This window comes from Bradyrhizobium oligotrophicum S58, assembly GCF_000344805.1.
Classification (GTDB): Bacteria; Pseudomonadota; Alphaproteobacteria; order Rhizobiales; family Xanthobacteraceae; genus Bradyrhizobium; species Bradyrhizobium oligotrophicum.
Map to the genome: position 1 here is coordinate 2,858,144 of NC_020453.1, position 56,837 is coordinate 2,914,980.

General features: G+C 66.1%; 53 protein-coding genes (2 of these 53 running past the window's edge). 34 read left to right on the forward strand and 19 right to left on the reverse strand.

Translation table 11 applies throughout. The features are described from left to right. A protein-coding gene (locus S58_RS12400; protein ID WP_015665659.1) for a lysylphosphatidylglycerol synthase transmembrane domain-containing protein crosses the window boundary here: on the reverse strand, positions 1–375 show its beginning. The gene continues 588 nt to the left of window position 1, outside the view; 375 of the gene's 963 nt are visible here — the first part of the coding sequence; it begins with the start codon at positions 373–375; its stop codon lies beyond the left edge, outside the window. A gap of 189 nt (positions 376–564) precedes the next feature. On the opposite strand from S58_RS12400, the gene S58_RS12405 reads away from it, so the two are divergent. The 7 genes from S58_RS12405 to S58_RS12435 all read left to right on the forward strand — a co-directional run bounded on the left by S58_RS12405 (position 565) and on the right by S58_RS12435 (position 13,601). Then, on the forward strand, positions 565–1,848 hold the full coding sequence (locus S58_RS12405; protein WP_042339326.1) for a nucleotide sugar dehydrogenase: 1,284 nt from the start codon (positions 565–567) through the stop codon (positions 1,846–1,848). Positions 1,849–1,858: 10 nt separating this feature from the next. Next, the gene (locus S58_RS12410; protein WP_015665661.1) at positions 1,859–2,875 is read left to right on the forward strand and encodes an NAD-dependent epimerase; all 1,017 of its coding nucleotides are present in this window, start codon (positions 1,859–1,861) and stop codon (positions 2,873–2,875) included. 12 nt (positions 2,876–2,887) lie between these two features. Then, positions 2,888–4,300, forward strand: coding sequence for a mannose-1-phosphate guanylyltransferase/mannose-6-phosphate isomerase (locus S58_RS12415; protein ID WP_015665662.1), 1,413 nt, complete (start codon positions 2,888–2,890; stop codon positions 4,298–4,300). Between the two features lie 70 nt (positions 4,301–4,370). Next, positions 4,371–6,593: a tetratricopeptide repeat protein gene (locus tag S58_RS12420; RefSeq protein WP_015665663.1), complete on the forward strand. Its 2,223-nt coding sequence runs from the start codon at positions 4,371–4,373 to the stop codon at positions 6,591–6,593. A 201-nt stretch (positions 6,594–6,794) separates the two neighbouring features. Then, positions 6,795–9,008, forward strand: coding sequence for a tetratricopeptide repeat protein (locus tag S58_RS12425; RefSeq protein WP_015665664.1), 2,214 nt, complete (start codon positions 6,795–6,797; stop codon positions 9,006–9,008). A gap of 84 nt (positions 9,009–9,092) precedes the next feature. Next, positions 9,093–11,312 (forward strand): O-linked N-acetylglucosamine transferase, SPINDLY family protein, encoded by a 2,220-nt coding sequence (locus tag S58_RS12430; protein WP_015665665.1) that lies wholly within the window; start codon positions 9,093–9,095, stop codon positions 11,310–11,312. 69 nt (positions 11,313–11,381) lie between these two features. Beyond that, the gene (locus tag S58_RS12435; protein ID WP_015665666.1) at positions 11,382–13,601 is read left to right on the forward strand and encodes a tetratricopeptide repeat protein; all 2,220 of its coding nucleotides are present in this window, start codon (positions 11,382–11,384) and stop codon (positions 13,599–13,601) included. A gap of 9 nt (positions 13,602–13,610) precedes the next feature. On the opposite strand, the gene S58_RS12440 is transcribed toward S58_RS12435, so the two are convergent. Beyond that, positions 13,611–14,321: a DUF1223 domain-containing protein gene (locus S58_RS12440; RefSeq protein ID WP_015665667.1), complete on the reverse strand. Its 711-nt coding sequence runs from the start codon at positions 14,319–14,321 to the stop codon at positions 13,611–13,613. 360 nt (positions 14,322–14,681) lie between these two features. Between S58_RS12440 and S58_RS12445 the strand changes: the two genes are divergently transcribed. Both S58_RS12445 and S58_RS12450 read left to right on the forward strand, forming a co-directional pair. Next, on the forward strand, positions 14,682–15,689 hold the full coding sequence (locus S58_RS12445; protein ID WP_015665668.1) for a Gfo/Idh/MocA family protein: 1,008 nt from the start codon (positions 14,682–14,684) through the stop codon (positions 15,687–15,689). A gap of 55 nt (positions 15,690–15,744) precedes the next feature. Then, positions 15,745–16,896 (forward strand): DegT/DnrJ/EryC1/StrS family aminotransferase, encoded by a 1,152-nt coding sequence (locus S58_RS12450; RefSeq protein ID WP_015665669.1) that lies wholly within the window; start codon positions 15,745–15,747, stop codon positions 16,894–16,896. Positions 16,897–17,535: 639 nt separating this feature from the next. On the opposite strand, the gene S58_RS39305 is transcribed toward S58_RS12450, so the two are convergent. Then, on the reverse strand, positions 17,536–17,664 hold the full coding sequence (locus S58_RS39305; RefSeq protein WP_277996606.1) for a hypothetical protein: 129 nt from the start codon (positions 17,662–17,664) through the stop codon (positions 17,536–17,538). Between the two features lie 78 nt (positions 17,665–17,742). Between S58_RS39305 and S58_RS38115 the strand changes: the two genes are divergently transcribed. Next, on the forward strand, positions 17,743–17,889 hold the full coding sequence (locus S58_RS38115) for a hypothetical protein (RefSeq protein ID WP_160167594.1): 147 nt from the start codon (positions 17,743–17,745) through the stop codon (positions 17,887–17,889). Between the two features lie 66 nt (positions 17,890–17,955). Here S58_RS38115 and S58_RS12455 read toward each other — a convergent pair whose 3' ends face one another. Continuing rightward, a complete protein-coding gene (locus tag S58_RS12455) occupies positions 17,956–19,071 on the reverse strand; it encodes a hypothetical protein (RefSeq protein ID WP_144058302.1) in 1,116 nt (371 codons plus the stop codon). A gap of 361 nt (positions 19,072–19,432) precedes the next feature. On the opposite strand from S58_RS12455, the gene murJ reads away from it, so the two are divergent. From murJ to S58_RS12475, 4 genes are all read left to right on the forward strand, one after another. Next, positions 19,433–20,962: a murein biosynthesis integral membrane protein MurJ gene (gene murJ / locus S58_RS12460; RefSeq protein ID WP_015665671.1), complete on the forward strand. Its 1,530-nt coding sequence runs from the start codon at positions 19,433–19,435 to the stop codon at positions 20,960–20,962. 151 nt (positions 20,963–21,113) lie between these two features. Continuing rightward, entirely contained in the window at positions 21,114–23,423 is a 2,310-nt protein-coding gene (locus S58_RS12465; RefSeq protein WP_015665672.1) for a xanthine dehydrogenase family protein molybdopterin-binding subunit, read from the forward strand. Positions 23,424–23,546: 123 nt separating this feature from the next. Further along, positions 23,547–23,996, forward strand: a complete 450-nt coding sequence (locus tag S58_RS12470; RefSeq protein WP_015665673.1) for a c-type cytochrome — start codon at positions 23,547–23,549, stop codon at positions 23,994–23,996. A gap of 164 nt (positions 23,997–24,160) precedes the next feature. Beyond that, positions 24,161–25,081 carry a c-type cytochrome gene (locus tag S58_RS12475; RefSeq protein WP_015665674.1) on the forward strand — a complete coding sequence of 307 codons (921 nt, stop codon included), beginning with the start codon at positions 24,161–24,163 and terminating at the stop codon, positions 25,079–25,081. A 30-nt stretch (positions 25,082–25,111) separates the two neighbouring features. On the opposite strand, the gene S58_RS12480 is transcribed toward S58_RS12475, so the two are convergent. Further along, positions 25,112–26,272 carry an ABC transporter substrate-binding protein gene (locus S58_RS12480; protein WP_015665675.1) on the reverse strand — a complete coding sequence of 387 codons (1,161 nt, stop codon included), beginning with the start codon at positions 26,270–26,272 and terminating at the stop codon, positions 25,112–25,114. Positions 26,273–26,510: 238 nt separating this feature from the next. Here S58_RS12480 and S58_RS12485 point away from each other — a divergent pair, with 238 nt between their 5' ends. Beyond that, positions 26,511–29,018 carry a bifunctional diguanylate cyclase/phosphodiesterase gene (locus tag S58_RS12485; protein WP_015665676.1) on the forward strand — a complete coding sequence of 836 codons (2,508 nt, stop codon included), beginning with the start codon at positions 26,511–26,513 and terminating at the stop codon, positions 29,016–29,018. Here S58_RS12485 and S58_RS12490 read toward each other — a convergent pair. Further along, positions 28,972–30,036 (reverse strand): helix-turn-helix domain-containing protein, encoded by a 1,065-nt coding sequence (locus S58_RS12490; RefSeq protein WP_042340713.1) that lies wholly within the window; start codon positions 30,034–30,036, stop codon positions 28,972–28,974. The genes S58_RS12485 and S58_RS12490 overlap by 47 nt on opposite strands. Positions 30,037–30,426: 390 nt before the next feature. Continuing rightward, a complete protein-coding gene (locus tag S58_RS12495) occupies positions 30,427–30,672 on the reverse strand; it encodes an Lrp/AsnC ligand binding domain-containing protein (RefSeq protein WP_015665678.1) in 246 nt (81 codons plus the stop codon). Between the two features lie 120 nt (positions 30,673–30,792). Here S58_RS12495 and thiD point away from each other — a divergent pair, with 120 nt between their 5' ends. Together thiD and S58_RS12505 are read left to right on the forward strand one after the other, a co-directional pair. Then, the gene (gene thiD / locus S58_RS12500) at positions 30,793–31,593 is read left to right on the forward strand and encodes a bifunctional hydroxymethylpyrimidine kinase/phosphomethylpyrimidine kinase (protein ID WP_015665679.1); all 801 of its coding nucleotides are present in this window, start codon (positions 30,793–30,795) and stop codon (positions 31,591–31,593) included. 120 nt (positions 31,594–31,713) lie between these two features. Next, a complete protein-coding gene (locus S58_RS12505) occupies positions 31,714–32,169 on the forward strand; it encodes a nuclear transport factor 2 family protein (RefSeq protein WP_015665680.1) in 456 nt (151 codons plus the stop codon). Positions 32,170–32,199: 30 nt separating this feature from the next. On the opposite strand, the gene S58_RS12510 is transcribed toward S58_RS12505, so the two are convergent. Then, a complete protein-coding gene (locus S58_RS12510) occupies positions 32,200–33,249 on the reverse strand; it encodes an AraC family transcriptional regulator (protein WP_042340714.1) in 1,050 nt (349 codons plus the stop codon). A 142-nt stretch (positions 33,250–33,391) separates the two neighbouring features. Between S58_RS12510 and S58_RS12515 the strand changes: the two genes are divergently transcribed. From S58_RS12515 to S58_RS12555, 9 genes are read left to right on the forward strand one after another with little or no spacing between them, the layout of a single operon-like run. Beyond that, complete coding sequence (locus S58_RS12515; protein ID WP_015665682.1) at positions 33,392–34,216, forward strand: alpha/beta fold hydrolase; 825 nt, start codon at positions 33,392–33,394, stop codon at positions 34,214–34,216. A 15-nt stretch (positions 34,217–34,231) separates the two neighbouring features. Continuing rightward, entirely contained in the window at positions 34,232–34,744 is a 513-nt protein-coding gene (locus S58_RS12520; protein ID WP_015665683.1) for a hypothetical protein, read from the forward strand. 27 nt (positions 34,745–34,771) lie between these two features. After that, entirely contained in the window at positions 34,772–35,422 is a 651-nt protein-coding gene (locus tag S58_RS12525) for a hydrolase (RefSeq protein ID WP_015665684.1), read from the forward strand. A gap of 8 nt (positions 35,423–35,430) precedes the next feature. Then, complete coding sequence (locus tag S58_RS12530) at positions 35,431–35,718, forward strand: XapX domain-containing protein (RefSeq protein ID WP_015665685.1); 288 nt, start codon at positions 35,431–35,433, stop codon at positions 35,716–35,718. Then, positions 35,715–37,592 carry an amidohydrolase gene (locus S58_RS12535; RefSeq protein ID WP_015665686.1) on the forward strand — a complete coding sequence of 626 codons (1,878 nt, stop codon included), beginning with the start codon at positions 35,715–35,717 and terminating at the stop codon, positions 37,590–37,592. Before S58_RS12530 ends, S58_RS12535 begins: the two co-directional genes overlap by 4 nt. A gap of 1 nt (position 37,593) precedes the next feature. Beyond that, the gene (locus S58_RS12540; protein ID WP_015665687.1) at positions 37,594–38,019 is read left to right on the forward strand and encodes a DoxX family protein; all 426 of its coding nucleotides are present in this window, start codon (positions 37,594–37,596) and stop codon (positions 38,017–38,019) included. 26 nt (positions 38,020–38,045) lie between these two features. After that, entirely contained in the window at positions 38,046–38,936 is an 891-nt protein-coding gene (locus tag S58_RS12545) for a hypothetical protein (RefSeq protein WP_015665688.1), read from the forward strand. A gap of 14 nt (positions 38,937–38,950) precedes the next feature. Further along, positions 38,951–40,372 carry an alginate export family protein gene (locus tag S58_RS12550; RefSeq protein ID WP_015665689.1) on the forward strand — a complete coding sequence of 474 codons (1,422 nt, stop codon included), beginning with the start codon at positions 38,951–38,953 and terminating at the stop codon, positions 40,370–40,372. Between the two features lie 17 nt (positions 40,373–40,389). Then, positions 40,390–41,082: a YoaK family protein gene (locus tag S58_RS12555; protein ID WP_015665690.1), complete on the forward strand. Its 693-nt coding sequence runs from the start codon at positions 40,390–40,392 to the stop codon at positions 41,080–41,082. 31 nt (positions 41,083–41,113) lie between these two features. Here S58_RS12555 and S58_RS38120 read toward each other — a convergent pair whose 3' ends face one another. The 5 genes from S58_RS38120 to S58_RS12575 form a co-directional block, all read right to left on the reverse strand. After that, complete coding sequence (locus S58_RS38120) at positions 41,114–41,257, reverse strand: hypothetical protein (RefSeq protein ID WP_160167595.1); 144 nt, start codon at positions 41,255–41,257, stop codon at positions 41,114–41,116. A gap of 140 nt (positions 41,258–41,397) precedes the next feature. Next, entirely contained in the window at positions 41,398–42,249 is an 852-nt protein-coding gene (locus tag S58_RS12560; RefSeq protein WP_015665691.1) for a fumarylacetoacetate hydrolase family protein, read from the reverse strand. A 9-nt stretch (positions 42,250–42,258) separates the two neighbouring features. Further along, a complete protein-coding gene (locus S58_RS12565; RefSeq protein ID WP_042339332.1) occupies positions 42,259–43,584 on the reverse strand; it encodes an MFS transporter in 1,326 nt (441 codons plus the stop codon). A gap of 31 nt (positions 43,585–43,615) precedes the next feature. After that, positions 43,616–45,166 (reverse strand): bifunctional 3-(3-hydroxy-phenyl)propionate/3-hydroxycinnamic acid hydroxylase MhpA, encoded by a 1,551-nt coding sequence (gene mhpA / locus S58_RS12570; protein WP_015665693.1) that lies wholly within the window; start codon positions 45,164–45,166, stop codon positions 43,616–43,618. A gap of 28 nt (positions 45,167–45,194) precedes the next feature. Continuing rightward, positions 45,195–46,088, reverse strand: a complete 894-nt coding sequence (locus S58_RS12575) for a VOC family protein (protein ID WP_015665694.1) — start codon at positions 46,086–46,088, stop codon at positions 45,195–45,197. Between the two features lie 172 nt (positions 46,089–46,260). Between S58_RS12575 and S58_RS12580 the strand changes: the two genes are divergently transcribed. Then, positions 46,261–46,977, forward strand: coding sequence for a GntR family transcriptional regulator (locus tag S58_RS12580; RefSeq protein WP_015665695.1), 717 nt, complete (start codon positions 46,261–46,263; stop codon positions 46,975–46,977). A gap of 2 nt (positions 46,978–46,979) precedes the next feature. On the opposite strand, the gene S58_RS12585 is transcribed toward S58_RS12580, so the two are convergent. Further along, positions 46,980–47,636 carry a TetR/AcrR family transcriptional regulator gene (locus tag S58_RS12585; protein WP_015665696.1) on the reverse strand — a complete coding sequence of 219 codons (657 nt, stop codon included), beginning with the start codon at positions 47,634–47,636 and terminating at the stop codon, positions 46,980–46,982. A gap of 206 nt (positions 47,637–47,842) precedes the next feature. Here S58_RS12585 and S58_RS12590 point away from each other — a divergent pair, with 206 nt between their 5' ends. Next, positions 47,843–48,274, forward strand: a complete 432-nt coding sequence (locus tag S58_RS12590; protein ID WP_015665697.1) for a CHRD domain-containing protein — start codon at positions 47,843–47,845, stop codon at positions 48,272–48,274. A gap of 25 nt (positions 48,275–48,299) precedes the next feature. Here S58_RS12590 and S58_RS12595 read toward each other — a convergent pair whose 3' ends face one another. The 4 genes from S58_RS12595 to S58_RS12610 form a co-directional block, all read right to left on the reverse strand. Next, on the reverse strand, positions 48,300–49,874 hold the full coding sequence (locus S58_RS12595; RefSeq protein ID WP_144058303.1) for an EAL domain-containing protein: 1,575 nt from the start codon (positions 49,872–49,874) through the stop codon (positions 48,300–48,302). Positions 49,875–50,045: 171 nt separating this feature from the next. After that, a complete protein-coding gene (locus tag S58_RS12600; RefSeq protein WP_015665699.1) occupies positions 50,046–51,233 on the reverse strand; it encodes an MFS transporter in 1,188 nt (395 codons plus the stop codon). A 43-nt stretch (positions 51,234–51,276) separates the two neighbouring features. Beyond that, entirely contained in the window at positions 51,277–52,638 is a 1,362-nt protein-coding gene (locus tag S58_RS12605) for an NAD(P)-binding domain-containing protein (protein ID WP_015665700.1), read from the reverse strand. Between the two features lie 49 nt (positions 52,639–52,687). Continuing rightward, positions 52,688–53,005: an ArsR/SmtB family transcription factor gene (locus S58_RS12610; protein WP_015665701.1), complete on the reverse strand. Its 318-nt coding sequence runs from the start codon at positions 53,003–53,005 to the stop codon at positions 52,688–52,690. A 161-nt stretch (positions 53,006–53,166) separates the two neighbouring features. Between S58_RS12610 and S58_RS12615 the strand changes: the two genes are divergently transcribed. Genes S58_RS12615 through arsB form a run of 3 tightly spaced genes read left to right on the forward strand, consistent with a single transcriptional unit; the run spans position 53,167 to position 55,082 of the window. Further along, a complete protein-coding gene (locus S58_RS12615; protein WP_015665702.1) occupies positions 53,167–53,529 on the forward strand; it encodes an ArsR/SmtB family transcription factor in 363 nt (120 codons plus the stop codon). Continuing rightward, on the forward strand, positions 53,522–54,049 hold the full coding sequence (locus S58_RS12620; RefSeq protein WP_015665703.1) for an arsenate reductase ArsC: 528 nt from the start codon (positions 53,522–53,524) through the stop codon (positions 54,047–54,049). The genes S58_RS12615 and S58_RS12620 overlap by 8 nt, the downstream gene beginning before the upstream one ends. 4 nt (positions 54,050–54,053) lie before the next feature. Beyond that, positions 54,054–55,082, forward strand: a complete 1,029-nt coding sequence (arsB, locus tag S58_RS12625; RefSeq protein ID WP_015665704.1) for an ACR3 family arsenite efflux transporter — start codon at positions 54,054–54,056, stop codon at positions 55,080–55,082. Positions 55,083–55,115: 33 nt separating this feature from the next. On the opposite strand, the gene S58_RS12630 is transcribed toward arsB, so the two are convergent. Further along, a complete protein-coding gene (locus tag S58_RS12630) occupies positions 55,116–55,361 on the reverse strand; it encodes a hypothetical protein (RefSeq protein WP_144058304.1) in 246 nt (81 codons plus the stop codon). Positions 55,362–55,693: 332 nt separating this feature from the next. Between S58_RS12630 and S58_RS12635 the strand changes: the two genes are divergently transcribed. The 3 genes in view from S58_RS12635 to S58_RS12645 are tightly spaced (each overlapping or abutting the next) and all read left to right on the forward strand, a layout consistent with a single transcriptional unit that may run on beyond the window. Then, on the forward strand, positions 55,694–55,999 hold the full coding sequence (locus S58_RS12635; protein WP_015665706.1) for a PepSY domain-containing protein: 306 nt from the start codon (positions 55,694–55,696) through the stop codon (positions 55,997–55,999). Beyond that, a complete protein-coding gene (locus S58_RS12640; RefSeq protein WP_015665707.1) occupies positions 56,000–56,665 on the forward strand; it encodes a response regulator transcription factor in 666 nt (221 codons plus the stop codon). Then, on the forward strand, positions 56,662–56,837 hold the 5' portion of the coding sequence (locus tag S58_RS12645) for a sensor histidine kinase (RefSeq protein ID WP_015665708.1). Its footprint extends 1,258 nt past the window's final position; 176 of the gene's 1,434 nt are visible here — the first part of the coding sequence; its start codon is at positions 56,662–56,664; its stop codon lies off the right edge, out of view. Before S58_RS12640 ends, S58_RS12645 begins: the two co-directional genes overlap by 4 nt.

Genomic DNA, 56,837 nt, shown 5'->3' on the forward strand with positions numbered 1-56,837 from the left:
GCCGACGGCGCGGTCCGTCAGGATCGAGTAGCTGGCCGCCCGCCAGCCGGCGCCGGTGCGGCCGATCAGCCATAGACGCACGGCATCGCCGCCGATCGAGGACGGCAGGGTCTGGTTGAAGAAGGCGCCGATCATGTTGTAGCGGAACGCCTGCATGTCCGTCAGCGGCGCGCCGCACAGCGCGGAGATCTCTCGCCACCGCAGGGCGCCGATGAAAATCTGCACCAGAGTGATGGCCACCGCCAGCCCGATCCAGCCGATGTTGATCTGGCTGAGCCGCTCGCGGATCGCCGCAAAGTTGATCCCGCGCAGCGCGAGATACAGCAGAGCGAGCGACACCACGATCCGGAGGAGAAGAATCAAAAACGCACGCATGCCAAGCTGGCTTCGCTCTTGGTTGAAACGGGGCCAAGCCGAGTGCGATACGCGCAACTCCCGTCCTGGCAAGGCCGGACCCCGGGTCGAGGGCGGGCCGTAGCCGCCCCTTGCGGTCCTGATGCCCCGGTGGCTAAACAGTCGCAGGGGTGGCGTCAATGGCCTCCGAAACGACCGGAATATCAATTTATGTCTCATGGCCGGAAGATTGCGGTGATAGGCCTTGGCTATGTCGGCCTGCCGGTCGCGGCTGCGTTCGCGCGGACAGGCTGCCCGGCGATCGGGTTCGACATCGATGCGGCCCGGGTCGCGGAGCTGAAGGACGCAAGGGACCGGACCTGCGAGGTCGATGCAGCCGATCTGCGCCGGCCGGGCCTGCGCTTCACCAGCGAGCCGGACGACATCGCGACTGCCGATTTTTTCATCGTCACCGTTCCGACCCCGATCGACAGCGCACGGCGGCCCGATCTCGGCGCCATGCTGGCCGCCACGCGCACGGTGGGAGCCGTTCTGAAGCGCGGCGACATCGTCGTCTATGAGTCGACCGTCTATCCGGGCGCCGTCGAGGAAGACTGCGTCCCGTTGCTGGAGAGCAGCTCGGGCTTGAAGGCGGGGGCCGATTTCAACGTCGGCTATTCGCCGGAGCGCATCAATCCCGGCGACAAGACCCATCGCTTCGAGACCATCACCAAGGTGGTCTCGGCACAGAATCCGCAGACGCTCGCGATCGTCGCCGCCGTCTACGGCTCGGTGGTCACCGCCGGGATCCATCGCGCGCCTTCGATCAAGGTGGCCGAGGCCGCCAAGGTGATCGAGAACACCCAGCGCGATCTCAACATCGCCTTCATGAACGAGCTGTCGCTGATCTTCCAGGCGCTCGAGATCGACACCGGAGACGTGCTCGCAGCCGCCGCGACCAAGTGGAACTTCCTGCCGTTCACCCCCGGCCTCGTCGGCGGCCACTGCATCGGCGTCGATCCTTATTACCTCACCTATCGCGCGGAGAAGGCGGGCTACCATCCCGAGGTGATCCTTGCAGGCCGTCGCATCAACGACGAGATGGGCCGGCGCATCGCGCGCGAATGCATCCGCGGATTGCTGCGACGAAAGGGCCGGGGTGGCCTCGTCACCATCCTGGGCATGACGTTCAAGGAGAACGTGCCGGACATCCGCAATTCGCGCGTGATCGACATCATCGGTGAATTGCAGTCCTTCGGCGTCGAGGTGCAGATCGCCGATCCGCTGGCCGATGCAGCGGCGGTGCACGAGGAGTACGGCATCGGCCTGACGGCGATCGAGGCGCTGCGTCCGGCCGACGCCGTCGTATTGGCCGTGTCGCACGATCAGTATCTCGCCGGAGGCTGGCCTCTTGTGCAGGGTCTGCTGCGCGAGGAGAGCGGCCTCGTGCTCGACGTGAAGATGAAGCTCGACCGCGCGAGCAAACCCACCGCCATCGAACTGTGGCGACCCTGACGGAGCGACCATGGCAGACCATCCCATCCTCGTCACCGGCGCGGCCGGCTTCATCGGCTTCCACCTGACGCAGCGGCTGCTCGCCGAGGGACGCCAGGTGATCGGGATCGACAACATCAATGCCTACTATGATCCGAAGCTGAAGGAGGCGCGCCTCGAGATCCTGAAGGCGCAGCCGGGTTTCGTTTTCCACAAGCTCGATCTCGTCGATCGCGCCGGCATCAAGGCGTTGTTCGCCCAGCATCGCTTTCCCGCAGTCGTGCACCTCGCCGCCCAGGCCGGCGTGCGCTACTCGCTGGAAAATCCGCACGCCTATGTCGACGCCAATCTCGAGGGCTTCATCAACGTGCTCGAGGGCTGCCGGCATCACGGCTGCGAGCATCTGCTGTTCGCCTCGTCATCGTCGGTCTATGGCGCCAATACGAAGCTGCCGTTCTCGGTCAGGGACAATGTCGACCATCCGATCAGCCTGTATGCGGCGAGCAAGAAGGCGAACGAGCTGATGGCGCATTCCTACAGCCATTTGTACCAGCTGCCCGCCACCGGCCTGCGTTTCTTTACCGTCTATGGCCCCTGGGGCCGGCCGGACATGGCGATGTTCATCTTTGCCAAGGCGATCCTGGCAGGACAGCCGGTCAGGCTGTTCAATCACGGCCAGATGCGGCGTGATTTTACCTATGTCGACGACATCGTGCAGGCGATCTTTCGCCTGATCGGGCGTCCGCCACAGGGAAACCCGGATTGGGACGGAAACAAGCCCGACCCGTCGAGCAGCCGGGCGCCCTGGCGGATTTACAATATCGGCAACAATCATCCCGAGCAGTTGCTGGACGTGATAACGCTGCTGGAGAAGGAATTCGGGCGGCCGGCGATCAAAGAGATGCTGCCGATGCAGCCCGGGGACGTCGAGGCGACCTATGCTGATGTCAGCGATCTCGAGCGGGACATCGGCTTCCGGCCGGCGACCTCGATCGCCGACGGCATCGGACGTTTCGCAAAATGGTATCGCGACTATCATCGGATTTGACGGACTGATTTCATGACCGGACGTATCATTCCCCTCATCATGTGCGGCGGCGCCGGGACCCGGCTGTGGCCGGCATCGCGGGAGGTTCGGCCGAAGCAGTTCCTGCCGCTGTTCGGCGCGCGCTCGACATTCCAGGACACGCTGCTGCGCGTCTCCGATGCCGACCTGTTCGCGCGGCCGATCATCATCACCAACACGGCCTACCGCTTCATGGTGCTGGAGCAACTGGCCGAGATCGGCATCGAGGCCGACGTGCTGCTGGAGCCGATGCGGCGCGACTCCGGACCCGCGATCGCCGCCGGTGCGGCCTTCGCGCAATCCCGCGATCAGGACGCCGTCGTGCTGGCGCTCGCCGCCGACCATGTGGTGCGTGACACCGCCGCTTTCGTAGCGGCTTGCCGCCAGGGTCTGGCGGCGGCCGAGACCGGCCGCATCGTGACCTTCGGCGTCAATCCGGAGCGTGCCGCCACCGAATACGGCTATATCAGCCCGGGTGCGGCGGTATCCGGAGAGGTGCGGGCGGTCGCCAAATTCGTCGAGAAGCCGGACCAGCCGACCGCCGAACGCTATATTCGCGAGGGCTATCTCTGGAACAGCGGCAACTTCATGTTCCGCGCGTCCGTGCTGCTCGACGAATACCGCAAATACGATGCAGCCAGCGTACAGACGGTGACTGATGCGGTCGCCAAGGCCGGCCGCGACCTCAGCTTCATCATCCTGGAGTCCGATGCCTTCGCCGCGGCCAAGCCGATCTCGATCGACTATGCCGTGATGGAGAAGACCGAACGCGCCGCGGTGGCGCCGGTGTCGTGCGGCTGGTCGGATGTCGGCTCTTGGCATGCGGTCTGGGAACTGTCCGACAAGGACGGGCAGGGCAATGCCGCGCGCGGCCCCGCCGTGTTCGAGGATTCCCGTAATTGCAACGTCGTCACCGACAAGGCGCTGGTCGCGCTCGAAGGCGTCGACGATCTGGTCGTGGTGGCGGCTCAGGATGCCGTGCTGGTGTCGCGCCAGCGCGATGCCAACGGGCTGAAGCGGCTGGTCGCCAAGCTCAAGACCGTGGCGCCGGAGGTGACCGAGGCCCACATCAAGGTGCACCGCCCCTGGGGCAGCTATCAGTCGGTCGACAATGGCGAGCGCCATCAGGTCAAGCGCATCATCGTCAAGCCCGGCCAGCGGCTGTCGCTGCAGAAGCACTATCATCGCTCCGAGCACTGGATCGTGGTGCGCGGGGCTGCCCGGGTCACGGTGAACGAGACGGTCAAGACCGTCCATGAGAACGAATCGATCTATATCCCGATGGGCGCGGTGCACCGCCTGGAGAATCCGGGCAAGATCCTGCTGGAGCTGATCGAGGTCCAGACCGGGTCCTATCTCGGCGAGGACGACATCATCCGCATCGAGGACGATTACCGTCGCGAGTAGGGCGCGGGCTCCCCTCGAATCACGCGAGCCGTGCTAGATAGCCCCGGACGTCCTCCGCCGGAGAGCTTCCTTGCAAAGCACGATCGGATCGCGCGCGTTCCAGAACGCGCGCCTGCAGAAAAAGAACCGCAAGCAGGCCGATGGCCTGCTGCCGCAGGCCGTAGCGGCCTACCGCAGCGGCCGGCATGCGGATGCCCAGACGATCTGCGGACAAATCCTGGCGCTCGTGCCCGATCATTTCGAGGCCCTGCACCTCCTGGGTGCTTCCGCGCTCGACAGCGGCCGGCTCGATCTGGCGGAGCAGGCACTGGCCCGCGCCGTCGCGGTCGAACCGCGCAATGCCGAGGCTCAGGCCAATCTCGGCCTCGTGCTCTCCAGCATGAAGCGCTACGAGGAGGCGCGTGCCGTCCAGGAGCGTGCGATCGCGCTGAAGCCGAATTTCGCGACGGCGCTGACCGGCCTCGGCAATACCCTGATGAACATGCAGCTGTTCGCGCAGGCGATCGAGGCGCATGACCGTGCCATCGCCGCCAAGCCCGACTATGCCGACGCCTATTGTAACCGCGGCATGGCGCAGCTGCTCCTGCTGCGGAACGAAGAAGCAAGGCAGAGCTTCGATCGTGCGCTGGCGCTGGCGCCCCGGCACATGCAGGCGACGTTCGGCAAGGGTCTCGTCAACATCAATCTGCGGCATTTCGAGCAGGCGCTGGTTGCCTTCAATGCGGCGCTTGCGATCAAGCCGGATGCAGCGGCCGTGATCGCGCAGCGTGGGCGCCTCTACATCCAGATGGCCCGGTTCGAGGAAGCCGAAGCCGATTTCAACGCGGCACTCGCCACCGATCCGATGCTGGAGACGGCGCTGCTCGGCAGGGCACATGTCTGCGTGCTCACCGAGCGGATCGCGCCGGCCATGGCCGCGTGCAAACGGGTGCTGGAGCGCAATCCGGCGTCGGAGGTCGCGCTGGCCTGGCTCGGTGCCTGTTTCGCCAAGCAGGGCGACACGGCCGCCGCGATCCAGCACTTCGACCGCGCGCTCGAGATCAAGCCGGATTTCGAGGACGCGATCCTGAAGAAGATCTTCGCACTCGATTTCTATCCCGGGGCCGATATCGCCGTGCATCAGGCCGTCCGGCGCGAATGGTGGGACCGGATCGGCGCGCACATTCCGCGGCTCGCACTCGGCGCGATCGACCGTGATGCGGAGCGCCGGATCACGGTCGGCTATGTGTCGTCCGACTTCCGCAGCCATTCGGCTGCGCTGACGTTCCTGCCGGTGCTGCGCCATCACGATCACCAGCCGTTCAAGATCATCTGCTACTCGTGCTCGCCGCTGGTGGATTCGGTGACGGAGCATTGCAAGGCCGCTTCCGATGGCTGGGTCGACGCCTGGCAGATGTCGGATGAGGAGCTGGCCGTGCGCATCCGCTCGGATCAGGTCGACATCCTCGTCGATCTCTCCGGGCATTCGGCCGGCAACCGCCTCACTTTGTTCGCGCGCAAGCCCGCACCGATCCAGGTGACGGCATGGGGCAATGCCACCGGCACCGGCCTGCCGACCATGGACTACTTCTTTGCCGATCCGGTCACGGTGCCCGAAGCCGTCCGGCCGCTGTTCGCGGAAGAGGTCTACGATCTGCCGGCCCTGATCACCACGGATCCGCTGCCGGGCGCGCAACCGACGCCGCTGCCGATGCTGCAGAATGGCTACGTTACCTTCGGCGTCTTCAACCGTGTCGACAAGATCTCCGATCAGGTCCTCGACGTCTGGTCGGCGCTGTTCCGCGCGCTGCCCGATGCACGCGTCGTGGTCAAGAACGGCGCGCTGGACGACAGCTTCCTGCGTGACGGGCTGATCGCACGCTTCGTGGCCCATGGCATCGCGGAGAGCCGGCTGACGTGCCTCGGCTCGTCGATGCGGCAGGAGCATATCGCCGCCTTCGCCCTCGTCGACATCTCGCTCGATCCGTTCCCGCAGAACGGCGGCGTGAGCACGTGGGAGTCGCTGCAGGCCGGCGTGCCGGTCGTGGCCAAGCTGGGCAACAGCTCGGCGTCGCGCGCCGGCGGTGCGATCGTCAAGGCTGTCGGCCTCGACGACTGGGTGGCTGAGGACGATGAAGCTTATGTCGCGATCGCCCTGAAGTACGCTGCAGATCCCTCCGCATTGGCACGACTGAGAGCCGAGCTGCCGGCGCGCGTCGCGAGCTCGCCTGCCGGCAATGTCGTCACCTATACGAGAAAGGTCGAGGAAGGCTATCGCACGTTCTGGCGGCGCTACTGCGCCGCGGGCGGCTGAATGCCGTAAGCAAGGCAGTTGGAGGCCTGTGTCGGCCTAGCCAGGATCGCTACGTTTCGCGCGAATCAGGCGCCGCGTGCTAGCGTTGCGGGTAGTATTTGCGAGCGGGCGGTCAGCAAGCCGGCCTGAATCTCGGAGCGGCCACACCAGCCGCGTGAGTTGCGTTTGTCCCATCCGGCTCATCTGATCTGGAGACGATCCTTGGCTGGCAATGTCGGCTCGCGCGCGTTTCAGAACGCTCGGCTCGAAAAGAAGAACCGCAAGCAGGCCGAGCCGTTGCTGGCGGCGGCTGCCGCCGCGCACCGCGCCCGTCGGCCGGCCGAGGTGAGGGCGCTGTGCAGCCAGGTCCTGGCGCTGCTGCCGGACCACGCCGGCGCGTTGCGGCTGTTGGGCATGGCTGCGCTCGATGCCGGCGCATTGTCCGACGCCGCGGCGGCACTGACCCGCGCCGTGGAGGTCGATCCGCGCGACGTCGACGCTCACGCCAATCTCGGCATCGTGCTGTCCAATATGGGGCGTCACGCCGAGGCCCGCGGGCACCAGGAGCGTGCGGTTGCGCTGGTCCCGAATTTTTTTGCGGGCTGGAACAGTCTCGGCAGCACCCTGCTGCGGCTGGAGCAGGCGGAGCAGGCGATCGCGGCTTATGACCGCGCGCTTGCGTTGAAGCCCGACTACGCCGAGGCCCATTGCAACCGTGGCATGGCGCTGCTCCTCGTCGACCGCAGTGCCGAGGCGCTGCAGAGCTTCGATCGCGCCTTGGCGTTCAATCCGCGCTACGTGCAGGCCCTCCATGGAAAGGGCATGGTGAACCTCGGCTTGCGCCGTGTCGATGCGGCGCTCGCCGCCTTCGATGCGGCGCTCGCGATCAGTCCGGACGCGGCGAGCGTCCTTGCCGAGCGCGGCCGGGCCTACCTGCAGGCCGGCCGGTTCGATCAGGCCAAGGCGGATTTCGACGCGGCGCTCGCGCACGCGCCCGATCTCGAAGCCGCGCTGCTCGGCCGGGCCCATCTCGGCGTAGACAAGAACGATGTCGCACCCGCCGTCGCGGCCTGCCGCAAGGTGCTGGAGCAGAACCCGAACTCGGAGGCCGCCTGGACCTGGCTCGGCGGCTGCTATGCCAAGCAGGGCGAGATTGACGCGGCCCTGCAGCACTTCGATCATGCGCTCGCGCTCAAGCCCGACTGTCGGGATGCGATTGCGGCCAAGATCTTCACCCTCGACTTCCTGCCCGACGCCGATTTTGCCAGGCAGCAGGCGGTCCGCCGCGAATGGTGGGAGCGGATCGGGGCGAGGCTTCCGCGCGCTGCGCTCAGCCCGCGCAACATGGACCCGGAGCGGCGGCTCGTCATCGGCTATGTCTCCGCGGATTTCCGCAATCATTCGGCGGCCTTCACCGTCCTTCCGGTGTTGAGCCATCACGATCGCGCCCGGTTCCAGGTGATCTGCTACACGTGCTCGGCGCGGCAGGATGAGATCACGGCGCGCTGCCGGGCGGCCGCTGACGTCTGGGTCGAGGCCTGGCAGATGTCGGACGGCGATCTGGCCGATCGCATCCAGGCCGACGGAGTCGATATCCTGGTGGATCTGTCCGGCCACTCGGCCGGCAATCGGCTCACGCTGTTCGCCAGCAAGCCGGCGCCGATCCAGGTGACGGCCTGGGGCCATGGCACCGGGACCGGCCTGCCGACGATCGACTACTTCTTCGCCGACCCGGTGACGGTGCCGTCCGGCGTGCGTCATTTGTTCGCCGAGCAGGTCTACGACCTGCCCGCGGTGATCACCACCGATCCGCTCCCGGGAGCGCCATCCACGACGTTGCCGATGCTGCGGACTGGCCACGTCACGTTCGGCGTCTTCAACCGGATCGACAAGATCTCCGATGCGGCTCTGGCGGTCTGGGCGCGGCTGATGGCGCTGCTGCCGGACTCCCGCATCGTGATCAAGAATTCCGCGATCGACGACAATTTTCTTCGCGAAGGGCTCATTGCGCGTTTCGTGGCGCATGGCGTGGCAGCGGAGCGCGTCATCTGCCTGGGATCGACGACGCGGGAGCAGCACGTCGCGCAGTTCGCCCATGTCGACATCTCGCTCGATCCGTTTCCCCAGAATGGCGGCGTGAGCACCTGGGAGTCGCTCCAGGCGGGCGTGCCCGTGGTCGCCAGGCTCGGCTGCAGCACGGCCTCGCGGGCGGCCGCCGCCATCAACACGGCGCTCGGGCTTGACGACTGGGTGGCCGGGGACGATGACGGCTATCTCGCCATTGCCCTGAAACACGCCGCTGATACTGCCGAGCTGGCACGTCTCAGAGCGGAATTGCCAGCGCGTGTCGCGACCTCCGCGGCGGGCAATGTCGAGACCTACACCCGCAAGGTCGAGGAGGGCTACCGGCAATTCTGGCGCCGCTACTGCGCCTGAATGCGTCCGCGGCGGTCTCGATCGATGCCGGTTATTAATCACCTCTCTGCAGATACTTCTCTGTAGATCTATTGGAGGTCGTCTTTGGCGAGCGATGTCGGTTCCCGCGCGTTCCAGAATGCGAGGCTTCAGAAGAAGCATCGCAAGCAGGCCGATGCGCTGATGCAACAGGCCGTCGCTGCCTATCGCGGCGGCCGCCGCGCTGAAGCCCAGGCGATCTGCGGGCAGATCCTGGCGCTGCTGCCCGATCATTTCGATGCGCTGCATCTGCTCGGCGTGTCGGCGCTCGATGGCGGCCGGCTCGATCTCGCGGAGCAGGCTTTGACGAAGGCGGTGGAGATCGAGCCGCGTCACGCCGAGGCGCTCTCCAACCTCGGGCTCGCGCTGTTCAACCGCAAGCGCTTCGAGGACGCGCGCAAATGCCAGGAGCGGGCGATCGCGCTGAAGCCTACGCTCGTGGTTGCGCAGACCGGCCTCGGCAATACGCTGATGCGGCTGGGCCATCCGGAGGAGGCGATCGCCGCTCATGACCGGGCGATCGCACTGAAGCCGGACTATGCCGACGCCTATTGCAACCGCGGCATGGCGCTGCTGCCGCTCGGTCGCAACGCCGACGCCAATCGGAGCTTCGACCGTGCGCTGTCGCTCAATCCGCGGCACATGGAGGCGATGTTCGGCAAGGGGCTGGCCATTATCAACCTGCATCATTTCGACGACGCGCTCGCCGCGTTCGATGCCGCGCTCGCTCTCAAGCCCGGCGCCGCGCAGGTGCTGGCGCAGCGTGGCCGGCTGCATCAGATCGCCGGGCGCTTCGAGCAGGCCAAGGCTGATTTCGACGCCGCGCTGGTCGGTGATCCCTGGCTGGAAATGGCGCTGCTCGGCAAGGCCCAGCTCGGCCATTTCAAGGACGTCGCGCAATCCGTGGATGCCTGCCGCAAGGTGCTGGAGCAGAATCCGCTGTCCGAGGATGCCTGGCTGTGGCTCGGCGTCTGCTACGGCAAGCAGGGCGAGGTCGCCGCCGCCGTCGCGCATTTCGATCGCGCCCTGGAGATCAGGCCGGATTTTGCCGAGGCGATGACGGCAAAGATCTTCACCCTCGAGTTCATGCCGGATGCCGATTTCGAGCTGCATCAGGCGGCCAGGCGCGAGTGGTGGCAACGGATCGGCAGCCGGATTCCCCAGCGACGGTTGCTGCCGCGCAATCTCGATCCGGAGCGGCGCCTCATCATCGGCTACGTCTCGTCCGATTTCAGGAATCACTCGGCCGCACTGACCTACCTGCCCGTGCTGAAGCATGCCAACCGACAGGATTTCCAGGTCTGCTGCTATGCCTGCTCGCCGGTGCAGGATGCGGTGACGGCGCAGTTCCGCGGCTGCGCCGATGTCTGGGTCGATGCCTCGCAGATGTCCGACGACGAACTGGCGGATTGCATCACGGCCGACGGCGTCGACATCCTGGTCGATCTCTCCGGCCATTCCGCCGGCAATCGTCTGCCGTTGTTTGCCCGCAAGCCTGCACCGGTTCAGGTGACCGCGTGGGGCAGCGGCACCGGCACGGGCCTGCCGACGATCGACTACTTCTTGGCCGATCCGGTCACGATCCCCGAGGCGGCGCGTCATCTGTTCGCCGAGCAGGTCTACGACCTGCCGGCGGTCATCACCACGGACGCGCTGCCGGGCATCGAGCCCACGCCGCTGCCGATGTTGCACAATGGCCATGTGACCTTCGGCGTGTTCAATCGGCTGGACAAGATCTCCGACCCGGCGCTCGCGGTCTGGACAGCTCTCATGCAGCGGGTGCCGGACTCCCGCATCGTGATCAAGAGCAGCTCGCTCGACGATCCCTTGCTGCGTGATCGTCTGCTGGCGCGTTTTGCCGCCCATGGCGTGACGCAGGAGCGCATCACCTGTCTCGGCTGGTCGACGCGCGAGCAGCAGATCGCCCAGTTCGCCCAGGTCGACATCTCGCTCGATCCGTTCCCGCAGAATGGCGGCGTCAGCACCTGGGAATCGTTGCAGGCCGGCGTGCCCGTGATCGCCAGGCTCGGACGGAGCGCGGCGTCGCGCGCAGCCGGCGCCATCGTCACGGCCGTCGGGCTCGGCGACTGGGTGGCTGAGGACGATGACAGCTACATCGCGATCGCCGTGAAATGGGCGGCGCAGCCGGCGGAGTTGGCCAAGCTGCGGACGGAGCTCCCGGCGCGCGTTGGCAACTCCGCGGCCGGCAATGTCGAGACCTACGCGCGCAAGGTCGAGGAAGGCTATCGCCTGTTCTGGCGGCGTCATTGTGCGAGCGTCGGCTGATACGGCAGTGTGCTGGAGTTGAGTTGGTCCGCGTTGCAGGATCTGTAAGTCACCTTCTGGAGGCCATCTTTGGCAAGCGATGTCGGGTCCCGCGCATTTCAGAATGCGCGGCTGCAGAAGAAGCACCGCAAGCAGGCTGATGAGCTGCTGCCGCGTGCCGTCGCGGCCTATCGCGCCGGCCGTCCGGCCGAAGCGCAGGCAATCTGTGGGCAGGTGCTGGCGCTGTTGCCCGATCATTTCGACGCCCTGCATCTGCTCGGCGTGGTGGCGCTCGATGGCGGTCAGCTCGATCTCGCGGAGCAGGCTTTGACGAAGGCCGTCGAGATCGATCCGCGTCACGCCGAGGCGCTCTCCAATCTCGGTCTCGCGCTGTTCAACCGCAAGCGCTTCGAGGATGCGCGCAAATGCCAGGAGCGGGCGATCGCGTTGAAGCCTAACATGGTCGTCGCGCTCACCGGCCTCGGCAACACGCTGATGCGGCTGGGCCGTCCGGAGGAGGCGATCGCTGCGCATGACCGGGCGATCGCGCTGAAGCCGGATTACGCCGACGCCTACTGCAATCGCGGCATGGCGCTGCTGCCGCTTGCGCGCAATGTGGAGGCCAATCAGAGCTTCGACCGCGCGCTCTCTCTCAATCCGCGCCACATGGAGGCGATGTTCGGCAAGGGATTGGCCAGCATCAACCTGCGCCATTCCAATGACGCGCTCGCTGCGTTCGATGCCGCGCTCGCGATCAGGCCGCACGCGGCGCAGGTGTTGGCGCAGCGCGGCCGTCTGCACCAGCAGGCCGGGCGGTTCGATCCCGCCATGGCCGACTTCACAGCGGCACTGGCGATCGATCCGCGGCAGGACATGGCGCTGCTGGGCTTCGCCCAGCTGAGCGTGATCAAGGACAACATCGCGCCGGCGATGGACGCCTGCCGCAAGGTGCTGGAGCAGAATCCGGAATCGGAGGTGGCCTGGACCTGGCTCGGCGAATGCTTCTGCAAGCAGGGCGATCTCGCCACCGCCTTGCAGCACTTCGAGCGCGCGCTCGAGATCAAGCCGGACTTTGGTGATGCGATCACCGCGAAGATATTCCTGCTCGACTTCATGCCGGACACCGACTTCGCTCAGCACCAGGCGGTGCGCCGGGAATGGTGGACCAGGATCGGCAGCAAGATCACCCGCAGGCCGCCGCCGCTTCGCGACCGCGATCCGGAGCGGCGGCTCACCATCGGCTACGTCTCGTCCGATTTCAGGAATCACTCGGCTGCGCTGGTGTTCCTGCCGGTGCTGCGCCACCACGATCACAAGGCCTTCAAGGTCGTCTGCTACTCCTGCTCGCCGCTGCAGGACGGCATGACCGAGCGCTGCCGCGCGGCCGCGGACCTCTGGGTCGACGCCTGGCAGATGTCCGACGAGGAGCTGACCGATCGCATCGCGGCCGACGAGGTCGACATCCTGGTCGATCTCTCCGGCCATTCCGCCGGCAACCGGCTGCCGGTGTTTGCCCGCAAGCCGGCGCCGGTCCAGGTCACCGCCTGGGGCAGCGGCACCGGCACGGGGCTTCCGACCATCGACTATTTCTTCGCCGATCCGGTGACGGTGCCGGAGGAGGCGCGCCCTCTGTTTGCCGAACAGGTCTATGACCTGCCGGCCGTGATCACCACCGATCCGCTGCAGGGGTGGCAACCGACGCCGCTGCCGATGCTGCGCAACGGCTACGTCACCTTCGGCGTGTTCAACCGCATCGACAAGATCTCCGACCCCGCGCTTGCGCTCTGGTCGCGTCTGATGGGCGCGCTGCCGGACTCGCGCATCGTCATCAAGAACGGCGCGCTCGATGAGCCCTTGCTGCGCGATGGCCTCGTCGCGCGGTTCGTGGCGCATGGCATCGCGCAGGAGCGCATCACCTGCCTCGGTCTCTCGACGCGCGATCAGCACATCGCGCAGTTCGCCGCGATCGACATGTCGCTCGATCCGTTCCCGCAGAACGGCGGCGTCAGCACCTGGGAATCGCTGCAGGCCGGCGTGCCCGTGATCGCCAAGCTCGGCCACGGCGCCGCGGCGCGCGCGGCCGCGGCCATCAACACCGCGGTCGGGCTCGGCGAGTTCGTGGCGGAGGACGATGACGGCTACATCGCCATCGCCCTCAGATATGCAGCGCAGCCCGCGGAGCTGGCGAAGCTGCGCGCGGAGCTGCCGGCGATGGTTGCCGGCTCTGCGGCGGGCGACGTCGAGACCTACACGCGCAAGGTCGAGGAGGGCTATCGTCTGTTCTGGCACCACTACTGCGCCTCCTCCTGACCTCGGCAACTATAGCCGCGCGGCACCGACGATGCGCCCGTCCGCCGCTTCGAGAATCACCGCGGCGTCCTCGCCTTCGGGCATCGGCTCGGACAGGCGCAGCGCGGTGCCGCTCCAATCCGCCAGCGCGCGGACCGAGCGCACCACGTTCAGCTCCTCCAGCGTGCGACCGCCATTCTCGCCGCGGCCGATCGCCGTTTCATGCCGATGATCGAAGCCGACCAGGAGGACGCGGCCGCGTCCTTCACCGCCGCCGACTTCGACCGTGAGCTTGTCGCCATGGCGTGCAAGCTTGAGCGGCGTCGCGGTGGCGCGCGCGGCTCTGGCGCGATCGATCGCGGGGCCGACCTCGGCCCTGTTTGATCCGACATGGCTGGTGACGCCGTCGACGACGATCTCCGGCGTGTAGGAGCCGTCGCCGAAGCGGCTGCCGTAGCGGGCCTGGCGGTCGGTGGCGGCCGGTAATGAGAACGGATCCTTCCAGCCCAGCCGGTCCCAATAGGTGACGTGAAAGGCGAGGGGCAGCACGTCGCGGCGCTGCCGCACCATCTCGTTCAGATAGGCATTTGCAGGCGGGCAGGAGGAGCAGCCCTGCGAGGTGAAAAGCTCGATGACGACGGGCCGATCCGTTGCGGCAGCCGATGGCGACCACGGGGCAAATGATGCGAGCAGCACGGCGAAGGTGGAGGCACGGCGGAGCGAGGCGAGGCTGAGGGTCATGGGTGTTCTCCCGCGAGGTGACGTGATCTCCTTCGCTGCTGGGATCCACAGCGTTACCTCCAGCTGCAGCCCACACGCAGGCGTGAAGACGCATCAACCGTTACCTTCGAAGCCTGTCGTGACGCGTGAGCGGGGCCTTGTCCACACGCGAAGGCCACGACGCAGGTCCTTCAAAACACACCGTTTTTCGTCGGCTATGAATGTAACTTTCTGAATCAAATCGTGTCCTGAAAAGACTTTCCGCATTCGCCTCGCTTGGGGCGGCGTGCTAGGAGAGCTTCGACCGGTGATTTGCAGTTCGTTAACCGTTACGGCCAATCCGTGACGTCGCAACCCGGGGACATTGATGGGGTCGATGACATGAGTTCCAAGGGGGCGGGCCACAAGGCCGAGCTGAGGCAGGCGCTGCGAGTAGGCGTCATCGGGGCCGGCGTGATGGGCAGCAATCATGCCCGTGTGCTCGCCGGACTGCCTGACGTACACCTCGTCGGCGTCGTCGATCCGCTTCCGGCCCATCGCACCCGCGTCACCGAGCTTGCGAACTGCCCGACCTTCGAGACCCTCGATCAGCTCGCCGCCGAAGGCGTCGACGCCGTCACCATTGCCGCTCCGACGCACCTGCATCATGAGCTCGCGCTCGCCTGCATCGCGCGCAAGGTGCATCTGATGGTCGAGAAGCCGATCGCCTCGACGGTGGACGAGGGCAGGGAGATCGTCTCGGCCGCGCATCGCGCCGGCGTCACCCTGATGATCGGCCATGTCGAGCGCTTCAATCCGGCGGTGGCCGCGATCAAGAAGGCGATCGCCGGCGAGGACATCTTGTCGATCGCCATCACCCGCGTCGGCCCGTTCCCGCCGCGCATGTCGAATGTCGGCGTCGTCATCGATCTCGCCGTGCACGACATCGATCTGATCCGCTGGTTCACCGAATCCGACATCATCGAGGTGCAGCCGCAGCTGTCGAGCGCGGTGGCCGAGCGCGAGGACATCGCGCTGCTGCAGTTCCGCACTGCGTCGGGCGTGCTCGCCCACATCAATACCAACTGGCTGACGCCGTTCAAGGCGCGCAACGTCACCGTGGCGACCCGCGGCAAGTACATCATGGGCGATCTGCTCACCCGCCAGGTCACCGAGTGCTTCGGCTTCAAGCCGGATGGCAGCTACTCGATGCGGCATCTGCCCGTCGGCCATGACGAGCCGCTGCGCGCCGAACTGATCGCCTTCCTGCACGCGGTGCGCTCGGGCACGGCGCCCGCCGTGACCGGCGACGAGGGCGTCGCGAGTCTCGCGATCGCCACGCAGTGCCTGGAAACTTCGAGCCATCGCCCGGCCGAGGCCGCCGCAGCCAAGCGGCGCGCCGTCGGCTAGCCGGCCCGGCCTTCGCTTCACCCTCATTTCCGTTTCCGAACCTTTGTCAGAGCTCATGAACCAGCACCTGCGTCATCAGCCCATTCCGTTCATCGACACCGCCGCGCAGCGCCAGCGGCTCGGCAAGTCGCTCGACGACGCCGTCGCCCGCGTGCTCGCGCATTGCCAGTTCCTCGGCGGCCCCGAAATCATCCAGCTCGAAGCGGAGCTCGCAGCCTACTGCGGCGCCAAATATGCGGTGAGCTGCTCCAGCGGCACCGACGCGCTGCTGATGGTGCTGATGGCCCAGGGCATCGGCCCGGGCGACGCCGTGCTGTGCCCGTCCTTCACCTTCTGCGCGACCGGCGAAGCCGTGGCGCTGACCGGCGCCACGCCGGTGTTCGTCGACGTGCTGGAGGAGACCTTCAACATCGATCCGGCCTCGCTTCGCCGCGGCATTGCGACCGCCAAGCGCCTTGGCCTCAAGCCCAAGGCGGTGATCCCCGTCGATCTGTTCGGCCAGAGCGCCGACCATGATGCGGTGGCCGCGATCGCTGGGGATGAGGGCCTGTTCGTGCTCGACGACGCCGCGCAAGGCTTTGGCGCCAGCTACAAGGGCCGCCGCATCGGCACCTTCGGGCTCGCGACCGCCACCAGCTTCTATCCGGCCAAGCCGCTCGGCTGCTTCGGCGACGGCGGCGCCATCCTCACCGATGATGCCGGCCTGCTGGAGCGCCTGCGCAGCGTGCGCGCCCATGGCGGCGGCAGCGACAAATACGACAATGTCCGCCTCGGCCTCACCGCGCGGCTCGACACCATCCAGGCCGCGGTCCTGATCGAGAAGCTCAAGATTTTCGACGACGAGATCGCCGTCCGCAACGCGGTGGCCGAGCGCTACACGGCGGCACTCGCCGATGTGGTCAAGGTGCCGCGCCTCGCCGAAGGCTGCACCTCGGTCTGGGCGCAATACACCATCCGCCTGCCCAAGGGCGTCGATCGCGACACCTTCGCTGCGGCGTTGAAGGCGCAGGGTGTTCCGACCGCGATCTATTATCCGAAGTCGATGCACCAGCAGACCGCCTACCGGATCTTCCCGTCCGCCGATGGCGGCCTGCCGGTCAGCGAGCAGCTCTCCGCTGACGTCATCAGCCTGCCGATGCACGCCTATCTGGACGAGCCGACGCAAGGGCGCATCATCGACGTCGTCCGCGGCGCCGTGGCGGCTTAAAGTCTCACGCATCGCGACACCGCCGTTTCGCTTACGGCGTCGTGTCAACAGCCAGGCCGCTGATCTGCCCGGCTGATAGCGCCAACTAACACTGTCGTCCCGGCGAACGCCGGGACCCATACCGCGTGATGTATGAAACGGGCAGGCGGCCCGTCCCGCGCGCCCCATCGACGGTACGGAGTATGGATCCCGGATCGGCGCCCGCCGCCGCTTCGCGCCGGCAGGCTTGTCCGGGACGACAGCGGAATGCGTGATACGCGTCTCGCCTTCCCACCGGCGTCGCAAGTGCTGACGCGGGACCTGCATACTCACCGTCATTGCGAGCGAAGCGAAGCAATCCAGAGTCCCGCACGCGACTCTGGATTGCTTCGTCGCTTACGCTCCTCGCAATGACGGCGATGAGACATGACTCCACTCTCTCGCGGCGCATCTTGCGTCCGAGCTTTGCCCTTAGACCTGCCCCCTCATCGAAGAGGGCACGGGGAATGCCGGGCGCTGGCCGCACCCATGGCCCGCCAGCTGAAAAAAATGCTGGCGGCAGGAACCACAGGTTCAGCCGAGGCATCCCGGCATTCCCCGCGCGATGGATGGAACGGCTGCTTCGCGTTCTCCCCGGTGCTCCGGGCTTTTTGGCCACCGTCATCGGCACTGCGCTTTGCGCATCAGCACCAACTTGGCATCAGCGTCGGGATGCCAGGACCACGCGACTTGACCGTGCGCATCAATGCCGTTCGTCGGCGCGGCAAAACCACGCTGCAACATCGACACGCCCACCGCATCCCGCCTCAACGTCCGTGACGACCGCGAAGCGCCCCTCTGATCGAGACGGGACGGCGACATACAATCATGATTTCTGTTAAAAAGAAAGAGGAATATTTTTCAGAAGCGGGCTGGAGAGAGGATGCGCTTGAAGCGGCTCGTGAAATGAGTTTTTTGGCGCGGGCGGTACGGACAGCGCAAGGCGGGCTGGAGACCAGCGGGCGGCCTAAATAGACCGCGTCGCGCTATCAACTGAGCTGCCCCACGATCCGGCCGCGGCTCAAGCCGGCCTTGCACGCTCTAATCCGGTATCCCCCAGGTGCGCCGTCGAAATAATTCGGGCGGCGGCATCACTACATCGAGCGCCAGGGGACTACGATCCAATTTGACGGCGACCAAATTGTTGCGCTCGTGGAGGTCGGTTTCGATCGCTTTGAGCGGCAAGCCATCTGCCGTGACGCAATCGTATGAATATGATTCACGCCCCGTCTCCTGGTGGATCGTGCACGCTTCGCCGAGAATCTCGCTATGGCCGCTGTCGGGTGGGCTCGAATAAGAAAACGTACGCAGCGCCTTCTGGATGCTGAGTCGGATCGGCTGGCCGGCTGCGTCGCTCTCGAACACGATGTTAAGCCGCTGCAGCTCGTTCTTGAACGAAATGGTTCGCTCCGAATTTGCTTTCACATCTTCGGTGGAGGTCCAGGGAAAGTGTCGCCGTATCGTGCGGGTCCGTACGCCAAAAGGAATGTCTACCGTTGTACTTTGCAGGATCACTGTCACGTCGCCGGGGGGATCGGGCGGATTCTCGGGCGGGGGAGTGGTCAACCAGGAGTTCAGATCGAGCTTGCCATCCGGCAACCGCACAGCGTCACGCTCGACCCGTGTCCGCTCAAGCGACGTGATTTCAAACGAGTTGCCAGGAGTGAAATCGTTCTCGACGCGGGACCAAAGCTCGATGCCGTCGGGCGTAATGCAGCTCAGTCGCCGCGCGCGCGACGAAAGAAAGGCCTGCGACAGGTTCCACACCTCGCAGCTTTCGCCAGCGACCACCTCGCTGTCACTTGTCTTGAATGGGTTCTGTCCCCAGCGAATGAGATGCGCGGAGCCTGAACCGCGCATGACATGCAGCCAGTCATGGCCTTCCCGCTCTGAGGGATCACGAGCAAAGGTGATGATGAGCCCTTCGGGGCCAAAATAGCTGGTCGAGCGATAGGCGTTTCGGTCGACACCACCATCGACCCGGGTCCAACCACCGTGATAGGTGCGGACCTCGTTGACGACCGGCCCATGGGAAAGCTTGATGCGGACACTTGCAACGTAGTCGGGAATATCAGGCCCAGGCAGGAACGGCTGTTCGGTCGCCGATGCCAAACACGACCAAGACAGCGCAAGTATAGCAACAAAAACTGTTTTCATCTTTGTCGAGCTCGACGGCAATTGCACGGCGACCGCTGTTGTCGCACATACTGCAACAGCGTTCAAACGCACTCGCCTAGGACCCGCGTCGAACGCCAGGATCAAGGGCGCGTTGGTCAGACGTCGCTACAACATCAGGCCTCGTTCCGAGAGCCCGCCGAAGTCAGGATTTCAGCCACATGCGATAGCCCTGCCGCATGCGAGGAGAAGTTTTCCGAGCGGCGGGCCGCAAAGCCCCGAGATGATGTGTGCCGGTCCTGGCCGGGCTGGGCTGCGAACAGGTCGCCATACTTTGGCCGCAAGCGCGAATCGCGCACGTTCCCCGCTTCAAACTCCGCGCTCAATGCTCTAGAAGCCCCCCATGCTCGGACGTATCTTCACGGTTGGCGGCTATACGCTGCTGTCTCGGCTCACCGGCTTTGCCCGCGACATCATGCTGGCGGCTATACTTGGCGCTGGGCCGGTCGCCGACGCGTTCTTCATTGCGTTTCGGCTGCCCAACCATTTCCGGGCGATCTTCGCCGAGGGGGCGTTCAACGCGGCGTTCGTGCCTGCGTATGCGCATGTGCATGGCGAGAAGGGACCGGCCTCCGCCAGCCTGTTTGCCGACCGCATCTTCACCTTGCTGCTGGCGTCGCAGATCGTGCTGCTGATCCTGGCCTGGGCCTTCATGCCGCAGGCGATGACGATCCTGGCGCCGGGCTTCACCGACGATCCGGCGCAGCGCGAGCTTGCGATCACGCTGACGCGAATCACGTTTCCCTATCTGCTGCTGATCACGCTGGTGACGCTGTATGGCGGCATGCTCAACGTGATGCAGCGTTTCGCGAGCGCGGCGGTGGCGTCGATCTTCCTTAATCTCGCGATGATGGCGACGCTCGCGCTGGCGGCGTTCTTCCCCGGCGTCGGCCACGCCGCGGCATGGGGCGTGCTGATCTCGGGGTTCCTGCAATACTTCCTGCTCGCGGGTGATCTGGCGCGCCACGGCGGCCTGCCGCGGTTTGCGCCGCTCAGGCTCGACGACGACATCCGCGCCTTCTTCCGCGCGCTCGGGCCCGCCACGCTGGGCTCGATGGGCACGCAGGTCGCGATGTTCGCGGACACGATCATCGCGACGTTCCTCCCCGCAGGCGCGATCTCGGCGCTGTATTACGCCGATCGTCTCAACCAGCTGCCGATCGGCGTGATCGGCATCGCCATCGGCACCGTGCTGCTGCCGGAGATGTCGCGGCGGCTGACGGCGAACGACCACGACGGCGCCATGGAGCAGCAGCGCCGCGCCTTCGAGTTCACGCTGCTGTTCTCGGTGCCGTTCGTCGCCGCCTTCTTGGCCGTGCCTGATGTCATCACGCGCGCGATGTTCGCCCGCGGCGCCTTCACCAGGGGGGACGCCGCGGCGGCCGGTGCGACCCTCGCGGCCTATGCCGTGGGGCTCATTCCGTTCGTGATGATCCGCAGCGCGGTCTCGACCTTCTATGCGCGCAAGGACACGGCAACGCCGGTGAAGGCCTCGCTGACCGGGCTCAGCGTCAACGTGCTGCTCAAGCTGCTGCTGATGGGATCGCTGGCCCAGGTCGGCCTCGCTTTGGCGACGGCCGTCGGCGCGTGGATCAACCTGCTGCTGGTGCTCGGCTTTGCCGTCCACAAGGGCTATCTGCGTTTCGATCGGCGCCTGACGTCATCGCTGCTGAAGTTCGCCGGCACCGGGGTGGTGCTCGCGGCCGCGTTGTGGTTCACCGCGCGCTTTGCCGCGGTCCATCTCGCATTGCTCGGCCGCCTGCAGGACGAGGCTGCGCTCGGCGCGCTGATCGTGGCCGGTGCCATCGTCTATGCCGGAGCGATCCTCGCGCTGTTCGGCCCGCGCTGGCTCAAGGCGCTGGTGCGGCGCTGATCGTTTGCATTGCAGCATTCGCTGCTGGCATGCCTGACGAGAGTTGACCACGCGTGTTCCGGCGCGCGGCCATATGGCGTTTGCGCGAGCCTGCGATCCGCTGCAATATGTCGTTCAACATTCGCGACAATGCAGTGGGAAGTGAAACCAGATGGCAGCTCCAATCAAGTTCGGCGTCGGACAGAGCGTTCTGCGGAAAGAGGATGACGCGCTGATTCGCGGCAAGGGCCGCTATACCGATGATCTGGCGCCGGCTGCCGCCTTGCATGCACTGGTGCTGCGCTCGCCGCATGCCCACGCGAGGTTCACGATCGATGCCGCGCAGGCGCGGCTGTCGCCGGGCGTGGCGCTGATCCTGACCGCGGAGGATACCGCGGAACTCGGCGGATTGCCGTGCCTGTTCAACCTCGAGACCGATCCGTTCACCGCGCCGCCTTATCCGATCCTCGCCAAGGACGAGGTGCGTCACGTCGGCGATGCCATCGCCTTCGTCGTCGCCGATACGCTCGATCACGCGCGCGATGCGCTGGAGGCGATCAAGGTCGAGTGGACGACCCTGCCGGCCGTCACCGGCGTCGTCAATGCGATCAAGCCGGATGCGCCGCAGGTGTGGGCCGAGCACAAGGGCAACGTGCTGTTCGACGTCGGGATTGGTGACAAAGCCGCGGTCGATGCGGCCTTCGCGAAGGCGCATGCCGTCGCCGAGATCCGCATCATCAATCCGCGCGTGGTGGCGAGCTTCATGGAGACCCGCGCCGCGGTCTGCGAATACGACACCAAGCGCGACCATCTGACCTTGACGGCCGGCAGCCAGGGCAGCCATCGCCTGCGCGACATTCTCTGCCAGAACGTGCTGAAGATCCCGACCGAGAAGATGCGGGTGATCTGCCCGGACGTCGGCGGCGGCTTCGGCACAAAACTGTTTCCCTACCGGGAGTATGCGCTGGTCGCGGTCGCCGCGCAGCGGCTGCGCAAGTCGGTGCGCTGGGCCGCCGACCGCTCCGAGCATTTCATGGGCGATGCGCAGGGCCGCGACAACGTCACCACCGCGAAGATGGCGCTTGCCGAGGACGGCAAGTTCCTCGGCATGGATGTCGACCTGATGGGCGACATGGGCGCCTATCTGTCGACCTTCGCGCCCTACATCCCGCATGGCGGCGCCGGCATGCTGCCGGGCCTCTACGACATCCAGGCGTTCCACTGCCGCGTGCGCACGATCTTCACCCACACCGTTCCGGTCGACGCCTATCGCGGCGCTGGCCGTCCCGAGGCGGCTTACGTGATCGAGCGTCTGGTCGATGCCTGCGCACGCAAGCTCGACATGTCAGTCGATGCCGTCAGGCGCAAGAACTTCATCGCGCCGCGCGCGTTGCCCTACAAGACTGCGACCGGCAAGATCTACGACTCCGGCGATTTCAACGCGCATCTCAAGCGCGCGATGGAGATCGCCGAGTGGAAGGATTTCTCGAAGCGCGCCAAGGCGGCGAAGAAGAACGGGCTCGTGCGCGGCATCGGACTTGCGAGCTACGTCGAGGTCTGCGGCGTCATGGGCGAGGAGACTGCCAATGTGCGGCTCGATCCCAATGGCGACGTCACCGTCCTGATCGGCACGCAGTCGAGCGGGCAGGGCCACCAGACCGCCTATGCCCAGATCGTCGCCGAGCAGTTCGGCCTGGCGCCGGAGCGCGTGCACGTCCATCAGGGCGACACCGCCGAGATCGCAACGGGCCTCGGCACCGGCGGCTCGGCGTCGATCCCGTCGGGCGGCGTCAGCGTTCAGCGCGCCACGCATGATCTCGGCGACAAGCTCAAGCAGATCGCAGCCGAAGCACTCGAAGCCGGGCTCGGCGATCTCGAGATCGCCAACGGCGTGATCCGCGTCGCCGGCACCGACCGCGCGATCTCCTTCGCCGATCTCGCCAAGCGCCCGGGCGTCGATCCCGCCAAGCTCAACGGCAGCGCGACGTTCGCCAGTGCCGACGGCACCTATCCGAACGGCACGCATGTCGCGGAGGTCGAGATCGATCCGGCCACCGGCATCATCAGGATCGTGAACTACGTGATCGTCGACGATTTCGGCGTCACGCTCAATCCGCTGCTGCTGGCCGGCCAGGTGCATGGCGGCGCGGTGCAGGGCATCGGCCAGGCGCTGATGGAGCAGGTGGTCTACAGCAATTCCGATGCGCAGCTGGTGACCGGCAGCTACATGGACTACGCGCTGCCGCGCGCCGCGGATGCGCCCACCTTCACCTTCGAGACCCACAACGTGCCCTGCAAGACCAACCCGATGGGCGTCAAGGGCGCGGGCGAAGCAGGCGCGATCGGCTCGTGCCCGGCCGTGGTCAATGCGATCGTCGAAGCACTTTGGCGCGAGTACAAAATTGATCACATCGACATGCCGGCGACCCCCGAGCGGGTCTGGATTGCGATCCGGGAGCAGCATCGCCGTCATAGTCTCTGACTAGTCTTCGGACACCTCCGATATCCGCCTCAATTCCGGAATAACCCCCCGGAGTTGGGGTTGACTGATGGGAACCTCGTCCAGGTGGGCTGGGCGGGATTGTGACAACAAAGGAGCGAATTGATGAAGCGGACTGTCGTGGCTGTCGCAGCGTTGCTGCTAGGGGCCGGAGCCGTGATGGCGCAGCAGGATCTGGTCAAGCATAGCCAGGACACGATGAAGGCCAACGCCAAGAACCTCGGCGGTGTTCTGATCGCCATGGTGAAGGGCGAGAAGCCGTACGACCAGGCCGCGGTCAATGCCGCTCTGGCGCAGCTCGACGAGACGGCCAAGAAGCTGCCGACGATGTACCCGGCGAGCGTCAAGGGCGCGAAGTTCGAGGGCGATTACAGCCCGTCGCCGAAGATCTGGGAAGACCAGGCCGGCTTCAAGGCCAAGATCGACAGCTTCGGCAAGGTGGTCGCCGAGGCCAAGGCCAAGATCAAGGATCTCGACAGCCTCAAGGCGACTGCGCCGGCGATCGGCAAGGAGTGCGGCGGCTGCCATGAGACCTTCCGGCTCAAGGCCAGCTGATCTGACGTGATCTGATGCGGGGGGCGAACGCGTGCTGCGCGTTCGCCCTGTTTGTTTGTGCGCCTTGGTTTGTGCGCCCGAGCGTCCCGTCGTATCGATCACCGCCGACGTCCTGAGGCCTGCGGCAAGAACGACGACATCCTCCCCGCTGTGACGGAGCGACCATGTTGCGACGCCTTCTGCTTGCTGTCTGTGTGCTCGGCGCCGCCGGCCTTGCGGTATTCTGGTGGCTGACCAGCCCCACGACCGTGGCGCTCGCGGCGGCGACCCGGGCGCCGGATCTCGCCAATGGCCAGGAGATGTTCAACATTGGCGGCTGCTCGTCATGCCATGCGGTCCCGAACCAGCCGGACCGGCTGAAGCTCGGCGGCGGGCTTCCGCTGACATCCCCGTTCGGCACGTTCTACGCTCCCAACATCTCGCCGGACCCGAATGACGGCATCGGCCGCTGGAGCGAGGCCGACTTCGTCAACGCGGTCGCGAGGGGCGTCTCGCCGGGCGGTAGCCACTATTATCCGGCGTTTCCCTATACCTCCTACGCGGCCGCGAAGGTCGACGACATCCGAGATCTCTTTGCCTACATCAAGACGCTGCCCGCCGTGACCGGCGCCTCGCGCGCGCACGAGCTGCCATTCCCGTTCAACATCCGCCGCACGCTCGGCGTCTGGAAGCTGCTGTTCTTCGACGACAGGCCGTTCGTGGCGGACGGCTCGCGCTCGGCCGAATGGAATCGCGGCGCCTATCTCGTCAACATCTTCGGCCATTGCGCCGAATGCCACAGCCCCCGCAATCCGCTCGGCGGCATCAAGACCGCGCAGCGCTTCGCCGGCGGGCCCGAGCCGGAAGGCCAGGGCTTCGTGCCGAACATCACCCAGAAGGGACTGTCCGACTGGAGCGAGGGCGACATCAGCTACTTCCTGGAGACCGGCCAGCTGCCGGACGGCGACAATGCCGGCGGCTCGATGGCGCGCGTGATCCGCAACACCTCGCAGCTTACGGCCGACGATCGCAAGGCGATGGCGGTCTATCTGAAATCGCTGCCGCCGGTCGAAGGCCCGCCGAAGCCGAAGAAGCCGGCGAGCTGATCAGTTCGGCCGTCGTCCGCTCATGCGGGATCAGATCGGCTTGAAGCTGCCGTCGCTCTGGATCACCGTCAGCGACACCTGCGGCGGGTTCTCCTTGCGCGCGCTGCCGAAGTTGACGACCAGCCCGCCGATGTCGAACTGGCCGACCTCGTTGATGATGCGAAGCAGCTCGGCGCGGGTCGGGTTCGGCCCGGTCATCGCCAGGGCGCGCGCCACCAGGCGGCCGGTGATGTAGCCCTCCAGCCCGATGAAGTCGGGCGTCTGGCTCGGATCCAGCGTCTTCATCGCGGCCTGGTAGTCGGCGACGATGCGGCGATCTGTGTCCCACGGGAACGGCACCACTTCGGAAACGATGACGCCGCGGCCCTCCGGGCCGAGCTCCTTGGCAAGCGCATTGCCGCCGACGAAGGACACCGCCGAGAAGGTGGGGTTGAAGCCGCTGCGGTGCGACATCTTGATGAACTCGGCGCACGGGCCGTAGGTGCCGACCAGGATGACGGCTTCCGGCTCGGCGCGCCGGATCACCTTCAAGGCCGCGCCGACGGCGCGCGTGTTGCGCTCGAACGTGCCCTCGGCGGCGAGCTCGAGGCCGCGGCGATCGAGATAGGTCTTCACGCCGGCCAGCACGTCGCGGCCGAACGCGTCGTCCTGATAGAAGATGGCGATGCGGGTGAGGCGAAGCTCTTCGGTGAGATGCTTGATCGTGGCTTCCGCCTCGGCCGCGTAGCTGGCGCGGATGTTCACGATGTTCTGGAATTCCGGCGCGCGCAGGAATTCGGCGCCGGACACCGGCCCGATGAAGGGCACGTCGTTCGAGGCTGCGATCGGCGCCGTGGCCATCGCGGTCGGCGTGCCGACGGCGCCGATCAGCGCAAAGACCTTGTCCTCGTAGATCAGCTTGATGGTCTCGACCACCGAGCGATCGGGGTCGTAGCCGTCATTGCGGCTCACCAGCTTGAGCCGGCGTCCGTAGACCCCGCCCTTGGCGTTGAGCTCGCTGAAGGCGGCCAGCAGTCCCTGGCGTGCCGCCTGGCCGAGCGCCGCCGACGGGCCTTCGAGCGCCGCCACCTGGCCGAACAGGATGGAGTCGTTGGTGACGCCGAGCTCGTCGGCATGCGCGGAGGCGAGCGGGAGCACGCCGGCGAGCAGGATGAGGACGATGGAGTTTCGGAAACCTGAAAGCCACTTCATTGCGATCTTCGATGCACCGTACGCGTCATGAGAACTCAGCATACGCGCGTTGAATGAAGACCTCGCTAAAGACGTACCCCGTGCTTGATCGCGTTTTGGGCGGCCGTAAAAAGTCAGCCGTTAACCAAGCCCCGGTTTACGGTACTCCACAACTGATCATCTTTGACCGTCCTTAACTTAGCCCGGCGAGCATCAGCCGGATCGTTAGTCCAGGGGCAGCCGTTTGGCGGGGGCCATATTGCAGGTTGAAGAGTACAGCGCACCGACGCTGCAGGAACAGGATGATGCTCGCAATGGTAGCGGGCGCGAGAAGCTGCGCGCGTCGCTATCGCGATACCGCCTGTATCGCCCTGCGATCATCGCTGCCTGCGTCGGCGTCGTTCTGTCGATCGCGGGAACGGTTGCAGTCGGACGCTGGGAAAACCGGCTGGCGCGGAGTGATTTCGAAGGTGTGGCCGAGGCGCAGGCGATCCTGGTCCAGAACGGCGTCAACGAATATGTCAGCCGGCTGACCGCGCTGCGGACGCGTTTCGAATCGGCCAACGACGACATCACGCGCAGCGAGTACCAGACCTTCAGTGCGCGCCTGTTCGAGGCGCATCGCGGCATGCTGCGTCTCGCCTGGCTGCCGCGGATCAAGCGCAAGGAGCGCGGTGAATACGAGGCGGCGGCGATCACCGACGGCGTCCCGGCCTTCCGCATCAAGTCCTATCCGGACGGCACGGTCGCGCCGGAAAACGACGAGTACTATCCCGTCTATTTCTCCACGGAGGCGAAGACCTCGCCGGTCTACGGCCTCGACTATTGGAGCATCCCCGACCATCGCGCCGTGCTGGAGCAGTCGCGCGACTACGACATGATCGGCGCGCTACGCACCCGACAGAATCTGATCAATCAGAACGAGCGCAACAACGCCGTGATGATCGGAATCCCGGTCTATGCAAAGGGGACGTCGCGCACGACGGTCGCCGACCGCAGGCGCAATCTCGCCGGCTTCATCGTCGGCGTGTTCGACCTGCCGATGTTGTTGCAGTCGGTGCGTGCCAACAATCCCAACAGTCCGGCGCTCCAGATCAACCTGCTTCCGCCCGAGCGCGTCATCAATGCCTCCGGCGTGGATCCACAGCGTTGGCCGGCCGATCCCAACATCTGGTCGACCACCTTGCGGATCGGCGACGCCGACTGGGTGTTTCAGGCCGCGCCCGCCGGCGGCGGGCTGATGGCCACGCACAACCGCGCGCTGGCGCTGTACGCGGCCGGCATCGCCACGACGATCTTCCTCGCCGTCTATCTCGCGCTGTCGAGCCGCAACGCCCAGCAGCTGGCGCTCGCCAACCGTCGCGTGCTCGAACTGGCGCAGACCGACGCGCTGACCGGGCTTGCGAACCGCGCCTTCTTCCTGGAGGAGATGGAGCGCATCAACGACGACAAGAGCGGCCGCTTCACCGTCTTCCTGCTCGACCTCGACCGCTTCAAGAACGTCAACGACTCGCTCGGTCATGGCGCGGGCGACGAACTGCTGGTGCAGGTCGCGCAGCGCCTGCGATCGCAGCTGCGCGACGAGGACGTGCTGGCCCGGCTCGGCGGCGACGAGTTCGCCCTGATCCAGGCCGGCTTCACCGACCAGCGCGCCGCCGCGATCGAACTTGCGCAGCGGATCACCAAGCTGATCGCCGAGCCGTTCCAGCTCGGCGGGCAGCGGGTCGAGATCGGCACCAGCATCGGCATCTCGCTCGCGCCCCAGCATGGCCGCGACCAGGAGCATCTGCTCAAGAAGGCCGACCTCGCGCTGTATCGTTCGAAATCCGCCGGCCGCAGCTGCTACACGCTCTATGACGACGCGATGTCGGCGGAGCTCGAGGCGCGCAACACGCTGGAGGGCGATCTGCGCGACGCCATCGCGCAGTGCCAGTTCGAGGTTCACTACCAGCCGTTCTACGACGCCGAGACGCGCGAACGCCGCGGCGTCGAGGCGCTGGTGCGCTGGCGTCACCCGGTCAAGGGCCTGGTGCCGCCGGACAAGTTCATTCCGCTCGCGGAATCGACCGGCCTGATCGTCCCGCTCGGGGAGTGGATCATCGGCCGCGCCTGCGACGACGCGACGTTGTGGCCCGACGACGTCAGGCTCGCAGTCAATCTGTCGCCGGTCCAGTTCAAGCAGGCGGAACTGTTCGACGTCATCCAGTCGGCGCTCGCACGGTCCGGCCTCGATCCGAAACGTCTCGAGATCGAGATCACGGAGTCGGTGCTGCTGGAGCGCGCAGCGGAGAACGAGAGCTTCATCGACCGGCTCAAGGGCCTCGGCATCTCGCTGGCGCTCGACGATTTCGGCACCGGCTATTCGTCGCTGCGCTCGTTGACGGCCTTCCCGTTCAACAAGATCAAGATCGACAAGTCCTTCATCGCCAATCTGAGCGTGCGCGACGAAAGCGCCGCCGTCATCTCCTCGGTGGTGACGCTGGCGCGCGGGCTCGGCATCCAGATCACCGCAGAGGGCGTCGAGACGGAGGAGCAGCTCGCGCAGTTGCGCTCGCTCGGCGTCAACTTCGCGCAAGGCTATCTGCTGGGCCGGCCGATGCCGGTCGAGCAGCTCGAGCAGCATCTCGAGATCGCGCGAGCCCCGTCCGAGACGGATGAGCAGCAGCCGGCCGCCGAAGCCTCCGAGGATGACGACCAGCCCTCGGCCGATGTCGTCGCACTCATTCCCCGGTCCGGGGCGCTGCTATCCCTCGCATCCAACGGCTGAGCGGCGAGGCCGCTTCGCCGCCTGCGTCGGGCGGCGATTGCCGCAGGTCCAGCATCGCCGCATCACGCGCGGCGCTCGGCGTGATACCGTAGGCGGTCTTGAACAGCCGCGTGAAATGCGCGTCGGTGCCGAGCTGCCAGCGCCGCGCCACCTCACCGACGCGGCTGCTCCGCGATCCGGTTCCTGCGAGATCGAAGAAGGCGCGGTGCAGGCGGCGGCTGCGGATGTAGTCGGCGATGCCGCCGATCGGGGCGAACAGGCGATAGAGCGATGCCCGCGACAGCCCGAAATGCAGCGCGACGGCGTCGGCGCTGAGCTCGGGGCTCGACAGCTGCGCCTCGATATACTGACGGATCCGAAACAGCGAGGCGTCGGCGGCGACACTGCGGTCGGCGTCGCGACGTTCGAGCTCGCCGCGCAGGCAGGCGGAGATCAGCGCGATCGTGCCTTCGACGACGGCTTGGCACTCGTCGAAGCGCATGCGCGGTGCGCAGTCGAACAGTGCGCCGAAATGCCGCGCCAGCAGCGGGGCGAGTGCGCCGTCGCGCGGCAGCACGAGCCCGTGCAGATCATCGACCTGCAGCAGGCGGGCGTCGAACATCGGACGCGGGACGACCATCGTGACGTTCTCGAATGCGGTCGCACGCGTCTCGAGTGTCTGGGCCAGATCGAGCACGCAGAGGTCGCCGGCTTCCACCCGGATCGGGTGAGCGCCTGCGACGCCGTCGTAGCCGCCCTTCACGTAGAGCTGCAGGATGATGTGGTCGACGCCGCTGCGCGCGATCATTTCGGCCGATCGGCGGAAGCGCTGGCCGCTCGCGCGCGCCGATCCCAGCAGCACCGATCCGAGCGCATAGGACAGGACATCGGCGCGGAACGGCGTGGCCTCGCCGGCGGCGAGCTCGTCGACGTCGAAGAATGTCGAGGTGGCTTCGCGCCACGCTGCGATGTTGGCCTCGGTGTCCATCTCCGCGGCTGAGAAGCCGTAGCTCGGCAGCAGGGACGAAACGGATTCGATGTCACTCTTCACGCGACGCGCTGCAGACCTTGTTCTTGAGCTTTCGTCTCAACTTCTTGATCGATCGTATCGATCGGGGCGTTCGACTTGACCCGGTGTGCCATGCACCGCCTATAGAGCCCTATCGCCAAGTTGCGAAAAAGGAAAGCCGGGCTCTTCGACGGTCCCTAATGCCCCTCGCGAACGGAGGGTCCGGCTTTCCGCCCCGCACGATTGGGGCCGGCGCGAACGTGTCCTGCGGCCGCAGATCGTTCGTGGCGGCTGCAGGCGGGCTCCCGTCAGCCACCGTCTTTCATGACGAAACCATGCTTGAACGATTTTGAGAAGCTCGGCGCCCGTCGGCAACGGCGGGCGCCTTTCTCTCGGGAGCGCAGGGCAGGGCGCTTGCTGCTAGGTGGCGCCAAACGCCTTGAACGTGATGATGGTGTGCGTGTCCTGGATACCGGGCAGCACCTGCACCTTCTCGTTCACGAAGTGGCCGATATCGGTATCCTTGTCGACATAGAACTTCACCAGCAGGTCGTAATTGCCCGCCGTTGAGTAGATCTCCGAGGCGATCTCGGCCTCTGCCAGCGCATTCGCCACCACGTAGGACTGGCCGAGCTTGCACTTGATCTGGACGAAGAAGGGAACCATTGCGGGCTGTCTCCGGACGAATTTTCAGGCCTCAATATAGCGTTTTCGGACGAAGTCGATACGCTTTCTGAGCGGGCGGCTTGCTTGCCGGGCACGGCCGCCCCGCGCTAGGAAGGGGGCATGAGCACCCCCGTCGCACTCACCATTGCCGGCTCGGATTCCTCAGGGGGAGCCGGCATCCAGGCCGATCTGAAGACCTTTGCGGCGCTGTCCGTCTACGGCGCCTCGGTGCTGACGGCGCTGACCGCCCAGAACACCAAGGGCGTCACCGGGGTGCATCTGGTACCGCCGGATTTCGTCACCGCACAGATCGATGCCGTCTTCGACGACCTCGCCGTCGGCGCGGTCAAGATCGGCATGGTGGCGCAGGCGCCGATCGCAGACGCCATCGGCGCAAGCCTTGCGCGCTGGAAGCCGGCCCATGTCGTGCTCGATCCGGTGATGGTCGCGACCTCCGGCGCCCGGCTGCTGCCGGAGGCGGCGATCGCTGTGCTGCGCAGCCGACTCATTCCGCAGGCCACGCTGATCACGCCGAATCTGCCGGAGGCGGCCGCGCTGCTGGACGAGCCGATTGCTGATACGGATGAGGCGATCGCGGCGCAGGGCCGCCGCCTGCTCGCGCTCGGCTGTCCGGCCGTGCTGATCAAGGGCGGCCACGGGCAGGGCAGCCACAGCACCGATTACCTGATCAGCTCAGAGACCAGCATCGCGTTGGCAGCGCCGCGTGTGGCCACGGCGAATACGCACGGCACCGGTTGTTCGCTGTCGGCGGCGGTAGCGGCCGGGCTCGCGAAGGGCGAGAGCCTCGAGGCTGCCGTCCGCAATGCCAAGGCGTTCATCTCCGGCGCGATCGCAGCGGCCGATCGTTTCACGGTCGGACACGGCCATGGCCCGGTGCATCATTTCCACCGCTATTATTGAGCTCACATAGCTTTGAGGTCACATCATGCGGGAAGTTCGCTTGATTGCAGCTGGTGACGGCCGAGAGAGCGGATGGGGCGGACAACGGCTGCATATCCCCGGTCCAGAGGAGATGACGGAATGATGACGCGTTTCGCCGCGACGGCTGCGGTGCTGTTCGCCACGGTCGCGACACCGGCGCTGGCACAGCGGGCTTATTCGGCGCAGGAGGAGCGCAACAAGGCGATCGTGCTCGACTTCTATGAGCAGGGACTCAACCGCAAGGATTTCGAGGCGGCGTCGAAATATCTCGGCACCTACAAGCAGCACAATCCGAACGCCGAGGACGGCCCGGAAGGCTTTCGCAAGTTCATCGAATTCCTGAAGACCAAGTTTCCGCAGTCGCACAGCGAGATCACGCAGGTGCATGTCGACGGCGATGTCGTCGTGCTGCGGGTTCACGCCATCCGCGAGCCCGGCACCCGCGGCAACGCCATCGTCGACATCTTCCGTCTCAAGGACGGCAAGATCGAAGAGCATTGGGATTCGGTGCAGCCCATTCCCGAGCAGTCGGCCAATACCAACGGGATGTTCTAGGCGCGCCGCCCGATGCGCCGCCTGCAGAGGTCACGTCCCGCGCGCGAGCGCGATGTCCCGGCGATGTCCTTCCATCACGCGGGAGCGATACTCGCCCGGTGATTCACCGAACCAACGGTTCGAGGCGCGGAAGAACGTGCTCTGATCGGAATAGCCGAGCAGATAGCCGATGTCGGTGAGCGTCATGCGGGCATCGGCGAGATGGCGCTGGGCGAGCTCGCGGCGCGTATCCTCGACGAGATCGCTGAACGAGAGCCCTTCGTCCGCCAGCCGGCGCTGGAACGTGCGGTCGCTGAGGCCGAGCTCGGCGGCGATGGCCGAGCGCAGCGGGCTGCCGTCCGGCAGCAGCTTGGCGATCGCGGCGCGCGCGCGGTGCGCAATGTCGGTCCTGACCAGGCGCTCCAGCGCTTCGTCGGCGATGCGATCGTGGATCGCGGCGAGCTCCGGCGCCGATGTCGTCAGCTTGCAGGCGAGGTCCTGTTCCGACACCAGAAAGCCGTTGAACGGCGCGTCGAATTCGAGCGGCGACTGAAACGCCCTGTTGTAGGCCGCGATCGACATCGGCACCGCATGCGAGAAGCGCGTCGAGAGCGGCGTCAACGGACGATCCAGCATCCAGCGGCAAAGATTGAGCAGATTGACGACGCCGTAATCATAGCGCTGCCGCGGAATGGGGCACTCGCCGCCGAATACGTCCGTGCGCACCCAGCGTCCGCCATCGCCTTGCTCGAGGGTGATGGCGACGGCGTCGCTCACCAGGCACATGTAGCGGATCAGACGTGTCAGCCCGGTCAGCAGATTGGGGCTGGACATCATGGCGTAGCCGGCGACGCCATAGTTGTGAGGTCGCGGCGCGTCAAACTTCGCAAGCCCGATGTCCGGATTGCCCGAGCGTTCGGCCGCCAGCACCCAAAGCCTGCTCAATTCCTCGGTCGGCCAGCGGCGATCGCAATCGTCGAGATCGTCGATCGATAGCCCGACCTCGGCGAACAGCGCGGCTGCATCGAGGCCTTGCTCTTTCAGCGTGGTCGCGACTCCGCGCATCCAGGACGACGATGTGGTTCGAGTTTGCTGAGCCATCCCCTTGGCCTTCTGGAGCCAGTGCTTTGGCCTCCTCGGATCATTGTGCAGGTGCACATGAGATTGCATAGCATCTGGGATAGGCGATCGCGATACGAAATTTTGTCGGAGCGACCGCGCGGCTGATGCGCAGGAGAAGAACATGCCCGTTCTGAAAACCAACGACGGCACAGAGATTTACTACAAGGATTGGGGCTCCGGCCAGCCGATCGTGTTCAGCCATGGCTGGCCGCTGTCGTCGGATGATTGGGATGCGCAGATGATGTTCTTCCTCAATCGCGGCTTCCGCGTCGTCGCCCATGATCGCCGCGGCCACGGCCGCTCCAGCCAGGTCGCCGACGGCCACGACATGGACCACTATGCCGACGATCTCGCGGCGCTGACGGCGCATCTCGACCTGAACAACGCCATCCATGTCGGCCATTCCACCGGCGGCGGTGAGGTCGTGCACTACCTTGCGCGGCACGGCGAGAGCAGGGCGGCGAAGGCTGCGATCATCGCGGCGGTGCCGCCTTTGATGGTGCGGACGGCTTCCAATCCGGGCGGCCTGCCCAAGGCGGTGTTCGACGACTTCCAGACCCAGGTCGCGACCCGCCGCGCCGAGTTCTATCGCGACGTCGCGGCCGGGCCGTTCTACGGCTACAACAAGCCTGGCGCCAAGCCGTCGGAAGCGGTGATCCAGAACTGGTGGCGCCAGGGTATGATGGGCAGCGCCAAGGCGCATTACGACGGCGTCGTCGCCTTCTCGCAGACCGACTTCACCGAGGATCTGAAGAAGATCACCTTGCCGGTGCTGGTCATGCACAGCGAGGACGACCAGATCGTGCCCTATGCGGACTCGGCGCCGCTGTCGGCCAAGCTCCTGAAGAACGGCACGCTGAAGACCTACAAGGGTTTTCCGCACGGCATGCCGACCACCGAGGCCGAGACCATCAACGCCGATCTCCTGTCTTTCATCAAGAGCTGATCAGAGGAGGCTTGCATGACCTGGGGAATTCCGACTGCCGTGTTTCTTCAGATCCACGTGGTGCTGAGCCTGATCGGAATTGCGACCGGGCTCGTCATGCTCGCGGGCATGCTGGCAGGCCGCCATCTGGCGCTGTGGGCGGCGCTATTCCTGGCCACGACCTTCCTCACCGGCGTGACCGGCTTCCCGCTGCCGCCGTTCGGTCTCGACCCGCCGCGCATCATCGGCATCATCCTGCTCGCGCTGCTCGTTGCGGCCGGCGCGGCGCTCTATGCGTTCGCGCTGTCGGGGCGGTGGCGATCGGTCTACGTCGTCTCTGCGCTGCTCTCGCTCTATCTCAACGTCTTCGTTGCGATCGTGCAGTCGTTCCAGAAGATCGGCGTGCTGAACGCGCTGGCGCCGACCCAGAGCGAGCCGCCGTTCGCGGTGGCCCAGCTCGCCACGCTCGTCCTGTTCATCGCTCTCGGCATTTTCGCGTGGCGGCGTTTCGCGCCCGCCGCGGCCACTGCGCGAGCTTCGCTCGCCTGACCCATTTTGCTTTCCAAGGAGAACCCCGTGTCCAAGCTCGAAATGCTCACTCCGCAGAACTGCGCCGTCGCGCTGATCGACTATCAGCCGGCGATGTACCAGGGCGTGCAGTCGCACGACCGCCTCGGCGTGTTCAACAACATCCAGATCGTCGCCAAGGCGGCAAAACTGTTCAAGATCCCGACCGTGCTCACCACGGTCGCCAAAGACTCGTTCTCCGGTCCCTTCATGCCCGAGGTGACCGAGCTGTTTCCCGATCATGACATCGTCGACCGCACGGCGATGAATTCCTGGCTCGATGCCGGCTTCCGCAAGCAGGTCGCCGCCACCGGCCGCAAGAAGTTCCTGATCGCGGGACTCTGGACCGAAGCCTGCGTGCTGTTTCCGACGCTCGACATGCTGCGCGAGGGCTATGAGATCTACATCCCGGCGGACGCCTGTGGCGATCTGTCGCTCGAGGCGCACAACCGCGCGATGGATCGCGCGGTGCAGGCCGGCGCGGTGCCGATCACCTCGTGCCAGTTCGCATTCGAGCTGCAGCAGGATTGGGCGCGCGCCGAGACCTATGACGGCATGATGGAGATCCTCAAGGCCCATTCGCCCTATGGCATCCAGATCCGCTTCTCGAAATGGGCGCTGGGCGAGCATGCCTCCGAAGGCGGCGCCACGGTCGCGTGAGGCGCGTGATGAAGATCTATCTGTTCTCGCTCGGGGCGGGGCTGTTGGTCGGCGTGGTCTACAGCCTGCTTCAGGTGCGCTCGCCGGCGCCGCCGCTGGTGGCGCTGATAGGCCTGCTCGGCATTCTCGTCGGTGAGCAGGTCATTCCCGTGGGCAAGCAGCTTCTCACCGGCACCAGCCTCGCTGCCGCGTGGCAGAAGGCGGCTTGCGCCACCCACATCTTCGGCATGCTGCCCGGCCATCACGGCCGGGCAGAGACGACCACGCCTCCGGCGCAAAACGAGACGGCTTCATGAGCGACCATCCCGACCTCATCCTGCATCGCGGCCTGTTCACGACGCTGGACAGGTCCAATCCCACGGCGAGCGCGGTCGCGATCAAGGACGGCGCGTTCGTCGCGGTGGGGCATGAGCAGGACGTGATGAAGCTCGCCGGTCCGGCGACGAAGGTGATCGACATGAAGGGCCGGCGCGTGCTGCCGGGCCTGATCGATAATCATCTGCACATCATCCGCGGCGGCCTCAACTTCAACATGGAGCTGCGCTGGGACGGCGTGCGTTCGCTCGCCGACGCGATGGCGATGCTGAAAGCCCAGGTCGCGGTCACGCCGCCGCCGCAATGGGTGCGCGTGGTCGGCGGCTTCACCGAGCATCAGTTCGCCGAGAAGCGGCTGCCGACCATCGACGAGCTCAACGCCGTCGCGCCGGACACGCCGGTGTTCCTGCTGCATCTGTACGATCGCGCCATCCTGAACGGCGCCGCGCTGCGCGCCGTCGGCTACACCAGGGACACGCCGCAGCCGCCGGGCGGCGAGATCGCGCGCGATGCCCAGGGCAATCCGACTGGCCTGCTGCTCGCCAAGCCGAACGCCGCCATCCTCTATGCGACGCTCGCCAAGGGCCCGAAGCTGCCGTTCGACTATCAGCTCAACTCGACCCGGCATTTCATGCGCGAGCTGAACCGGCTCGGCGTCACCGGCGCCATCGATGCCGGCGGCGGCTTCCAGAACTATCCCGACGACTATGCCGTGATCCAGCAGCTCGCCGATGACGGCCAGCTCACGATCCGGCTGGCCTACAACCTGTTCACGCAGAAGCCGAAGGGCGAGAAGGACGACTTCCTGCGCTGGACCCAGACATCGACCTACAAGCAGGGCAACGACTATTTCCGCCACAACGGCGCCGGCGAGATGCTGGTGTTCTCGGCCGCCGATTTCGAGGATTTTCGCGTGCCGCGGCCGGACATGCCCCAGGAGATGGAGGGCGAGCTCGAAGAGGTCGTGCGCATCCTCGTGCAGAACAAATGGCCGTGGCGGCTGCACGCCACCTACGACGAGACCATCTCGCGCGCGCTCGACGTGTTCGAGAAGGTCAACCAGGACATGCCGCTCGACGGTATCAACTGGTTCTTCGACCATGCCGAGACCATCTCGGACCAGTCGATCGACCGGATCGCAGCGTTGGGTGGCGGTATCGCCGTGCAGCACCGCATGGCCTATCAGGGCGAATATTTCGTCGAGCGCTACGGTTTTGGCGCGGCGGAAGCGACGCCGCCGGTGAAGAAGATCCTCGACAAGGGCGTCAAGGTCTCCGCCGGCACCGACGCGACCCGCGTCGCCTCCTACAATCCCTGGGTTTCGCTGTCGTGGCTCGTCACCGGCCGCACCGTCGGCGGCCTCAGGCTCACGCCCCAGCGCAACTGCCTCGACCGCGAGACGGCGCTGCGGATGTGGACCGAGAACGTCACCTGGTTCTCCAACGAAGAAGGCAAGAAGGGCCGCATCGAGGTCGGTCAGTTCGCCGACCTGATCGTGCCGGATCGTGATTTCTTCTCATGTGCGGAGGCCGAGATCGCCGACATCAGCAGCGACCTCACCATGGTCGGCGGCCGCATCGTCTATGCCGCCTCCGACTTCAAGCCGCTGGATGACGCCGCGCCGCCGCCTGCGATGCCAGAGTGGTCTCCGGTGCGCCGCTTCGGCGGCTACGGCGCCTGGCTGAAGAAGGACGATAATGGCGCGGTGCGCACGCAGGCGATGCAGATGTGCGGCTGCGCCAATGCATGCGGCATGCACGGCCACGATCACGCGCGGTCATGGTCCTCCAGCCTGCCGGTCTCCGACCTCAAGAGCTTCTGGGGCGCGCTCGGCTGCGCCTGCTGGGCGGTCTGAGATGGCGGTTCTGTCGGAGACGCCGAGGCCGATCGCTGCGATTCTCGATTGGCCCTGGCTATGGCCGTTGGCGCGCCTCGCGCTGGTGTCGGCCTATCTGATCGGCGGCGTCCAGAAGCTCACGGACTTCCAGGGCGCGATCGCCGAGCAGGCCCATTTCGGCCTGCAGCCGGCGGCGCTGTGGGCGGTGGCCGCGATTGCGGTCGAGCTGATCGGCTCGGTGCTCATCATGGTCAATCGTCTCGTCTGGCTCGGCGCCGGCGCGCTTGGCGTGCTCACATTGGTGGCGATGCTCACCGCCAACGACTTCTGGCACATGACAGGCCATGACCGCTTCATGGCGCTCAACGCCTTCTTCGAGCATCTCGGCCTGATCGCAGGCCTGGTGCTCGTCTCCATCCTGTCCTGGCGCGCGCGCCGCGCCTGATCTGCGTCTACTCACTCGAGGTCGTCATGATTCGTTCCCGTCATCTGCTCGGCGCGTTGGTTGCAACCACGCTGCTCGCCGCTCCCGCGCTCGCCAAAGACACCGTGAAGCTGATCGGCGTCGGCGCGCAATACGACACCACCCATGTCTATGTCGCGCCCGATGACGTCGAAAAATTCGCGGCCAGCTTCCTCGCCACCTTCGGCGGCCAGAGCACCAAGCAGGTCGTTGCGACCGTCACGCCGACACCGAGCAGCACGACCTCGCAGCTGTTGCAAACGCCGGTCGGCACGGTGTCGCTGTTCGGATTCAAGACGGGAATCCCTTATCCGTTCGGCGCCGAGCGCACCGGTTATCTCGTCACTGACTTGGACCAGGCGATCAAGGCGGCCAAGGCCGCCGGCGCAGATGTTGTGGTGGCGCCGTTTCCCGATCCGATCGGCCGCGATGCCGTCATCCAATGGCCCGGCGGCGTCAACATGCAGCTGTATTGGCACACGACCAAGCCGTCCTATGCTGCGTACGAGGCCGTCCCGGACAATCGCGTCTATGTCTCGCCCGATCGCGCCGAGGCTTTCACGCGCGCCTTCCTGCGCTTCTCCAGGGGCAAGGTCATCTCTGATGACACCAAGGCGCCGGGCGTCGAGATCGGCCGTCCCAACGATCGCTATCGGCGCATCCGCATCGAGTCCGTGTTCGGCCGCATGACGGTGCTCGTCACCGACGGCCATCTGCCTTATCCGTTCGGCCGTGAGATGGCCGGCTACGAGGTCACCGATCTCAAGGCGACGCTGGACAAGGCGAAAGGGACCGGCGCTACTGTGCTGGTCGAGCCGTTCACCTCGGACAAGCGCGAGCAGGCTTTGGTGCAGTTTCCCGGCGGCTATGTCGCGGAGATTCATGCTGTCGTGAAGTAGGAGGCATTGGCGAGATGCCGGCGAAGTTGCAGACGGTGCGGACTCTGACGACGATGGCGGTCGCGGGCGTGTTGCTCGCTGCGCCAGGCGCCGCCAATTCGGCTGTTGCCGAGGATAATGCCGGACGCCCGGCGATCCGCACCAATCGCTGGCAGGAGGACTGGTCCGTGCTGGCCAATCCCGCGCTGCGCACGGCGCCGTTCGACCCGATCAAATACGTCCCGCTGCAGCCGGGTTCGCCGCAGAGCTATATCTCGTTCGGCATGACCCTGCGCGAGCGGTTCGAGAGCCTGGACGCGGCGAGTTTCGGCATCGGCGGGACAAAGCCCGATCAGCACCTGCTGCAACGGCTGCAGATCCACGCCGACGCGCATCTCAACGAGCACTGGCAGCTGTTCGTCCAGCTCGAGGATGACCGTGCATTCGGCAAGGCCAATGTCACGCCGGTCGACCAGGACCCGCTCGATCTCCGGCTCGCCTTCCTCGCCTATGTCGATACGACGGAGAAGGGCACGTTCAAGGCGCGTGTCGGGCGGCAGGATTTCGACTTCGACCTGCAGCGCTTCGTCTCGTCGCGCGATGGTCCGAACGTGCGCCAGTCCTTCGACGCGCTGTGGGGCGATTGGGAGAGCGGGCCATGGCGCTTCATCGGTTTCGTCAGCCAGCCGGTCCAGTACAATCTGCTGCGTCCGTTCGACGACACCTCGAACGGGCATCTCCTGTTTCACACCTTCCGCGTCGAACACCAGGTGCTCGGCACCAATGAGCTGTCGTCGTATTATTCCTATTATCAGCGCGACAATGCGCGCTTCCTCGATGCCGCCGGCACCGAGCAGCGCCACGTGCTCGATATCCGCTTCGCCGGCAAGCTCGCCGGCTTCGACTGGGACCTCGAGGCGATGGGGCAGGCGGGCTCGGTGGGCGCGAAGCAGATCCGCGCCTGGGGCGCAGGCGCGCGCACCGGCTACACGTTTGCCGATGTCGCCGGGCAGCCACGGATCGGCCTTCAGCTCGACGGCGCCTCCGGTGACCGCAATCCCGGCGACGGCCGGATCGAGACCTTCAATCCACTGTTCCCGAACGGCTATTACTTCACGCTCGCCGGCTTCACCGGCTACACCAACCTGATCCATCTCAAGCCGTCGCTGACGATAAAGCCGGCCGCCGATCTCTCGTTGATGGCTGCGATAGGCCTGCAGTGGCGTGCGACCACGGCCGACGCGATCTACGTTCAGCCCAACGTCGCGGTGGCCGGTACGGCCGGGCAGGGCAGCCCATGGTCGGGCGCCTATGCGCAGCTACGCGCCGACTACCGCTTCGACGCCAATCTCACCGGCGCGCTGGAGGCCGTGCACTACAAGATCGGTGATACGCTGCGCCGTGCCGGCGGGCATGACAGCGACTACATCGGCATCGAGCTGAAATACGCGCTCTGAACAACGAAGGCAGGCCTATGTCACAGTTCGAATCCCGCAACGTCGTGCCGCTGCTGCTCAGCGTCAACGCCGGCTATGTCGACACCGCCGGCTTCCTGGCCTTGCAGGGCCTGTTCACCGCGCATGTCACCGGCAACTTCGTCACGCTGGGTGCGGCGCTGGCGCTCGGCACCTCGGGCGCCGTGGCGAAGCTGCTGGCGTTGCCGGTGTTCTGCGTGGTGGTGATCGCGACGCGGCTGACCGGCTCCCTGCTGTCGCGGCGGTGGTCGCGGGCGTTCGAGATCCTGATCGGCGTCAAGCTCGTGCTGCTCATCCTCGGCGCCGTGCTCGCGATCCATTTCGGCCCGTTCCACAATGGCGACAGCCACGAGGCGATCGTCACCGGCATGGTACTGGTTGCGGCGATGGCGATCCAGAATGCCGTGCATCGGATCCATCTGCCGACCGCGCCGCCGTCGACCCTGATGACCGGGACCACGACGCAGGTGATGATCGATGTCGCCGATCGGATCTACGTCGCCGACAAGAACCAGGCGCCGCCGCCGGCGCGTCTGGCGCAGATGGCGGTCAATGTGCTGGCCTTCGCGCTCGGCTGCGGCGCCGCCGCCCTGCTGTTCACGCGGCTGGGGAGCTGGTGCTTCGTCGTCCCTCCGATCGTCGCCGCGCTGGCGCTGGCCGTGCGACTCGCCGGGCCGGTACCGGCACGCTGAGTCCTGGCGCGCCGCTTCCACGAGCGCGCTGTCATTCCGCGGCATTCGCGCGCAAAATGGCGCAGCCATTTTGGAGCAGCGCGAATGAGCCCGGAATCCATACCCACAGGCCGACAATGTTTGATGAAAGCCGCAGTGGGCGAGCATCACGAACATCACCAACGGTCGTGGTCATGGATTCCGGGCTCGCGCGGTCGCGCGCCCCGGAATGACGGCGGAGAGAGCGCGTAGCCCGGGTGAGCGCAGCGACACCCGGGGGGACCGTCCCGCATGTCGCTTCGCTCATGCGGGCTACGATGTCCCAGGCAAGCCGCCTCAAACCGCCTCGTCCGCGATGCCGTTGCGCAGCAGTCCGATCCTGTCGATCTCGACCTCGACGACGTCGCCGGCTTTCATCCACAGCGGGGGCGTGCGGCGCGAGCCGACGCCGCCGGGCGTGCCCGTGGCGATGACGTCGCCGGGCTCGAGCCGGGTGAACGAGGAGCAGTATTCGATCTGGCGCGGGATATCGAAGATCATCTGATTGATCGTCGCGTCCTGCACCACCTCGCCATTGAGCCGCGTCTGCAGTCGCAACGATCCGAGATCGTCGATCTCGTCCGGCGTGACCAGCCACGGGCCGAACGCGCCCGTTGCCGGAAAATTCTTGCCGGGCGTGAACTGATGGGTGTGGCGCTGGAAGTCGCGCACGCTGCCTTCGTTGTAACAGGCGTAGCCGGCGATGTGCTGCCATGCGTCGCTGCGCGGGATGTAGCGGCCGGGCTTGCCGATGACGATGGCGAGCTCGCCCTCGAAGTCGAGATCGGTCGAAACGCGCGGGCGTATGATGTTGGTGAGATGCCCGGTCTGGCTGTTGGCGAAGCGGCCGAACACGGTGGGGTTCTCGACCTCGGAGCGGCCGGTCTCCTTGCGGTGGGTCTCGTAGTTCAGACCGATGCAGAGGATCTTGTCCGGATTCGGAATGACCGGGAGGAAGGTGATTGCGGACAGCGGGTGCCGCTTGGCGCCGGCTGCCGCGGCAGCCGCCTCCTTCAGCGCATCGGCTGCGATCGCCGACTTCAGGTCCGGGAAGCGGTCGCGCAGGATGGCGCCGAGATCGGCGATCTCAGTGCCCTCGACCAGTCCCCAGGACGGCGTGTCGTTGATGGCGAAGCTTGCAAATTTCATCTGGTGTCCTCAGGTCGAGACCGCCGCTACGGCGGAGGGGGAAGCCGGTTCTTGCGCTGCCCTCGCGAAGCGCGCGATGGTGCGCTCCGGGTAGATCAGCGCAAACGCGGAGATGGCGCCGACGATCAGCACGCCGGCGGTGAAGGTCATGGCGTGGGCGTAGCCGAGCGGCACGTTGCTGCCGGCCTCACCGACGATCCAGCCGGTGAGCGCGTTCGAGACCAGCGCCGACGCGGCGTTGCCGGAATAGATCACGACGATCAGCCGGCCGCGCTGCACGGCCGGCGCGATCGCGCCGAGCGCGACCGGGCCGAAGATCGTGGTGAGGCTCGGTGCGGCGAAGGCGATGGCGATACAGGCGAGCTGCAGGGGGCCTGATGTGACGATGCTCAAGAGCAGCGCGCAGCCGGCGGCGAGCAGCGCGTAGCCCGAGGCGTGGCCGAGGCAGGCACGCAGGCTGTAACCCTTGCGCTGCAGAGCTTGCGTCAGCCAGGAGCCGCCGAGCAGCAGCGGCGACTGGAACAGATAGATCCCTGAGATGATCCAGCCGACATCGACCTGCTTGTAGCCGAGCCCGAGCTGCAGATATGGCGGCAGCCAGGTCGCGGACATGCCGACGATCCAGTACGACGCGGTCGACATGATGATGACGCCGATCACGGTCGGATCGCCCCACAGCACGCGCGCGGGCAGCGCCTTGTCTTTCGCCACCGCAGCTTCCGGCGCATGCGCCGCGGAGTAAGGGCCTTCGCCGCCGACGAAGAACCAGCCGAGCATCCAGGCAAGGCCGAGCAGGCCGCAGAACAGGAAGCCGGTGCGCCAGCCATAATTGACGATGACATAGGTCAGGATCGGGCCGCCGGCGAGGAGACCGACGCTGATGCCCTGCAGCACCACGGCGCTCGGCACGCTGCGCCGGTCGGCGGGAAACCAGTTGTAGCAGGCGTGCAGGGCGGTCGGCAGTCCCGGGCCTTCGCCCGCGCCGAGGATGATACGGCAGATCACCAGCACCGCGATCGAGCCGGAGAAGAAGATCGGGATCTGCGTCGCCGACCAGACGCCGGCCATGATCAAGAGCAGCCATTTCACCGGGAAGCGGCCGACCACGAACATGCCGACCGCCATGCCGGAGAGCGAGAACAAGAGAAAGAAGCTGCTGCCGACCAGGCCGAATTCCTTCGGGCTCAAGCCCAGCTCCTTCATCATCGGCACGGCCGACAGGCCGAACACCAGCTTGTCGAAGAAGTTCAGCGTCTGGAACAGGAACAGCATGATCAGGACAGCGATCGCGCGCCCTCCCACGGTGCTTCTGGCTGTGTCCGATGATGGCGTCATGGCGTTTCCCCGTTTGATAGTCTTGTTTTGATTAGTGCAGTCGTTCGTTCAGTTCTCTCAGCAGCGCGGCGAGCTCCGGCGCGTCCCTGGCGACGCCGTAGACGTAGTGGTCGGGACGCACCAGCGCGGCGCTGCAGCCGTGGCGCTCGAACCAGCGTGCGACGACGGCGCTTTCCTCCTGCAAGCCGTTGCCATCGATGGTGATGGTGTTGATGCCGGCATCGCGCGTCGCCGCATCGATCGCGCTCGTGTTCAGCGTGCTCCGTCCATCGAGGATCAGCCGCCACCCGGTGCCGGCGACGCTGTCGAGCAGCACCCGGTCGCCGTCGCGCAGAATCCAGGGCTGCGGAAACAGCGTGCCGTTGGCCGCGTTTGGTCTTGTCGCCAGCAGGCCCTGCGTCAGCGGCGGCACGATTTCCTGCCGGGTGATGGTGCGCGGCGCACCGCCGCCTTCGGCGAGAATCCGGGCATCGCGCGCCGCGGCGGCCTCCGGATCCTGTTCGCAGATCACGCGGCCGATCGCCTTGATGCGCGCGGTCAGCTCGCGCACATGAGTGCTGCGCTCGATCTCGTAGCTGTCGAGCAGCGCCGCGCTCGATTGTCCACGCAGCACGCGGCCGAGCTTCCAGCACAGATTGGCAGCGTCGCGCAGGCCCTGGCACATGCCCTGGCCGACGAACGGCGGCTGTTGGTGGGCGGCGTCGCCGGCGAGCAGCACGCGGCCCTGGCGCCACCGGCTCGCGACCAGCGCATGGAAGCGATAGCTCGCCGCGCGCCATAGCTTTCCATCGTCAGGCGTGAGCCACGGCGAGAGCAGCTGCCAGACCTGCTCCGGCTGCTCCATCGCGTGACGATCTTCGCCGGGGCGCAGCATGATCTCGAAGCGACGATGATTGCCGGGCCCGATGATGTAGGTGGTCGGTCGCGCCGGATTGCAGAACTGGGCTGCGGTCGCCGGCAGCTTGCCGACACCAGCGTCGTTGATGAGGAGGTCGACGACGAGCCATGGCTCGTCGAAGTCGAGATCGTCGAAGCTGATGCCGAGCTTCTGGCGTACCGTGCTGGAGGCGCCGTCACACGCGATCACGTAGTTCGCCGTCACCTCGTGCGTCGCGCCGTCTGCCGCCTGCAGGATAACGGTTGCGACTTTCGCATCCTGACGGATGCCGACCAGCGTCGTGCCGAGTTCGACCGTCACGGAGGGGAAGCTGTCGACGCGGTCGCGCATCACCTGCTCGACCGGCGGCTGCGTGAACACCATGCTCGGTGTGTAGCCGAGCGGGTAGGGCTCGCCGACCATGTCGATGCGCCGGATCAACTGCCCTTGCGCGCCAAAGTGCTCGGAAGGAGGAAACGGCGCGACGTGGCGGCTGACCTGTTCGGCAATGCCGAGATTGTCGAACAGCCGCATGATCTCGTGATCGAGCGCGATCGCGCGCGGCTTGTCGTAGATGTCGACGGCGCGATCGATCGCGAGCGTAGTGATGCCCTGCGTGCCGAGCAGGCTCGCCGCGATGGCGCCGGTCGGCCCGAAGCCGATGACCACGACCTCGAAATGCTTTTGCTCTGACGTGGCGGACATGGATCGAAACTCGGAGTTGGAAAATGAATCAGGCGGCGTAGCCGACCGCGAGCTGCGCGGCCTTGACATGATCTGCCTTTGGCGGCGCGATGCCCCATTGGTCGGTGCGGCCCGGCGGCCAGACCCAATGCTCCGGTCCGCGCACGACATAGTCGTCGTCGACCTGCAGCACCTCGGCGGTGTATTCGATGACGGTGCCCTGGGGATCGATGAAGTAGGCGAACACGTTGTCGCCGGGGCCGTGGCGGCCGACGCCCCAGGCGATCGGATAACCAGCGTCGATCATGCGGCCGGCGCCGCGCATCACGCCTTCCCAGGTCGGCATCAGGAAGGCGACGTGGTTGAGGCCATCGACCTTGGCCGCGGCGATCACGACCGCATGGTGATCGGAGTTGCAGCGAACGAAGGCCATCGCCGCGGAGCGGTCGGTCAGCTTGAAGCCGAGCGCCTTCTCGTAGAATGCCGCGGAGCGGTCGACATCGGTGCTGTTGAGATTGACGTGGGCGAGCCGCTCCGGAAGCTCGGACTGCCGCGGCTTGGCATCGTGCCTGATGTCGTCATGGACGAAGCGCAGCACACCGCCTTCGGGGCCGCGCAGGCTCATCATCACGCCGCCGTCGGGGGCAGTGTTCGGCGCAGGCGCCGACAGCAGCGTTGCACCTTCATGGATGGCGTTACGCCCGATCGCATCGAAATCGCTGATGTCGGCGAGGCGGAAGGTCACGGCCTTCAGCTCGGTGCGCTTGCTCGGATGCAGCGCCACGACGTGATGATCGCTGCCGGTCGCCCGCAGATAGACCACGCCGTCGGCGTCGGCGACGCGCTCCAATCCCCAGGTCTGGCGATAGAACGCCTCCGAACGCGCGAGATCGGGCGTGCCCAGATCGACGCTGCGCAGAGCCGTGACCGGAAACCGGGTCATGAGCGTGTCCTCCAGCGCGATCCCCGGCGGGGACGCGCGACATTTCTATGCGTGGCCGGCGAGCCGGCTCGATCTGTTTATTACATAAAAAATCGAAATCAAACAGAATTTATAAATTTTATGTTTCGGGGGTAGGCTCTATACAAGTTGCCTGATTCAGAGGAGATCGAGCGTGGATGCGGTGATCGAGGCCGAGGGGCAGGGCCCGTCGACCCAGGCGAGCCATGTGTATGACCGGCTGCGCGAGGACCTGCTGTCCGGCCGGCTCGCGCCGTCGCGCAAGCTGCAGATGCGGTTTTTGACCGAGACCTATCAGACCGGGCAGACGCCGCTGCGCGAGGCGCTCAACCGTCTCACCGCCGACGGGTTGGTCGAGGTGCGTGAGCAGCGCGGCTTCTACGTCAAGGACATCAGCCGCGCCGAGCTCGCCGAGCTGACCAAGACGCGCTGCTGGGTCGAGGCGCTGGCGCTGCGCGAGTCGATGGCGGCGGCGACGCCTGATTGGGAGGAGCAGCTGGTGCTGGCGCAGCATCGCCTCAGCCGCGCGCCGCGCTCGCTCAGCGCGACGACGTTCGAGGACAATCCGGAGTGGGAGAGGCTGCACCGGATCTATCACCGGATCCTGATCTCCAACTGCGGCTCGCAATCGCTGATCGCGTTCTGCGGTCAACTCGCCGACCAGCTCTATCGCTATCGCCGGCTGTCGATCCGCAAGGCGTTTCCATCACGCGCCGTCGGCGACGAGCACGCCGACATCGTCAACGCCGTGCTGAACGCCGACACGGAAGGCGCGGTCGCGCTGCTCACCGCGCACTATCAGCGCACCGCCGACGTGATCCTGCAGGACGAGACGATCTTTCCGGAGCTGCGCAAGAACAAGCAGACGTAAGGTCACGTCGTCGCGGCGAGGAAGAAGTCGACGCGCTTCTCGACATGCGCCTGGGCTTCCTTCTTCAGGGCCCGCATGTCCTCGCCGAGCAGGCTGCGGATCAGCACGGCGAACACGACGAGATCGAGGAAGATCCGTGCGCTGTCCTCGATACGGTCGGCCGAGAATGCGCCCTTGCCGGCGAGGCCTTCGGCGCGGGCCAGCTCGCCGATCGCGTGGCTCACATTGCAGGTGGCGCGCTTGCGGGCCGTATCCTGGATTTCGAGCGTCAGCTCGGGAAAACGCGGATTTTCAGCAATCGCGGTGCGCATCAGGCCGATCGTGTCCTCGACGAAGGCGCGCTCGATCAAGGTCAGCCCGAGGCTGATCAGCCGGGCGCGAAAGGTGCGGCCCTGCGGTACGAGGTTCTCATATTGGGTGTTGCGCGCGGCATGGCGGGCGATCACCGCCGCGAACAGCGCCGCCTTGCTGGGAAAGCGCGCATAGATGGTCGGCTTGCCGGCGCGCGCGGTCTGCGCGATCTCGTCGACGCTCGCGCCCTCGAAGCCATTTGCGAGGAACACCGTCTTTGCCGCGTCGAGAATGCGTTCCTCGACCTCGCCGGCACGTTCGAGCGAAGGCCGCCCCACCTTGCCGCGCGCCGTCTTGGAAGCAACCATTCGATCCGCCATGGCTTTCTTTCTTTCGAGGCTTTCTTTCGAGGCCTTTTTGTTCCCGTCCTTGTTTGGCACAGGGGTCGGGATTGTTCAATCAACGCGGCCGAGGCCGCTGCTCATGCCTGGGTACCAACGCGTTTGACGGAATATCGGCTTGCCCGCGGGGTCTCGAACACTCAGACTGCACAAAACGATTTGGGAGGAAAACCATGGCTGGGAAATTCGTTCATCTGGCGTTGCTCGCCGTCGCCGCCTGCGTCGCGGCCGCGCCGCTCGCTCATGCCGAAACCGTCATCCTGAAGTCCGAGCTCAAGGCCGCCAACGAGGTGCCGCCGAATGCCTCCGCCGCGTCGGGCGCGGCTGAAGCAAGCCTCGATACCGCGACCAGGACGCTGACCTGGAAGGTCACCTATTCGGGCCTCACCGGGCCGGCGATGGGGGCCCATTTCCACGGCCCCAGCGAGCCCGGCAAGAATGCCGGCATCGTGCTGCCGTTCAAGAGCCCTGAAAGCCCGATTAGCGGCTCGGCCGTGATCACGGACGCCCAGGCCGCCGATCTGCTGGCCGGCAAATGGTACGCCAACGTCCACACTCAGGCGAACCCGGGCGGCGAAATTCGCGGCCAGATGACGAGGCAGTGAGGCGCGAGGTCCTGCGGGCTCGCCGTCATGCCGCCAGTTCCGGCTTGGCGGCGCGGCCCGGGACGGCTGACACCCGGCGCACGTCGAGGAACTGCTTGAAGCGGCCGAGCGACAGCGGCGGCGCGACTAGATAACCCTGGCCTTCCTCGACCCCGCAGGCGATCAGCGCATCGACCTGCTCCTGATGCTCGATGCCCTCGGCGACCACGGACATGTCGAGCTCGCGCGCCAGCGCCACCAGCATCTGCACCACCACGATGGCGGACTGGTCGCGGGTGATCGCGTCGACGAAGAACTTGTCGATCTTGAGGATGCGCGCGCCGAGCCGCTGGATATAGGACAGGCCGCTATGGCCGATGCCGACGTCGTCGAGCGCGACGCGGAAGCCGAGCTCGCCGAGCTCCTTTACGACGTCAGTCGCCTTGTCGAGATCGGCAAGCTCCTCGCGCTCGGTGACCTCGAGCACGACCTGGCGGGTGGAGACCGATGACGACGCGACCGTCTTGCGCAGATCGTCGATGAAGCGGTCGCCGAGCAGATGACGCGGGGTGATGTTGACGGACAGCTTGAACAGCTTGTCCTGCTTCATCTCCGGCTGCAGCTCGCGCAAGGCGGTCTTGAGAAGCTGCCAGGTCAGCTTCTCGATGCGGCCGGAGCTCTCGGCCAGCGGGATGAAGCTCATCGGCGGAATCAGCCGGCCATCCGGCTTTTCCCAGCGCGCCAGGATCTCGCAGCCGATGATGTCGCCGGTCTTCAGCCGGAAGGTCGGCTGCACATAGGGCTTGAACTCGTTGGCCGCGAGCGCGCGGTCGAGCTCGGCGACCGGATCCACCGGCCGGCTGAGGTAGCTCGCGAGCAGCAGGCCGAATACGCCGCCCAGCGTGCCGGCGGCGAGCATCGTCAGGAGATAAGCGAGGTCGCGGCGCGCGCTCAGGCTCTGTGGCCGCACATGGATCGTGGCCTGCAGCGGATAGCGGTCGGACACGGTGGTGAAAGCGACGGACTGCGCCGGCGACTTGGCGGATGCGTCGGGATGATAGCCCGCTACCTGCTCGCCATCGGGCAGGGTCAGGGTGACGTTGCTCTCGGCGCGCAGGCCGACCGGCATCACGTCCAGCAAATTGCCGTCGATGCGCAGGATCGCCGCCAGCGACCGTTGCGCGTCGATGTCGCGCATCACGCCGAATGCGGCGCCGGTGAACTGCTCGACGCGGAACAGCCGCAACTCGCCGTCGGCGGACTTGAACATCTCGTCGCGCCGCGCCCAGCCATTGTCGAATTCGAGCGTCTCCGAATAGGCTGCGCATTGAACCGCTCCGTCGCGATCGACGGTGCGGATGTCCTTGATGATGGTGCCTTGATAGACGTGAAGGCGCAGCGCCTGCAGTGCGATGGCGCTGCAGTCCATGGGACCCTTTGCGATGAGGCGGTTCAGGATCGATCCGGCCGAGTCGATCGCGGCCTCGGAGCGGCGCAGCGCCACCTTGCTGAGCTCGCTGAGCTGCCGCGCGGTCTGGCCGCCGATCAGTGCGGTGACGGCGAGATCGGCGCCGGCCAGGAAGACCCCGACGCAGGCGACCACCGCCCCGACACGAAGCATGTGTTTGCGTTGCAATGCCATCGTGTCGTGAACGCTCCCCCGTATGACCACGGGGCATCGTTCAATCCAACCTTCAACTTTCCGTATATTGGCGGCCGATATGCCTTGCGGCAGCGCCAGGAGGGCGGGCGGGGCCTGAAAGCTGGTTAAGGACGTCTTACCAGGGGCGGCTCAGGCCGCCTCGTCTGGCGTACCGCTCGGAACCGCCGCCTCGGCGCGCTCGGCCGGGAGCAGCATCAAGGCGGCGAGCGCCGACAGGCTCAGGCTCGCCGACACGATCAGCACGCCGCGGCCGAGCCCATCGATCAGCAGGCCGAACAGCAGCGGCGCGAAGGCCTGGCAGATCCGCGATGGCGCGCCGATCAGGCCGAGCCGGTAGGCGTAGTTGGCGGGGCCGAAGATCGCGAGCGGCAGGGTGCCGCGGGCAATCGTCAGGATGCCGTTGCCGGAGCCGTGCAGCAGCGCGAACGCCGCCGCCGCACCGCCGCCGAACAGCCCGATCGTCAAGGCGCCGATCGGATGGGTGATGCAGGCGAGCCGCGCCGAGGCGAGCGGATGGAAGCGGCTGAGGAAGCCGGCCTCGAACACGCGCGCGGCGACCTGCGCCGGCCCGATCATCATGCCCGCGAACAGCGCCTGTGCCGGCGTCGCGCCGAACGCCTGCATCAGCCGCGGCAGATGCACCGCCATCGCCGCGGTCACGGTCCACGCCGCCGCCATCGCAAACGCGATCAGCACCATCGGACGGTCGAGCGGGATGCTCGGCTTGCCCGTCGGCATCTCGCCGGGCGCCATCTGGGTCGCACGCGGCAGCGACAAATTGAGCGGCAGGCCGATCACGAGATGCGCGATCGCCCAGGCAAAACAGGTCTCGCGCCAGCCGATCGTCGCGAGCCCCCAGGTGCTCAGCGGCCAGCCGACGGTGGAGGCGAAGCCTGCGATCAGGGTGATGCCGGTGATCGCGCCGCGGGCATCCTTGCCATAGATGCGCCCGAGCGCGCCGAATGCAGCATCGTAGAGGCCGAGCCCCATGCCGACGCCGAGCAGGAGCCACGCCACCGCCATCACCCACAGCGAATGCGACAGGCCGAGCAAAGCGAGCCCGCCCGCCAGCACGAGGTTGGAGGCGCACAGCACCTGACGGCCGCCGACGCGGTCGATCTGGCGGCCGATGCGCGGGCCCAACAGGCCGGAGATGATCAGCGAGGCCGAGAACGCGGCGAAGAACCAGTTGTTGGACAGGCCGAGATCCCTGGCGATCGGGTCGGCGAGGATGGCGGGCAGATAATAGCTCGATCCCCAGGCCAGCGTCTGGGCGGTGCCGAGAGCGATGACCACGCCCAGCCGTCGTGCCTGCATTCCGTTCGACCTCTCCTTGGCTCCGCGTCACGAAGTCTCTGCGTCACGAGCAGCCGCAGCCGCTGCGACCAGCCAGCTTGGCTTTGGCATCATCGGCACAGCAACTGTCTACGCCCGATGGCGCCGGTCCGCCACAGCAGCCGGACAAGGCTGCAATGCTCTCCACCCCGCCGCGGGTGCAGACGCCCGTCTCAGGTAGCTGCAATTCAACGCGATGCGCGGCAGTCTTGTCGCCGGCAATGTCGGCGGTGATCGAACGGACCTGCTCATAGCCCGTCATCATCAGGAAGTTTGGCGCGCGGCCATAGCTCTTCATGCCGGCGAGATAGAGCCCGGGCTCGTCGGCCTGCGCCAGTTCGCGTGCGCCATGCGGCCGCACCGTGCCGCAGGAATGTTCGTTGGGATCGATCAACGGGGCCAGCGCAACAGGGGCTTCGATCGCGGGATCGAGCCGCAGGCGCAGCTCCGACAGCAGCGAGAGGTCGGGGCGGAAGCCGGTGGCGACGATCAGCTCGTCCGCCGTGATGTGGCGGTCACCGGTGGCAATGATCGAGAGCCGGCCGTCATCGTCCGCAATCCGCGCCACGCGAAAACCGGTCTCGACCCGGATGCGCCCCGATCGCACCAGCGCGGCGAAGGCCATGCCGAGCTCGCCGCGGGCCGCGAGCTGATCGGCGCTGCCGCCGCCGAACGCCTTCGCCGGATCGTCGCTGCGCAGCAGCCAGATCGCCCGCGTTTCCGGCGCATCCTCGGCAAGGGTCGCCAGCTCCATCAGCGTACCGATCGCCGAATGGCCGGCGCCCAGCACCGCAACCGTCTTGCCGGCGTAGCGGCTGCACTGCGCGCCGCAGACGTCGGGCATCCCATAGGCGATGCGCGTGCGATGCTCGGACTCGCCGAGCGCCGGCAGGCCGTTGCCGCCGGCGTGATTGGGCGAGAACCAGGTGCCGGAGACGTCGATCACGGCGTCGGCCTGCAGTGCCGCCTCGCCGTTGCCGTTGCGGGTGCGGATCTCGAACGGCGCATCGGCGCGTCCCTTCGACTTGGCCTTGTCGAAGCCGACGCGGCTGATCGCGGTGACGCGATGCGATGTCCTGATGACGTCGCGTAGCGCAGTGCGCGTCGCGAGCGGCGCGAGATAGGCATCGATCAACTCGCGCCCGGTCGGGTAGACCTCGGGTTCGGGCGAATTCCATCCCGTCGCAGCGAGCAGCCGCGCCGCTGCGGTATCGATGTTGTATTTCCACGGCGAGAACAGCTGGACGTGCTGCCACTGCCGCACCGCATGGGCCGCTTCGGGTCCGGCCTCCAGCACGACCGGTTGCAGGCCGCGCTCCAGCGCATGCGCCGCTGCCGCGAGTCCGACCGGGCCGGCGCCGATGATTGCAACCGTCTTGGCATCCATCACGTGTTCCTCCCATATTTCTAGAATCATCGAATTATTTGCCAAATGATCAGGCGGCCGGCCTCTCGGTGCCGCAGCCTTGCTCCTCGGCGCAGCATTCGGAGACCAGGAAGCCGAGCAGGGAGCGCATCACGTCATATTCGGCATGGCAGACCAGCGTCGTACCCTCGCGCTGCTGCGAGATCAGCCCGACCGCGACCAGCGCCTTGACGTGATGCGACAGCGTGGACGCCGGAATCTTCAGCCGCTCCTGCAGCCGGCCGACCGGCATTCCGGCATGCCCGGCGCGCACCAGCGCGCGGTAGATCTTCAGGCGCGTGGTGTTGCCGAGGGCTTCCAGGCGGGCAGCGGCGTCGTCGAGCTTCATGACAAGAAGGATGCGGCACGCGGCGGGCCGAAGTCAAACGATATTTCTAGAATATTGGAAATATTGGGGTGAGGGATCGCGACCTCAGCGGATGCGCCAGTTGCCCGCTCCACCTCTCGTCCTGCTTGACTTTGGCAATATATATCCATAATTCTGGATATATGGAAAGCGAGCAAGCTGTTCTGGCCTTGGCCGCGCTGGCGCAGTCGACGCGCCTGCAGGCCTTTCGCATGTTGGTGCAGCATGAGCCTGGGGGGCTGGCGGCGGGTGAGCTCGCAAGTCTGCTCGAAGTGCCGCAGAACACGCTGTCGGCGCATCTCTCCGTGCTCGCGCGGGCCGGCCTCGTCACCTCGCAGCGGCACAGCCGCTCGATCGTCTACCGGGCCGATCTCTCGCAGTTCCGGGAGGTCGCGCTGTTTCTGCTGCAGGACTGCTGCGGCGGACGCCCGGAGGTCTGCGCGCCCGTCATCGAAAGTCTCACGCCTTGTTGTGCGCCGAAGCGCAAGGAGAAGAGCCGTGCCTGATCGCAGCTACAATGTGCTGTTTCTCTGCACCGGAAATTCGGCGCGCTCGGTGCTGGCCGAGTCGATCCTTCGCAAGGATGGTGCCGGCCGCTTCCGCGCCTTCTCCGCCGGCAGCACGCCGAAGGGCGCGGTACATCCCCTGGCGCTCGAGACACTCGTGCGCATGGACTATCCGACCGACGATCTGCGCTCCAAGAGCTGGAGCGAGTTCGCCGTCGCTGGCGCGCCGGTGATGGATTTCGTGTTCACCGTCTGCGACAATGCCGCCGGCGAAGCCTGCCCGATCTGGCCGGGGCAGCCGATGACCGCGCATTGGGGCATCGAGGATCCGGCGGCGGCCGCAGGCACGGAGCTGGAGAAGCTCACGGCGTTCACGACCGCCTTCCGTTATCTGAAGAACCGGATCGACGCCTTCATCAATCTGCCGCTTGGCCGCATCGACGCGTTGTCGCTCGGCACGCGGCTGCGCGAGATCGGGACGGGCGATGGGACAACCTCGTTCCGCTCCGACGTGGCGTGATCCGATGACGACGTTCGAGCGCTATCTGACGGTCTGGGTCCTGCTCTGCATCATCACGGGAATCGGTCTCGGCCATCTGATGCCGGGTCTGTTCGCCGTCGTGGCATCTGCTGAACTCGCCCGCGTCAACCTGCCGGTCGCGGCCCTGATCTGGCTGATGATCATTCCGATGCTGCTGAAGATCGATTTCGCCGCGCTCGGCAATGTGAAGGAGCATTGGCGCGGCATCGGCGTCACCTTGTTCGTGAACTGGGCCATCAAGCCGTTTTCGATGGCACTGCTCGGCAGTGTCTTCATTGGCCATGTCTTCGCCCCGATGCTGCCCGCGGGGCAGCTGTCGTCGTACGTGGCCGGACTCATCCTGCTGGCGGCCGCGCCGTGCACGGCCATGGTGTTCGTGTGGTCCAACCTCTGCGAGGGTGAGCCGCACTATACGCTGAGCCAGGTCGCGCTCAACGACGTCATCATGGTGTTCTTGTTTGCACCGCTCGTCGGTCTTCTGCTCGGCGTCGCCTCGATCTCGGTGCCCTGGACCACGCTGCTGCTGTCGGTGCTGCTCTACATCGTGGTGCCGGTGATCGTGTCGCAGCTCTGGCGCCGGGCGTTGCTGCGCGCGAAGGGAGGCGCCTTCGAGCGCACCATGCGCGTGCTACAGCCGGTCTCTCTGGTCGCGCTGCTGGCGACGCTCGTGCTGCTGTTCGGCTTCCAGGGCGAGCAGATCCTGAAACAGCCGGTCGTGATCGCGATCCTTGCCGTGCCGATCCTGATCCAGGTCTATCTCAACGCGGGCATTGCCTATTGGCTGAGCCGCCGGCTCGGCGTGGCCTGGTGCGTCGCGGCTCCGGCCGCGTTGATCGGCGCCAGCAATTTCTTCGAGCTGGCGGTCGCCGCCGCGATCAGCCTGTTCGGGCTCGACTCCGGGGCCGCGCTTGCGACCGTCGTCGGGGTTCTGGTCGAAGTCCCCGTGATGCTGTCGGTCGTACGCATCGTCAAGGCGACGCGAAGCTGGTACGAAGCGGGCCTGCCGGCATAACGCGTCGCCCGCGTCGTCAGCAGCCGATCCGCCTCACCGCCGCGGTTCGTCCTGGTCGTCGTCGTCGCCTTCGCGCTCCCTGCGGGCGGGCTCGTAGCTCAGCGACTGGCTTTCGGCCCGCTCATGCAGCGCCGCGAGATGCGCGTAGGCTCCGGGACCGCCGTCAATGGCACGGGCCACCGGCACCAGCGCCGGCGCCGTCTCCTGGCTGGCCTGTGACACCGCCCAAATGCCGCCCAGTCCCGCCAGCAGGGCTGCCAGTGTCATCGTCCTACGCATGCTTACTCTCCGAACTCACCGCGCCCCCGGCTCGCTCCGTCCGGACGGATCGTGTCCCAGGTGCGCTGACAGCTTGCTGTCAGGTTGCGTCAGCGAACTGTCAGCTTGGCTCGGGCAGGATGCCGTAATGTGCGAGTTTCCACCCCCGCATCGATCCGAGCGCAATTCCGACATCGGAAGTTCAAACAAAAATCCGCACCAGCTCCCTAGCATTTGCGAATGCTCCGCAATCCGAAACCGGTAGGCGTGAGCGCAACGAATGACGACGAGCTTTGAAGATCAGAGCGTCTGGTCCCGGGAAGATCATGCATTTGCCTCAAACAGGACGGTTTATGCGCGTCACGGCCGTGGCGATGCTGATATCGACGGCGGCGTCCGCGGCGACGGTGGCCCGCGAGGACGATCGTGAGCGCCGTGATGCGGTGCGCCGCGCCGTGGAAGCGGGCGACGTCCTGCCGCTGTCGCAGATCCTGCCGAGATTGCGCGGCCGGGTCGCGGGCGACGTGACGGGGATCGATGTCGAGCGCCAGCGTGGCCGCTGGCGCTATGAGTTTCGGGTGATCGGTCGCGATGGCCGGGTGCGCGAGGTCTATGTCGATGCGCGCAGCGGCGAGATCGAACGGATCGAGGAAAAATAGATGCGTGTGCTGCTGGTCGAGGACGATCCGCGGCTGGCGTCCGACCTGTCGCGGACGCTCCAGGCTGCCGGCTATCTGGTGGAGACCTCGGGCGACGGCGAGCAGGCCTGGTTTCTCGGCGATACCGAAGACTATGGCGCCGTGATCCTCGATCTCGGTCTGCCCGGCATGGACGGCCTGTCGGTGCTGAAACGCTGGCGCGGCGCCGGCCGGCACATGCCGGTGCTGATTCTCACGGCGCGCGCGAGCTGGGCCGAGCGGGTCGACGGCATCGATGCCGGCGCTGACGATTACCTGCCGAAGCCGTTTCGCAACGAAGAGCTGCTGGCGCGGCTGCGCGCGATCGTCAGGCGCTCCGCCGGCCATGCCGCCCCGGTGCTCTCGTCCGGCGATCTCACGCTCGACGAGCGGCAGATGAAGGTCAGCCTGTCGGGCGTGCCGGTGGCGCTGTCGCAGCTCGAATACCGGCTGATCGCCTATCTGTTGCGGCAGAGCGGCCGGGTCGTGCCGCAGCACGAGCTGGAGGAGAACGTCTACGGCCTCGGCCACGAGCACGACTCCAACGCGCTCGAAGTGCTGGTCCGGCGGGTGCGCAAGAAGCTCGGTGCCGACATCATCGAGACCCGCCGCGGCTTCGGCTATCTCATTCCGGAGACGGCAGAATGAGGCTGGGCTCGCTGCGGCTGCGTCTGGTGGCGGCGGGCACCATCGCTCTTCTCGTCGCGCTCGGCGTCGCCGGCTTCGGCATGGTCGTGCTGTTCAAGCGTCATGTCGCGCGGACGCTCGCGGCCGATCTCGACGTGCATCTGCGGCAATTGCTGAATGGCCTGGAGGTCGA

Excerpts from the sequence above, each read along its gene's own strand:
- S58_RS12405 (WP_042339326.1), top strand. The coding sequence starts at position 565 with ATGTCTCATGGCCGGAAGATTGCGGTGATAGGCCTTGGCTATGTCGGC.
- S58_RS12410 (WP_015665661.1), top strand. The coding sequence starts at position 1,859 with ATGGCAGACCATCCCATCCTCGTCACCGGCGCGGCCGGCTTCATCGGC.
- S58_RS12415 (WP_015665662.1), top strand. The coding sequence starts at position 2,888 with ATGACCGGACGTATCATTCCCCTCATCATGTGCGGCGGCGCCGGGACC.
- S58_RS12440 (WP_015665667.1), bottom strand. The coding sequence starts at position 14,321 with ATGACCCTCAGCCTCGCCTCGCTCCGCCGTGCCTCCACCTTCGCCGTG.
- S58_RS12445 (WP_015665668.1), top strand. The coding sequence starts at position 14,682 with ATGAGTTCCAAGGGGGCGGGCCACAAGGCCGAGCTGAGGCAGGCGCTG.
- S58_RS12450 (WP_015665669.1), top strand. The coding sequence starts at position 15,745 with ATGAACCAGCACCTGCGTCATCAGCCCATTCCGTTCATCGACACCGCC.
- S58_RS38115 (WP_160167594.1), top strand. The coding sequence starts at position 17,743 with ATGATTTCTGTTAAAAAGAAAGAGGAATATTTTTCAGAAGCGGGCTGG.
- S58_RS12455 (WP_144058302.1), bottom strand. The coding sequence starts at position 19,071 with ATGAAAACAGTTTTTGTTGCTATACTTGCGCTGTCTTGGTCGTGTTTG.
- murJ (WP_015665671.1), top strand. The coding sequence starts at position 19,433 with ATGCTCGGACGTATCTTCACGGTTGGCGGCTATACGCTGCTGTCTCGG.
- S58_RS12465 (WP_015665672.1), top strand. The coding sequence starts at position 21,114 with ATGGCAGCTCCAATCAAGTTCGGCGTCGGACAGAGCGTTCTGCGGAAA.
- S58_RS12470 (WP_015665673.1), top strand. The coding sequence starts at position 23,547 with ATGAAGCGGACTGTCGTGGCTGTCGCAGCGTTGCTGCTAGGGGCCGGA.
- S58_RS12475 (WP_015665674.1), top strand. The coding sequence starts at position 24,161 with ATGTTGCGACGCCTTCTGCTTGCTGTCTGTGTGCTCGGCGCCGCCGGC.
- S58_RS12480 (WP_015665675.1), bottom strand. The coding sequence starts at position 26,272 with ATGAAGTGGCTTTCAGGTTTCCGAAACTCCATCGTCCTCATCCTGCTC.
- S58_RS12495 (WP_015665678.1), bottom strand. The coding sequence starts at position 30,672 with ATGGTTCCCTTCTTCGTCCAGATCAAGTGCAAGCTCGGCCAGTCCTAC.
- thiD (WP_015665679.1), top strand. The coding sequence starts at position 30,793 with ATGAGCACCCCCGTCGCACTCACCATTGCCGGCTCGGATTCCTCAGGG.
- S58_RS12505 (WP_015665680.1), top strand. The coding sequence starts at position 31,714 with ATGATGACGCGTTTCGCCGCGACGGCTGCGGTGCTGTTCGCCACGGTC.
- S58_RS12510 (WP_042340714.1), bottom strand. The coding sequence starts at position 33,249 with ATGGCTCAGCAAACTCGAACCACATCGTCGTCCTGGATGCGCGGAGTC.
- S58_RS12515 (WP_015665682.1), top strand. The coding sequence starts at position 33,392 with ATGCCCGTTCTGAAAACCAACGACGGCACAGAGATTTACTACAAGGAT.
- S58_RS12520 (WP_015665683.1), top strand. The coding sequence starts at position 34,232 with ATGACCTGGGGAATTCCGACTGCCGTGTTTCTTCAGATCCACGTGGTG.
- S58_RS12530 (WP_015665685.1), top strand. The coding sequence starts at position 35,431 with ATGAAGATCTATCTGTTCTCGCTCGGGGCGGGGCTGTTGGTCGGCGTG.
- S58_RS12535 (WP_015665686.1), top strand. The coding sequence starts at position 35,715 with ATGAGCGACCATCCCGACCTCATCCTGCATCGCGGCCTGTTCACGACG.
- S58_RS12540 (WP_015665687.1), top strand. The coding sequence starts at position 37,594 with ATGGCGGTTCTGTCGGAGACGCCGAGGCCGATCGCTGCGATTCTCGAT.
- S58_RS12545 (WP_015665688.1), top strand. The coding sequence starts at position 38,046 with ATGATTCGTTCCCGTCATCTGCTCGGCGCGTTGGTTGCAACCACGCTG.
- S58_RS12550 (WP_015665689.1), top strand. The coding sequence starts at position 38,951 with ATGCCGGCGAAGTTGCAGACGGTGCGGACTCTGACGACGATGGCGGTC.
- S58_RS12555 (WP_015665690.1), top strand. The coding sequence starts at position 40,390 with ATGTCACAGTTCGAATCCCGCAACGTCGTGCCGCTGCTGCTCAGCGTC.
- S58_RS38120 (WP_160167595.1), bottom strand. The coding sequence starts at position 41,257 with ATGACCACGACCGTTGGTGATGTTCGTGATGCTCGCCCACTGCGGCTT.
- S58_RS12560 (WP_015665691.1), bottom strand. The coding sequence starts at position 42,249 with ATGAAATTTGCAAGCTTCGCCATCAACGACACGCCGTCCTGGGGACTG.
- S58_RS12565 (WP_042339332.1), bottom strand. The coding sequence starts at position 43,584 with ATGACGCCATCATCGGACACAGCCAGAAGCACCGTGGGAGGGCGCGCG.
- mhpA (WP_015665693.1), bottom strand. The coding sequence starts at position 45,166 with ATGTCCGCCACGTCAGAGCAAAAGCATTTCGAGGTCGTGGTCATCGGC.
- S58_RS12575 (WP_015665694.1), bottom strand. The coding sequence starts at position 46,088 with ATGACCCGGTTTCCGGTCACGGCTCTGCGCAGCGTCGATCTGGGCACG.
- S58_RS12585 (WP_015665696.1), bottom strand. The coding sequence starts at position 47,636 with ATGGTTGCTTCCAAGACGGCGCGCGGCAAGGTGGGGCGGCCTTCGCTC.
- S58_RS12590 (WP_015665697.1), top strand. The coding sequence starts at position 47,843 with ATGGCTGGGAAATTCGTTCATCTGGCGTTGCTCGCCGTCGCCGCCTGC.
- S58_RS12595 (WP_144058303.1), bottom strand. The coding sequence starts at position 49,874 with ATGCTTCGTGTCGGGGCGGTGGTCGCCTGCGTCGGGGTCTTCCTGGCC.
- S58_RS12600 (WP_015665699.1), bottom strand. The coding sequence starts at position 51,233 with ATGCAGGCACGACGGCTGGGCGTGGTCATCGCTCTCGGCACCGCCCAG.
- S58_RS12605 (WP_015665700.1), bottom strand. The coding sequence starts at position 52,638 with ATGGATGCCAAGACGGTTGCAATCATCGGCGCCGGCCCGGTCGGACTC.
- S58_RS12610 (WP_015665701.1), bottom strand. The coding sequence starts at position 53,005 with ATGAAGCTCGACGACGCCGCTGCCCGCCTGGAAGCCCTCGGCAACACC.
- S58_RS12615 (WP_015665702.1), top strand. The coding sequence starts at position 53,167 with ATGGAAAGCGAGCAAGCTGTTCTGGCCTTGGCCGCGCTGGCGCAGTCG.
- arsB (WP_015665704.1), top strand. The coding sequence starts at position 54,054 with ATGACGACGTTCGAGCGCTATCTGACGGTCTGGGTCCTGCTCTGCATC.
- S58_RS12630 (WP_144058304.1), bottom strand. The coding sequence starts at position 55,361 with ATGCGTAGGACGATGACACTGGCAGCCCTGCTGGCGGGACTGGGCGGC.
- S58_RS12635 (WP_015665706.1), top strand. The coding sequence starts at position 55,694 with ATGCGCGTCACGGCCGTGGCGATGCTGATATCGACGGCGGCGTCCGCG.
- S58_RS12640 (WP_015665707.1), top strand. The coding sequence starts at position 56,000 with ATGCGTGTGCTGCTGGTCGAGGACGATCCGCGGCTGGCGTCCGACCTG.